52 protein-coding genes and 2 pseudogenes (1 of these 54 running past the window's edge) are annotated in these 56,882 nt (G+C 60.3%); 22 read left to right on the forward strand and 32 right to left on the reverse strand.

What is annotated here, in order from left to right:
- From ACTIEN_RS09720 to ACTIEN_RS09735, 4 genes and pseudogenes are all read right to left on the reverse strand, one after another.
- Positions 1-464, reverse strand: a pseudogene (locus tag ACTIEN_RS09720) (aminomethyl transferase family protein); the annotation flags it as partial.
- 23 nt (positions 465-487) lie between these two features.
- Positions 488-1,216 carry a GntR family transcriptional regulator gene (locus ACTIEN_RS09725; protein ID WP_439522936.1) on the reverse strand — a complete coding sequence of 243 codons (729 nt, stop codon included), beginning with the start codon at positions 1,214-1,216 and terminating at the stop codon, positions 488-490.
- Between the two features lie 230 nt (positions 1,217-1,446).
- The gene (locus tag ACTIEN_RS09730; RefSeq protein ID WP_439522937.1) at positions 1,447-2,196 is read right to left on the reverse strand and encodes a sulfite exporter TauE/SafE family protein; all 750 of its coding nucleotides are present in this window, start codon (positions 2,194-2,196) and stop codon (positions 1,447-1,449) included.
- Positions 2,196-3,890 (reverse strand): thiamine pyrophosphate-requiring protein, encoded by a 1,695-nt coding sequence (locus tag ACTIEN_RS09735; protein ID WP_439522938.1) that lies wholly within the window; start codon positions 3,888-3,890, stop codon positions 2,196-2,198. Before ACTIEN_RS09735 ends, ACTIEN_RS09730 begins: the two co-directional genes overlap by 1 nt.
- Before the next feature lie 111 nt (positions 3,891-4,001).
- Here ACTIEN_RS09735 and ACTIEN_RS09740 point away from each other — a divergent pair, with 111 nt between their 5' ends.
- From ACTIEN_RS09740 to ACTIEN_RS09765, 6 genes are all read left to right on the forward strand, one after another.
- The gene (locus ACTIEN_RS09740) at positions 4,002-4,952 is read left to right on the forward strand and encodes a TAXI family TRAP transporter solute-binding subunit (protein WP_439522939.1); all 951 of its coding nucleotides are present in this window, start codon (positions 4,002-4,004) and stop codon (positions 4,950-4,952) included.
- Positions 4,953-5,017: 65 nt separating this feature from the next.
- Positions 5,018-6,946, forward strand: a complete 1,929-nt coding sequence (locus ACTIEN_RS09745) for a TRAP transporter permease (RefSeq protein WP_439522940.1) — start codon at positions 5,018-5,020, stop codon at positions 6,944-6,946.
- Positions 6,943-7,716: an IclR family transcriptional regulator gene (locus tag ACTIEN_RS09750; RefSeq protein WP_439522941.1), complete on the forward strand. Its 774-nt coding sequence runs from the start codon at positions 6,943-6,945 to the stop codon at positions 7,714-7,716. Before ACTIEN_RS09745 ends, ACTIEN_RS09750 begins: the two co-directional genes overlap by 4 nt.
- A 28-nt stretch (positions 7,717-7,744) precedes the next feature.
- Positions 7,745-9,190 (forward strand): aldehyde dehydrogenase family protein, encoded by a 1,446-nt coding sequence (locus ACTIEN_RS09755; protein ID WP_439522942.1) that lies wholly within the window; start codon positions 7,745-7,747, stop codon positions 9,188-9,190.
- Positions 9,187-10,755 (forward strand): FAD-dependent monooxygenase, encoded by a 1,569-nt coding sequence (locus ACTIEN_RS09760; RefSeq protein WP_439522943.1) that lies wholly within the window; start codon positions 9,187-9,189, stop codon positions 10,753-10,755. Before ACTIEN_RS09755 ends, ACTIEN_RS09760 begins: the two co-directional genes overlap by 4 nt.
- 4 nt (positions 10,756-10,759) lie before the next feature.
- Positions 10,760-11,545, forward strand: a complete 786-nt coding sequence (locus ACTIEN_RS09765; protein WP_439522944.1) for an SDR family oxidoreductase — start codon at positions 10,760-10,762, stop codon at positions 11,543-11,545.
- On the opposite strand, the gene ACTIEN_RS09770 is transcribed toward ACTIEN_RS09765, so the two are convergent.
- Positions 11,536-13,050 carry a malonate--CoA ligase gene (locus ACTIEN_RS09770; RefSeq protein WP_439522945.1) on the reverse strand — a complete coding sequence of 505 codons (1,515 nt, stop codon included), beginning with the start codon at positions 13,048-13,050 and terminating at the stop codon, positions 11,536-11,538. The two genes, ACTIEN_RS09765 and ACTIEN_RS09770, sit on opposite strands and share 10 nt — an antisense overlap.
- Positions 13,051-13,428: 378 nt before the next feature.
- Between ACTIEN_RS09770 and ACTIEN_RS09775 the strand changes: the two genes are divergently transcribed.
- The 5 genes from ACTIEN_RS09775 to ACTIEN_RS09795 all read left to right on the forward strand — a co-directional run bounded on the left by ACTIEN_RS09775 (position 13,429) and on the right by ACTIEN_RS09795 (position 20,622).
- Positions 13,429-14,361: a 3-hydroxyacyl-CoA dehydrogenase NAD-binding domain-containing protein gene (locus ACTIEN_RS09775; protein WP_439522946.1), complete on the forward strand. Its 933-nt coding sequence runs from the start codon at positions 13,429-13,431 to the stop codon at positions 14,359-14,361.
- 148 nt (positions 14,362-14,509) lie between these two features.
- Positions 14,510-15,088: a hemerythrin domain-containing protein gene (locus tag ACTIEN_RS09780; RefSeq protein WP_439522947.1), complete on the forward strand. Its 579-nt coding sequence runs from the start codon at positions 14,510-14,512 to the stop codon at positions 15,086-15,088.
- Between the two features lie 16 nt (positions 15,089-15,104).
- Entirely contained in the window at positions 15,105-16,148 is a 1,044-nt protein-coding gene (locus ACTIEN_RS09785; protein ID WP_439522948.1) for a glutathione S-transferase C-terminal domain-containing protein, read from the forward strand.
- 174 nt (positions 16,149-16,322) lie between these two features.
- Complete coding sequence (locus ACTIEN_RS09790; protein WP_439522949.1) at positions 16,323-17,492, forward strand: efflux RND transporter periplasmic adaptor subunit; 1,170 nt, start codon at positions 16,323-16,325, stop codon at positions 17,490-17,492.
- Positions 17,493-17,502: 10 nt separating this feature from the next.
- Positions 17,503-20,622, forward strand: a complete 3,120-nt coding sequence (locus ACTIEN_RS09795) for an efflux RND transporter permease subunit (protein WP_439522950.1) — start codon at positions 17,503-17,505, stop codon at positions 20,620-20,622.
- Positions 20,623-20,707: 85 nt separating this feature from the next.
- Here ACTIEN_RS09795 and ACTIEN_RS09800 read toward each other — a convergent pair whose 3' ends face one another.
- Together ACTIEN_RS09800 and ACTIEN_RS09805 are read right to left on the reverse strand one after the other, a co-directional pair.
- The gene (locus ACTIEN_RS09800; RefSeq protein WP_439522951.1) at positions 20,708-21,481 is read right to left on the reverse strand and encodes a metallophosphoesterase family protein; all 774 of its coding nucleotides are present in this window, start codon (positions 21,479-21,481) and stop codon (positions 20,708-20,710) included.
- Positions 21,478-22,374 (reverse strand): diacylglycerol/lipid kinase family protein, encoded by an 897-nt coding sequence (locus ACTIEN_RS09805; RefSeq protein ID WP_439522952.1) that lies wholly within the window; start codon positions 22,372-22,374, stop codon positions 21,478-21,480. The genes ACTIEN_RS09800 and ACTIEN_RS09805 overlap by 4 nt, the downstream gene beginning before the upstream one ends.
- 136 nt (positions 22,375-22,510) lie before the next feature.
- On the opposite strand from ACTIEN_RS09805, the gene ACTIEN_RS09810 reads away from it, so the two are divergent.
- Together ACTIEN_RS09810 and ACTIEN_RS09815 are read left to right on the forward strand one after the other, a co-directional pair.
- Positions 22,511-24,253, forward strand: a complete 1,743-nt coding sequence (locus ACTIEN_RS09810; RefSeq protein WP_439522953.1) for a mechanosensitive ion channel family protein — start codon at positions 22,511-22,513, stop codon at positions 24,251-24,253.
- A gap of 42 nt (positions 24,254-24,295) precedes the next feature.
- On the forward strand, positions 24,296-25,084 hold the full coding sequence (locus tag ACTIEN_RS09815) for a phosphatase PAP2 family protein (RefSeq protein WP_439522954.1): 789 nt from the start codon (positions 24,296-24,298) through the stop codon (positions 25,082-25,084).
- A gap of 60 nt (positions 25,085-25,144) precedes the next feature.
- On the opposite strand, the gene ACTIEN_RS09820 is transcribed toward ACTIEN_RS09815, so the two are convergent.
- The 8 genes from ACTIEN_RS09820 to ACTIEN_RS09855 form a co-directional block, all read right to left on the reverse strand.
- Complete coding sequence (locus ACTIEN_RS09820; RefSeq protein ID WP_439522955.1) at positions 25,145-25,993, reverse strand: fumarylacetoacetate hydrolase family protein; 849 nt, start codon at positions 25,991-25,993, stop codon at positions 25,145-25,147.
- A 44-nt stretch (positions 25,994-26,037) separates the two neighbouring features.
- Positions 26,038-26,565: an NADPH-dependent FMN reductase gene (locus tag ACTIEN_RS09825; RefSeq protein ID WP_439522956.1), complete on the reverse strand. Its 528-nt coding sequence runs from the start codon at positions 26,563-26,565 to the stop codon at positions 26,038-26,040.
- 13 nt (positions 26,566-26,578) lie between these two features.
- The gene (locus tag ACTIEN_RS09830) at positions 26,579-27,889 is read right to left on the reverse strand and encodes a TRAP transporter large permease (protein WP_439522957.1); all 1,311 of its coding nucleotides are present in this window, start codon (positions 27,887-27,889) and stop codon (positions 26,579-26,581) included.
- Entirely contained in the window at positions 27,886-28,371 is a 486-nt protein-coding gene (locus tag ACTIEN_RS09835; protein ID WP_439522958.1) for a TRAP transporter small permease subunit, read from the reverse strand. The genes ACTIEN_RS09830 and ACTIEN_RS09835 overlap by 4 nt, the downstream gene beginning before the upstream one ends.
- Before the next feature lie 84 nt (positions 28,372-28,455).
- A complete protein-coding gene (locus ACTIEN_RS09840; RefSeq protein ID WP_439522959.1) occupies positions 28,456-29,505 on the reverse strand; it encodes a C4-dicarboxylate TRAP transporter substrate-binding protein in 1,050 nt (349 codons plus the stop codon).
- Between the two features lie 22 nt (positions 29,506-29,527).
- On the reverse strand, positions 29,528-29,929 hold the full coding sequence (locus ACTIEN_RS09845) for a YciI family protein (RefSeq protein WP_439522960.1): 402 nt from the start codon (positions 29,927-29,929) through the stop codon (positions 29,528-29,530).
- A gap of 38 nt (positions 29,930-29,967) precedes the next feature.
- The gene (locus ACTIEN_RS09850; protein ID WP_439522961.1) at positions 29,968-31,113 is read right to left on the reverse strand and encodes a CaiB/BaiF CoA transferase family protein; all 1,146 of its coding nucleotides are present in this window, start codon (positions 31,111-31,113) and stop codon (positions 29,968-29,970) included.
- 3 nt (positions 31,114-31,116) lie between these two features.
- On the reverse strand, positions 31,117-31,929 hold the full coding sequence (locus tag ACTIEN_RS09855; RefSeq protein ID WP_439522962.1) for a citryl-CoA lyase: 813 nt from the start codon (positions 31,927-31,929) through the stop codon (positions 31,117-31,119).
- A 121-nt stretch (positions 31,930-32,050) separates the two neighbouring features.
- Here ACTIEN_RS09855 and ACTIEN_RS09860 point away from each other — a divergent pair, with 121 nt between their 5' ends.
- Genes ACTIEN_RS09860 through ACTIEN_RS09880 form a run of 5 tightly spaced genes read left to right on the forward strand, consistent with a single transcriptional unit; the run spans position 32,051 to position 36,930 of the window.
- Positions 32,051-32,914, forward strand: coding sequence for a dioxygenase (locus tag ACTIEN_RS09860; protein WP_439522963.1), 864 nt, complete (start codon positions 32,051-32,053; stop codon positions 32,912-32,914).
- A 2-nt stretch (positions 32,915-32,916) separates the two neighbouring features.
- Complete coding sequence (locus tag ACTIEN_RS09865) at positions 32,917-33,720, forward strand: IclR family transcriptional regulator domain-containing protein (RefSeq protein WP_439522964.1); 804 nt, start codon at positions 32,917-32,919, stop codon at positions 33,718-33,720.
- A gap of 25 nt (positions 33,721-33,745) precedes the next feature.
- Positions 33,746-35,245 carry an amidohydrolase family protein gene (locus tag ACTIEN_RS09870; protein WP_439522965.1) on the forward strand — a complete coding sequence of 500 codons (1,500 nt, stop codon included), beginning with the start codon at positions 33,746-33,748 and terminating at the stop codon, positions 35,243-35,245.
- A gap of 51 nt (positions 35,246-35,296) precedes the next feature.
- Positions 35,297-36,319: a uroporphyrinogen decarboxylase family protein gene (locus tag ACTIEN_RS09875; RefSeq protein WP_439522966.1), complete on the forward strand. Its 1,023-nt coding sequence runs from the start codon at positions 35,297-35,299 to the stop codon at positions 36,317-36,319.
- A gap of 11 nt (positions 36,320-36,330) precedes the next feature.
- Positions 36,331-36,930, forward strand: coding sequence for a VOC family protein (locus ACTIEN_RS09880; protein WP_439522967.1), 600 nt, complete (start codon positions 36,331-36,333; stop codon positions 36,928-36,930).
- 10 nt (positions 36,931-36,940) lie between these two features.
- Here ACTIEN_RS09880 and ACTIEN_RS09885 read toward each other — a convergent pair.
- A pseudogene (locus tag ACTIEN_RS09885) lies at positions 36,941-37,699 on the reverse strand (quinone oxidoreductase family protein); the annotation flags it as partial.
- Here ACTIEN_RS09885 and ACTIEN_RS09890 point away from each other — a divergent pair.
- The gene (locus tag ACTIEN_RS09890) at positions 37,685-37,855 is read left to right on the forward strand and encodes a DUF4386 family protein (protein WP_439522968.1); all 171 of its coding nucleotides are present in this window, start codon (positions 37,685-37,687) and stop codon (positions 37,853-37,855) included. The pseudogene ACTIEN_RS09885 and the gene ACTIEN_RS09890 sit on opposite strands and share 15 nt — an antisense overlap.
- Positions 37,856-38,151: 296 nt before the next feature.
- On the opposite strand, the gene ACTIEN_RS09895 is transcribed toward ACTIEN_RS09890, so the two are convergent.
- Positions 38,152-38,292, reverse strand: coding sequence for a hypothetical protein (locus tag ACTIEN_RS09895; RefSeq protein ID WP_439522969.1), 141 nt, complete (start codon positions 38,290-38,292; stop codon positions 38,152-38,154).
- Between the two features lie 132 nt (positions 38,293-38,424).
- On the opposite strand from ACTIEN_RS09895, the gene ACTIEN_RS09900 reads away from it, so the two are divergent.
- Positions 38,425-38,658 (forward strand): hypothetical protein, encoded by a 234-nt coding sequence (locus ACTIEN_RS09900; protein WP_439522970.1) that lies wholly within the window; start codon positions 38,425-38,427, stop codon positions 38,656-38,658.
- Between the two features lie 232 nt (positions 38,659-38,890).
- Here the strand turns inward: ACTIEN_RS09900 and ACTIEN_RS09905 are convergent, their stop codons facing one another.
- The 12 genes from ACTIEN_RS09905 to ACTIEN_RS09960 form a co-directional block, all read right to left on the reverse strand.
- Complete coding sequence (locus tag ACTIEN_RS09905) at positions 38,891-39,037, reverse strand: hypothetical protein (RefSeq protein WP_439522971.1); 147 nt, start codon at positions 39,035-39,037, stop codon at positions 38,891-38,893.
- Positions 39,038-39,191: 154 nt separating this feature from the next.
- The gene (locus tag ACTIEN_RS09910; RefSeq protein ID WP_439522972.1) at positions 39,192-40,238 is read right to left on the reverse strand and encodes a ketopantoate reductase family protein; all 1,047 of its coding nucleotides are present in this window, start codon (positions 40,236-40,238) and stop codon (positions 39,192-39,194) included.
- 22 nt (positions 40,239-40,260) lie between these two features.
- On the reverse strand, positions 40,261-41,118 hold the full coding sequence (locus ACTIEN_RS09915; protein ID WP_439522973.1) for an intradiol ring-cleavage dioxygenase: 858 nt from the start codon (positions 41,116-41,118) through the stop codon (positions 40,261-40,263).
- Between the two features lie 14 nt (positions 41,119-41,132).
- Positions 41,133-42,197, reverse strand: coding sequence for a maleylacetate reductase (locus tag ACTIEN_RS09920; RefSeq protein WP_439522974.1), 1,065 nt, complete (start codon positions 42,195-42,197; stop codon positions 41,133-41,135).
- Between the two features lie 61 nt (positions 42,198-42,258).
- The gene (locus ACTIEN_RS09925; RefSeq protein WP_439522975.1) at positions 42,259-44,790 is read right to left on the reverse strand and encodes an ATP-binding cassette domain-containing protein; all 2,532 of its coding nucleotides are present in this window, start codon (positions 44,788-44,790) and stop codon (positions 42,259-42,261) included.
- A gap of 75 nt (positions 44,791-44,865) precedes the next feature.
- The gene (locus tag ACTIEN_RS09930) at positions 44,866-45,933 is read right to left on the reverse strand and encodes a substrate-binding domain-containing protein (RefSeq protein ID WP_439522976.1); all 1,068 of its coding nucleotides are present in this window, start codon (positions 45,931-45,933) and stop codon (positions 44,866-44,868) included.
- The gene (locus ACTIEN_RS09935; RefSeq protein ID WP_439522977.1) at positions 45,920-46,948 is read right to left on the reverse strand and encodes an ABC transporter permease; all 1,029 of its coding nucleotides are present in this window, start codon (positions 46,946-46,948) and stop codon (positions 45,920-45,922) included. The genes ACTIEN_RS09930 and ACTIEN_RS09935 overlap by 14 nt, the downstream gene beginning before the upstream one ends.
- A 29-nt stretch (positions 46,949-46,977) precedes the next feature.
- Positions 46,978-47,958: a zinc-dependent alcohol dehydrogenase gene (locus ACTIEN_RS09940; protein ID WP_439522978.1), complete on the reverse strand. Its 981-nt coding sequence runs from the start codon at positions 47,956-47,958 to the stop codon at positions 46,978-46,980.
- A gap of 1 nt (position 47,959) precedes the next feature.
- Positions 47,960-48,994, reverse strand: a complete 1,035-nt coding sequence (locus ACTIEN_RS09945) for a Gfo/Idh/MocA family protein (protein WP_439522979.1) — start codon at positions 48,992-48,994, stop codon at positions 47,960-47,962.
- Complete coding sequence (locus ACTIEN_RS09950; RefSeq protein ID WP_439522980.1) at positions 48,994-49,278, reverse strand: YciI family protein; 285 nt, start codon at positions 49,276-49,278, stop codon at positions 48,994-48,996. Before ACTIEN_RS09950 ends, ACTIEN_RS09945 begins: the two co-directional genes overlap by 1 nt.
- 10 nt (positions 49,279-49,288) lie before the next feature.
- Positions 49,289-50,362 (reverse strand): SDR family oxidoreductase, encoded by a 1,074-nt coding sequence (locus ACTIEN_RS09955; protein WP_439522981.1) that lies wholly within the window; start codon positions 50,360-50,362, stop codon positions 49,289-49,291.
- A gap of 28 nt (positions 50,363-50,390) precedes the next feature.
- A complete protein-coding gene (locus tag ACTIEN_RS09960) occupies positions 50,391-51,458 on the reverse strand; it encodes a 2,3-butanediol dehydrogenase (RefSeq protein WP_439522982.1) in 1,068 nt (355 codons plus the stop codon).
- Between the two features lie 203 nt (positions 51,459-51,661).
- Between ACTIEN_RS09960 and ACTIEN_RS09965 the strand changes: the two genes are divergently transcribed.
- Positions 51,662-52,582 (forward strand): NAD(P)-dependent oxidoreductase, encoded by a 921-nt coding sequence (locus tag ACTIEN_RS09965; RefSeq protein WP_439522983.1) that lies wholly within the window; start codon positions 51,662-51,664, stop codon positions 52,580-52,582.
- Positions 52,555-54,324 carry an extracellular solute-binding protein gene (locus tag ACTIEN_RS09970; RefSeq protein WP_439522984.1) on the forward strand — a complete coding sequence of 590 codons (1,770 nt, stop codon included), beginning with the start codon at positions 52,555-52,557 and terminating at the stop codon, positions 54,322-54,324. The genes ACTIEN_RS09965 and ACTIEN_RS09970 overlap by 28 nt, the downstream gene beginning before the upstream one ends.
- A gap of 135 nt (positions 54,325-54,459) precedes the next feature.
- Here ACTIEN_RS09970 and ACTIEN_RS09975 read toward each other — a convergent pair whose 3' ends face one another.
- The 3 genes from ACTIEN_RS09975 to ACTIEN_RS09985 form a co-directional block, all read right to left on the reverse strand.
- Positions 54,460-55,101, reverse strand: coding sequence for an ABC transporter permease (locus ACTIEN_RS09975; protein ID WP_439522985.1), 642 nt, complete (start codon positions 55,099-55,101; stop codon positions 54,460-54,462).
- 128 nt (positions 55,102-55,229) lie between these two features.
- The gene (locus ACTIEN_RS09980) at positions 55,230-56,006 is read right to left on the reverse strand and encodes an ABC transporter ATP-binding protein (RefSeq protein ID WP_439522986.1); all 777 of its coding nucleotides are present in this window, start codon (positions 56,004-56,006) and stop codon (positions 55,230-55,232) included.
- Between the two features lie 26 nt (positions 56,007-56,032).
- A protein-coding gene (locus tag ACTIEN_RS09985) for an ABC transporter substrate-binding protein (RefSeq protein WP_439522987.1) crosses the window boundary here: on the reverse strand, positions 56,033-56,882 show its 3' portion. The gene runs 164 nt beyond the window's last position; the window shows 850 of its 1,014 coding nt (coding positions 165-1,014); its start codon lies off the right edge, out of view; its stop codon occupies positions 56,033-56,035.

Here is a 56,882-nt window from a genome sequence, read left to right on the forward strand (position 1 = left end):
AACACGCGCTCGCCCTCGGGGCGCGAGGTCGAACGCGGATCGTGCTTGATCCGCACGTTCCACTTGCCCCAGGCGGCGGCAAACATCAGCCAGTTGGAGGTCGGCGCGCGACCCACGAGGATGAACTTGTCCTCCCGCTCGCGGAAGATGATGTGGTCGCCGATGACGTGACCTGCCGGTGTGACGGGCACATAGTGCTTGGCACGGTTCAGGTCGAAATTCCCGAAGGCGTTGATGCCATGATACGCCAGAAATTCCTCGGCTTGCGGGCCTTCGACGATCAGCTCGTCCATGTGGTGCGACTGGTCGAACAGAACGGCGCTGTGACGCCACGCTTCCTGCTCAAGCCGCCAGTTGCGAAACTCCGGCGTCACGACCGGATAGACATACATCCCGATCTGGGAATTGCGAAGCATTTCAACGGGATTTCCCCATTCCTTCATCTTGTCGGACAAGCTGGGCATAGACGTGATTTCCTCCTGAAATCTTATTTTGCGGATAGTAAAGACAGGCCCGGAACGCGCGTGGCGACCCCCGGTCCGGCATTGGCAAGGTAATCAAGGTTGCGCCGCGCAAGGCGGGCGTGTTCGCGGGCAAGGTGTTCTGCACGCGCGCCTTCGCGGGCGCGAATCGCCTCGACGATGGCGCGGTGTTGGTGCTGCGCGCGGACAAGCGACGCATTGAAATCCGGGATCAGTTCCTGTTCACGCAAAAACGCACTGGGGGACGCCAGGGGCAGAAGGTTGACCCGATCCGCCTCGCGCTGCATCACCTGACTGCCCGCGAGACGCGATAGCAGGTGATGAAACTGTGCATTTTCAGAGATATACGCTTCGAAATCAATGTGATCCGGATGAACAAGCGCGGCGTCGATCCGATCCAGAACGCGCTCTGCCTCGGCCAGTCTGACAGGGTCCGCACCGCGTTCCGCCGCCAGTCGCGCCGCCGTGCCTTCGATCACGCCGCGCAATTCGATGGCGTCGTTGATGTCATCCAGCGTAAACCGCGCCGCGCGGCAACCGCCGGTTTCGATCCGTTCAAGCAGACCTTCGGCCACCAGCCGATCCATCGCCTGCCGCAACGGCGTGCGCGACAGGCCCAGCCGTTCAGCCAAAGCGACCTCGGGCAAACGTGTGCTGCCAGCGAATTCGCCGCTCATCACAAGCGACCGAAGCCCCAGCAACGCCTTTTCGAATTGCGTCTTGCGATCAGACATGCACCCTCCCCAGGCGCACGCCGCTCTCCCTTGCGGCGTTCTGTCCATTTGGATAAATTGTATACAGAAACCTGTCAATGGTAGATACTTCACAGAAAATTCAATCAATTTTCAAGGTAATGTATACACCGGGTCGATCATGGCCAATCAAAGGGCCGTCCCTGACAGCAGGGCCAAGTCCCTGCGCAAACACGCTCGATCTGCGGTGACGTTTGTCGATTGCACACCGCCTAAAGCCCGGTCTGCGCCGCGTCCCAGATCAGCTTGACCGCGATCACTGCCAGAAGTGACAGGATCAGACGGTCAAACGCCTGCTTCGACAGGAATCGCGCCGCCCATGACCCGATGGGGATGCCCAGAAACATCGGCACAAGCGCCAACACCGCCAGCAGCAAGCGGTCCCATGTCAGGATGCCGAGCGCGGCAAGGGCGGGCACTTGGGTGACGGACATGGCAAGAAAGAAGATCGCAATTGTCGCGATGAACTCTTTGCGGGGCAGATTCAGCGCGTTCAGAAAGGTGATCGACACCGGCGCAGACAATCCGCCAGCGCCCTGCATCACACCTCCGACAAACCCGACATAGGGGCCCAACTGCCGCCCCCGCGCACGCGACAAGACCCAATTGGGCCGCGCCAACCGAAGACCGATATAGGCGAACACGACCCCAGCCAGAGACGCCATCAAAAGCGGCACCGGCAAAGAGGCCAGCAGAACGGACCCGACAATCGCCCCGATGGCCCCCATCAGCGCAAAGATCCACACGAACCGAAGTTCCGTCACTTCGCTCCGGAAAGCCCAGCTTTGCCAGATATTGGTGCAGAGGTTCAGCACCGAAAAGATCGCCACCGCCATCGGCACATCGAACACGATGGCCAGAACCGGCACGCCGACCACCGGCGCCCCTGCCCCAGTGGCCCCCTTGAGGAACCCGCCAAGCGCGATTCCGACAAAGGCCAGAGCGAGTGATGCGGGGTCCATCAGTGTTCGTCCGTTGCGGCGACAGACAGATCAAGCAGCACTTGCCGCCGTTCGGTGCGGATCACTTCGACCGCGCGGCGCAGCGCGTCGGGCAAGTCTGCACCGCAGTCGATGCGTTCGGCGTGAGCGCGGCTCGCCTTGGCGATCTGGGTGAAATCCGGCAACGGCTCGAGCGAGGTCAGCGGGATACGGTTCTGCCGCACCGCCGCGCCGTCCGGGTAGCCCTTGACCACCGACCGGCGCACCGCGTTCCACATCGCGTTGTTCTTGATGATGGTAAGGATCGGCAACTCCAAGGCTTCGGCGATCTGGTGACAGGCGACCGGATTGGCAAACATGTACGACCCGTCCCCCACGCAGGCAATCACCAGCCGGTCCCGGTGTGCCAGTTGCGCGCCAAGGGCGGCGGGCATGGCCCAGCCCAGACCACCCGCATGCACGTTGGAAAACACGCGGTTCGCCCCCTTGATGTGCATGTGCGGCAAAAGCAGCCCCAATTCGGAAAACGCCACTGCGGTGTCATCCATGATGTCCGAAATGCAGGCGCTCATCCAGTCTGCCGACATCGGGCCATCACCACCCGCGTCCGGTTTCGCCATGGCGCTGCGACCTGATGCGACCTTGGCGTGAACGCTCTGCCGCCGCGTTTCGGCAGCTGCGTCAGGCTTGTGGGACAACAGCGCCTCGAGCGCCATCACCGGATCGGCGGTGATCGCCAGATCGTTCTTGTACCCACGCACCGGCATGCGGCGGAACAGAGGGTCCGGGCCGATATGCACCACGCGGGTGCCGTCCTGCGGCGCGTTCACTGCTTCGATCCAGGGCACGGCAGAATCCAGCACGATCACCAGATCGGCGTCCGAGGTCGCGAGTTTGGGGTTGTAGCCCAACAGCGCCGGATCATCCGACGCCAGCACATTGCGGATGCTGAACGGTTCGGACACCGCAAGGCCATACACCTCGGCGCAGCGCGACAGGGCTGCCGAAACCCGCCCCTGCGGATCGCCACGCTGGCACAGCACGACGGGCATCCTCGCCTCTGCGATCCACCCCGCAAGCTGGGCAATGGCCTCGGGATCAGGTGCGACCGGGCGCGCGCTGGCGGGTACGGGCGCAGGCGCAAACCCGTCCGGCAACGCCTCGGTCAAGGGTTCCTTGGGCAGGCTCATGTAGACCGGCCCCTCTGGCGCGCTGACCATCAGGGACGCCGCGCGCTTGGTCACGCTGTCGGCCTGTTCGGGATAGCGCAGTTCATAATCGAACTTGATCACATCGCGCACGAGGCTGGTCTGGTCGTACATTTCCTGACCGTACTGGATCGGCGTCATCCGTCCGCCCTTGCGACCTGATTCCGTCAGCGGCGTGCGCCCCGACAGTACGAAGACCGGAATATTGTCGGACGCGGCGTTGATCACACCCATCACGGCATTGGCCAGACCGACATTCACATGCACCATCACGGCTTGCGGACGTCCGGTGACAAGCCAATAACCATGCGCCATCGCCATGCCTGCGGTTTCATGCGGGACTGTCAAAGGTGTTGGCGCATCACTTTCAGAAAGTCGCGCAAGCCCTTCTATAATTGGTGGAAAATCGGTTCCCGCATTGGCAAACAGATAGTCGATTCCGCAGTCCTTGAGCGCCGCCAATAGCGCCTCGCCTCCGGTCTTGGGCCGGGTCGCGTCATGTAACATACATCCTCCCTGAATCTCTGGCTTGATATTCCGCTGCCACTTTGTAAAGTCAACTTATTCTCAATAATTGGGATTCTAACCCAAACGAGAACCATATTTGGGAGGACAACCATGAAGACGCTATTCACCGCGGCTGCGGTATTTCTGAGCGCGACAATCGGCACGACCGCATCGGCACAGAATGTCGGCATCGCCACATCGAACCCTGGATCGCTGTTCCACAATATCGGCACCGCCGTGGCCAACGCCGCGAACGAAGCCGGGCTGAACACCACGATCCAACCCGCGACCAGCCCCAACCAGTTCATTCCGTTCGTCGATCAGGGCGGCATCGAATTCGGCGTCGCGAACCTGCAAGAGGTGGCTTATGCCGTCACCGGAGACGCCTGGTGGGAGGGCCGCACCAACCCGAACCTGCGCATTGTCGCGCATCTGATGCCACTGGTCGAGGCGATCTTTGTCCGGGCCGACAGCGACATCATGAAGGTGTCCGACCTCACAGGCCAGCCGATGACCGATGGCTACACTGCGCAAAACACCATTCTGCCGCAGCTATCGGCCTTTTATGCCACCGCAGGCATGACGCGCGACGATGTCGAAAAGGTCTCGGTCGCCAGTGTTGTCGCCGGGGCCGATGCCTTCATGGCGGGTGACACGGTCGGGTTCATCTTTGCCCATGGCGCCGGCAAGGTCCGCGAGGCGGATGCCGCCGTGGGTGGTCTGCGCGCGCTGGGGGTCGAGGATGACAGCGACGCATCCCTTGCCGCTGCTCGCGAACATTGGCCAACCGCGTTCTTCACCACCCTGCCCACGGGGTCCATGCCCGGAGTGCTTGAGGACACGGTCTACATCGCCTTCCCGCAGGTGGTCTTTACCCATGCAGACGCGCCCGAAGAAGCGGTCTATGCAATGACCAAGGCGATCTACGAGAACACCCAGGTGATGATCGACACCTTCCCGCCGTTCCGCGCCTTTGATCCCCAGGAAATGAAGGGCGATCCCGGCACAGCGGAATACCACCCCGGCGCGCTGCGCTTTTTCGAGGAAGTGGGCCTGAATTAAGCCCAGGCACGCGCTCTTCAGGGGCGCGTGTTCCACCTGCCTGACCTCGAACGTTCCAGGATATCATGACAGCCATGCCTGCCCTGCCCGCGCGCCTTGCGATACCTTTGGCCGATCTTTTTGCGGCCTGCCTTGTCCTGCTGGCAGTGGGCTGGGCGCTGTCGGTGCAGCGGAAGCTGGGGTTGGATTTGTATCCGCAGCAATTCTTTGCGGGTGTGCTGTTCTTTGCCCTGCCGCTGGCCTTTCTCACCCTGCCCGCCACGCGCGGAACCGACCGGATCGGCGTACCGATCTACGATCTGATCCTCGCGGGCCTGTCGATGGGGGCGCTTGGCTATGTTGCGGTCAAATATCCAGACCTCGTGCTGATGATCTTTGCCCGCCCACCCGAGCTCTGGATTCCCAGCCTTGTGATCATCGTGCTGCTGCTGGAGTCGCTGCGCCGCGCCACCGGCTGGGCGCTGGTCATCATCATCTCGGCGTTCCTGCTCTATGCGCTGTTCGGAGACCTGATCCCCGGCCGATTGCAGGGCAGACCGCAGAACTGGCAGCTCTTGTCCGGTTATCTGGCGGTGGATTCAAACGGTGTACTGGGCCTGCCGATGTCGGTTGCCGCAACTGTGGTGATCGCGTTCATTCTGTTCGGCGTGCTTTTGGGCATCACCGGCGGGTCGCAGTTCTTCACCGATGCGGCGATGATCGGCATGGGTCGGTTTCGCGGCGGGTCGATGAAGATCTCGGTGTTGGCCTCGGGTCTGTTCGGGTCGATCTCGGGCTCTGCGGTGGCCAACGTGGTGGGCACGGGCGTCGTCACCATCCCGATGATCAAACGCGATGGCTACCCCGCCCACAAGGCGGGCGCGATCGAAGCGGTGGCCTCCACCGGAGGGCAGCTCATGCCGCCGGTAATGGGCGCATCGGCCTTCCTGATGGCCGAGTTTCTGGCCATCCCCTACAGCCAGATCGTCATGGCGGCGTTGCTGCCTGCGGTCCTGTATTACGTTGCTCTGTTCATCCAGGCCGATCTTGAAGCGGCCAAGATGGGCATTCAACGCGTGCCGGAATCCGAGATCCCCGCACGGCGCACCGTTCTGGTCGGGCTGCATTTCGCCACCGCCTTTGCCGTGCTGATCTACCTGCTGTTCTGGATGCGCTACCAACCGGAACGCGCGGCACTCTGGTCGGCGCTGGCGCTGTGTACGACCGCACTTATCTTCGGCTATCGCGGCGCACGTCCAACACTCCGCGCCCTGTTCGGCAGCTTTGCCCGTACCGGGCACGGGGTTGTCGAGATCCTTCTCATTTCGGCGGCGTCCGGCATGGTGATCGGTGTGCTCAACATTACCGGTCTCAGTTTCAACCTGACCTATGCGCTGGTGCAGGTGGGCGGCGGCAGCGCCATCACACTGCTGGCGTTGTCCGCCGTGGTCTGCATCATCCTGGGCATGGGCCTGCCCACTTTGGGTGTCTATGTGCTTCTCGCTGCTCTCGTGGCGCCGGCGCTGATCGAAGTGGGGATCGAACCCATCGCGGCACATCTTTATGTGCTGTATTTCGGCATGATGTCGATGATCACACCCCCCATCGCCATGGCCGCCTTTGCCGCCGCCGCCATCGCCAAGGCGCCCGCCATGGCAACTGGCTGGGCCGCGATGCGGTTCGGGTGGGCGGCTTATGTGATCCCGGTGCTGTTCGTGTTCAGCCCGTCGCTGATCCTGATCGGAGAAACCGGAGAGATTGTCTTTGCCGTGATCACCGCAAGCCTTGGCGTGTGGCTCGTGTCCGCCGGTCTGGCCGGGTATTTCTCGGATCGCCTGTCGCCGGTCAAACGGCTGTTGTTCATAACAACGGGCCTGATGGCGCTGGTGCCCGCCGGAGCTTTCGAGGGCGCGATCCTCACCGATGCAGCGGGCGTTGTGCTGGGTCTGGCGCTGATCGGAAGCGAGTTGTTCCGCCGCCGCAGCGCACCCTTGGCACAGGAGGAGGCGCAATGAGGTCGGTCTCGGGTTCTGGCGAACGGCTTCTGGCGGTCCTCGGCCTGTTTTCCGAGGAAACCCCGGAATGGACACCCGAAGAGATGATGCAGGCGCTCGGGTTTTCGCGCCCGACGCTCTATCGCTATCTCAAGACGCTCAAGGATGCGGGCTATCTCGTGTCGTTGCCGCAGGCGGGCTACACGCTTGGCCCTCGCGTGACCGAGCTCGATTTCATCATGCGCCGCTCCGATCCATTGATCACGGCGTCCGACCCCCACCTAAAGGCACTTGCCCGCGATTTTATCGGCTCGGCCTTCGTCCTGCGTTTTTACGGACAGAAGATGCTTTGCGTGGCGTCCGAAGTGTCGGCCCCCGAACCGCGTTCGTCCTACCCGCGCGGACGCCCCATGCCGATCGGCAAGGGCGCGGTCAGCCGGGCCATTGTCGCCTTCCTGCCCCCGAAAGAACGGTCCGCGTTGGTCAGCGACTACCTTGACGCCTTCGTTACCTCGGGCATCGGATCGACCAAGGACGCGGTGCTGACCGAGCTGAAACGTATCCGCCGCGACCGTGTCGCCATGGCGCGGGGCGAGGTCACGCCGGGGCTGGTCGGTGTTGCCGCGCCGATCCTTGCGGGTGACGGAACCCCGGTCGGCGCGCTCTGCCTGTCGACCGAAGAATCCACCCTGACCCGCACTCAACTGGATGCCTTGCGCGACAGCATCCGCGACCGTGCCGAGGCGATCTCGGACGCGCTGAGCCGGACCGCTGCGCTGGCCAGTGCATGACCCTTAACCGATCCGAAAGAGAGACCCCATGACCCTTGATCCCGCACGGCATTACATTGGCGGCGAATGGGTTGCCGACGGCCCGTTGGCCGCCAGCGTGAATCCCGCCACCCTTGCTCCGTTGGGCCAGTACCATCCGGGCAGCAGCCCCCTTGCCGATGCCGCCGCCGCAACAGCGCGCGCCGCGTTCTTTGGCACCGACTGGGCCCATGCGCCCCGCCTGCGGTCACAAGCCCTGCTGGAGATCGCGGACCGCCTGGAGGCCGCCAAGGACGAGATCGCCGATCTGGTTGTGGCCGAAAACGGCAAGATCCGCGCCGAAGCCTTGGGCGAAACCATGGGGGCCATTTCGGAAACGCGCTACTATGCCGGACTGGCCCGAGACATCCGCGGCTCGATGCAGGAAATCACACCCGGCAGCCTGTCGCTGTTCCACCGCGAGGCGGCGGGGGTGGCGGGCATCATCGTGCCTTGGAACGCGCCTGTGACATTGCTCATGCGGTCGCTTGCCCCTGCTCTGGCCGCTGGCTGTACTGCGGTCATCAAACCGGCGCATCAAACGCCGCTGGTCCATGCGCGCATCATGCAGGCCATCGCACAGGCCCCGTCCCTGCCCAAAGGCGTGGTCAATTCCGTCAACGAGAACGGCATCGAAGTGGGCCGCGCCATGACCGCGTCACCCGATATCGACGTGATCAGCTTTACCGGCAGCAGCCGTACCGGGCAGGCCATCATGGCCGCCGCAGCGCCGACGCTGAAACGCGTGGGGCTGGAACTGGGCGGCAAGGCACCGGCGGTGATCTTTGCCGATGCCGACCTTGACCGCGCGGTGCACGAACTGACCCACGGAGCCTTGGCGATGGCGGGGCAAATCTGCGTCGCCGCCGCGCGGTTCCTTGTGCACGAGTCCATTGCCAATGACTTTGAGGCCCGCATCTCCGCCGCGTTCAAGGCGGTGCGCGTCGGTCCCGGTGACCGGCCCGACAGCCAGATGGGATCGCTGATCGACCTCGAAAACCGCGCGCGGATCGAACGGCTGATCGAACAGGCGGGCGACGAGGGCGAGATCATCCTGCGCGGCGCACCCCTGTCCGATGCTGCGTTCCTCACACCGACCCTGTTCCGCATCGACGATGTCGCCTCGCCGCTGGTGCAGGAGGAACTGTTCGGTCCCATTGTGTCGATCGAGACCTTCGTGGACGAACAGGAGGCCGTCGCCAAGGCCAACGCCACCGCCTACGGCCTTGCCGCGTCGGTCTTCACCGCAGACCACCACCGCGCTTTGCGCATGGCACGCGCGATCCGGGCGGGGACGGTCTGGATCAATTCGCATCTGCGGCTGTTCGCAGAGGCGGAAACCGGCGGCTATGGCAAATCGGGCCTTGGGCGGCTGCACGGGCCAGAGGGGCTGTGTGACTTCCTTGAGACCAAACACATCTATTCCGAACCCGGACGCATCGGAGGGACCGCATGAGCAACAGCTATGACGTGGTGATCAATGGCGGCGGGCCTGTCGGTCTGGGTCTTGCCATCGAATTGGGTCAGCGCGGCGTACGCGTCTGCGTCGTGGAACGCTATCCGGAACCGCAGCCCATCCCCAAGGGGCAGAACCTGACGCAGCGCACGTCCGAGCATTTCCGGGCATGGGGGTGCGAGGAGGAATTGCACAGCGCCCACCCCATTCCCAAGGGTGGCGGCATCGGCGGCATGACGGCCTATGGCAAGCTGCTGTCGGATCACACATATGACTGGCTGAACCGGTCGAACGTAAAAGACTACTATTTCGCGCCCAACGCCCGCCTGCCGCAATACGCGACCGAAAGTGTGCTGCGCGCGCGCGCGGCCAAGATCCCGGCGGTTACGGTGCTCTACGGCTGGGCCGGTGAGGCGCTGGAGATGACCGGGGACGGCGTGCGCCTGACCATTGCGGAACGCAAGAGCGACGTGCGGAAGGTGATCGAGGCGTCTTATGTCGTGGGCTGCGATGGCAGCAAGTCCTTTGTGCGAGACCATGCCGGGATCAGCGAAACCCTGTCCGACCACAACCGCCTGATGGCCCTTCTGGTGTTCCGGTCAGAAGCGCTGCACGACCTTCTCACGCGCTATCCGGGCAAGGCGTTCTACAACGTGCTGCACCCCGATTACGAAGGCTACTGGCTGTTCTTTGGCCGGGTCGATCACGGGTCGTCGTGGTTCTTTCACGCCCCCGTCCCCATCGGCACAACCGAAGACAATTTCGATTTTCGCGCGCTGCTGCACAAGGCAGTGGGTCAGGAGTTCGCGCTGGATCTCGATTACGTCGGATTCTGGGATCTGCGGGTGTCATTGGCCGACACCTATCGTGCAGGACGTGCCTTTATCGCTGGCGACGCGGCGCACAGCCATCCGCCTTATGGTGGCTACGGCATCAACACCGGCTTTGAGGACTCGCGCAACCTCGGCTGGAAACTGGCCGCCGTGATCCAGGGCTGGGGCAGCGATGCGCTGCTCGACAGCTACAGCGCCGAACGCCAGCCTGTCTTTGCCTCGACCGCGCGGGACTTCATCGAAAATTTCATCTACCAGGATCGCGAGTTCCTGAATGCCTTTGACCCGGCCACAGACCCGGAGGCATTCAAACACGCGTGGAAAGCCCGTGCCGAAGGTGGATCGGGGGTCGAGGATTTCGAACCGAATTACGAAGGCTCCCCCATCGTGCCCGACACCAGGGGCAGGCCCAGCGCCAAGGGGTCGCACAGCTTTGTCGCGCGCGCAGGGCACCACCTGCCCCCAGCCGGACCCGAGGGACGGGACGTGGCGAATGTGCTTGGTCCCGACTTCACCCTGATTTGCGCCGATCCGGAAAATGCCACTCCCTTCCGGGACGCCGCTGAGGCGCTGAACATCCCGCTCGCGACTCCGATCGGCAAGACGGAATGGTTCCGACACTGGGACCGCGGACTTGTCCTGATCCGTCCGGACGGATTTGTTGCGTGGTCCGGTGACGCACAAACACCGGACGCGGCACATCGTATCCTGTCTGCCGCGATCGGAGCCTGATCACATGGCCGATCAAAGGCAGATCGTTGTCACCGGCGGCGCATCCGGCATCGGGGCTGCGGCAGTTGCCCTGTTCCGGGCCGACGGCGCGCATGTGACGGTGATCGACCGCGATGATCCCGGCGCGCGTGTCGATAGCTGGATCAAGATGGACCTGTCCGATCTGGACGCCATTGCGACACTGGACCCCGGACCCAAGATCGACGTGCTGGTCAATGCCGCCGGTCTGCCTCCGCGACCGGGACATGAGCCGACGATCCTGCGGGTGAACACCCAAGCCCTGATCGCGGTGACCGAACACCTGCTGCCGCGCCTCTCTCCCGGCGGGGCACTTGTGAACATGGCGTCCAAAGCGGGTGGCAAGTGGCGGGAAAACCTTGCCCAGGTTCAGCGGTTCCTGGCGCTTGATCCTGCGACGGACCTGCATGCGTTTGTCCAAGACGAACACATTGACCCCGTCCGCGCCTATGACCTGTCGAAAGAGGCGGTGATCGTCTGGGGCATGGCCAATGTCGCGCGTCTCCGGACCCTTGGCTTACGGGTGAATGCCGTCAGCCCTGCCGCCGTTGCAACCCCGATCCTTGATGACTTCATGACCGCCTTCGGGGATCGTGCCACCCGCGGGGTAGCACTGACCAAACGTGCCGGCACTCCCGAGGAAGTGGCGCAGGTCATTCACTTCCTGGCCTCCGAAAGCGCGTCATGGGTCACCGGTTGCAACATCGAATGTGATGGCGGCCTCACGGCACAGCTTGAATATCAGGCGTTGACGGCCCCCTCTCAGCCCTGAAACACGTCCGCGTATTGCGTGCGCAGCTGGGCTTTTTGCACCTTGCCCATCGTGTTGCGCGGCAGCGCGTCCACCAGTTCGATCACGCGGGGGCGCTTGAACCCGGCAAGGTTGGCGCGCACCGCTGCTTCGACCCCGGCAATGTCGATGCTCTGGCCCGTTTCCGGCACCAGAACCGCAACCACGCTTTCGCCGAAATCGGGATGCGGCGCGCCGATCACGGCGGATTCGCGCACACCGGGCAGCGTGTCGAGGAACAGCTCGATCTCCTTGGGGTAGATGTTGTAGCCACCCGAGATGATCAAATCCTTGCCCCGCCCGACAATCTGCACATAGCCGTCACCGTCGATCAGGGCCAGATCGCCGGTGATGAAGAACCCGTCGTCACGCAATTCCTCGCGGGTCTTTTCCGGCATGTTCCAATAGCCTTTGAACACGTTCGGCCCCCGCACCCAAAGCACACCAATCTCGCCCTGTGGCAGTTGAACCCCGGTTTCGGGATCGCAGACCTTGACCGCGACCCCTGGCAACGGAAGCCCGACCGTCCCGGCCCGGCGTTCCCCGTCATACGGATTGGACGTGTTCATGTTGGTTTCCGTCATCCCGTAGCGTTCCAGGATGCGATGGCCGGTGCGCTGTTCGAACTGCACATGGGTTTCCGCCAGCAACGGGGCCGATCCGGAAATGAACAACCGCATATGCGACGCCAGATCGCCGGTAAAGCGCGCGTCGTCCAGTAGCCGGGTGTAAAAGGTCGGCACTCCCATCATCGTGGTCGCCTTGGGCAGCGCCGCCAGAACCGCATCCAGATCGAATTTCGGTAGAAAGATCATTGACCCACCCGACAACAGCACCGTGTTCGTCGCCACGAAAAGCCCATGAGTGTGAAAGATTGGCAAGGCATGAAGCAGAATGTCGCTGTCGGTGAACTGCCATGCAGCGACCAGCGCCTCGGCATTCGACAACAGGTTGTTCTGCGTCAGCATCGCCCCCTTTGAGCGCCCGGTGGTGCCCGACGTGTACAGCAGCGCCGCGATATCCTCGGCGTCGCGCGGGGCACTATCGGAGACAGGCGAGAATTCCAGTGCCAGATCGAAGAACGAACCCTCACCGTACGATCCCATCGTGTGAAGCGTACACTCCGCATCTGCCGCGATGGCGGCCAAAGCCTCTGCCTCAACCGGATCGCACACAAACAGCGCCGGTTTGCTGTCGTCGACAAAATACGCAAGTTCGGCAGGTGTATAACCCGTGTTCAGCGGCAAGAAGACCGCCCCTGACTTCACGCAGGCCGCATAGAGGGCCAAAGCCTGTGCCGATTTCTCGACATGGACGGCGACCCTGTCACCGGGATCGACATTCAGCGACTTGAGAGCATTGGACATCCGCCCGACGGTCTCAAGAAACGCGGCATGGCTGATCACCGCGCCATCCGGCATGTGCAGGAACGGGGTGGTTTTCCCCTCATGCGGCGCGAACAGCGCGTCATAGAGCGTATTGGCCATCGGGTCGGGCATCCTTTTCAAAACCGGTGGATCACAGGCACCAGCGCTTCACGTTTTCGCCCCCGGAACCGCTCTCGGGACACGTCACATAGGTGCATTGGCAGGCTGCAAAAGGGCTTTTGCCGTCTAATTGACGGCCTATCGGAAATCAATCTGATCATGGGTGTTGTTCCGCTGTGATTGTCCTGAAGGGAAATTCCGCGACCTTCGGTGCGTAGTCCCGGACGGTCCAGATCGCGGCGCCACAGATGCCCCAACCAGCATCAGCGAACAGCGCTGGTTCAATTGGCCATGCGGTGTCCCTTGGTCTTTCCTTCCAGAGCCAATGCGTCTTTGATGCCTCACCATGAAGATTGAGGATCACAGCATGAGGCGCGTATGACAGGGAGATTGAATGGACGACGGGTCGCAATTCTTGGGGGTGGTCTGATTGGTGTCAGCTGGGCTGCGTTGTTTTATCATCACGGCGCGGATGTTACCCTTTGGGATCCAAGCGAGACAGCAAGGGCTGACGCAAACGCGCGCATGCAAAAGCCGCTTGCCCATCTGGCAACGCTGGACGACGATTCTGCGACCCTTGGCCATCTGAATATCACCGCCGACCTTGCGCAGGCGCTGGACGGTGCAGAGTTGATCCAGGAAAATGCACCCGAAAGCATTCCGCTCAAACACGACCTGTTTGCGCAGGTCGAAGCTTTGGCAGACCCATCTACCGTAATTGCGTCCTCCACCTCGGCGCTGACATGGTCAGAGCTTGCTCCGGGCCTTGCGGACCCCAGCCGACTCATCACCGCCCATCCGTTCAATCCGCCCCACCTTGTGCCACTGGTGGAACTTTATGGCGTTGATCCAGACCGGCTTGATCGCGCAGAGCAGATCTATCTAGCAGCCGACCGCGTGCCGGTGCGTCTCAGGAAAGATGCGACCGGGCATATCGCAAACCGCCTTGCCTCTGCCCTGTGGCGCGAGGCGGTGCATCTCGTGGCCGATGGCATTGCAGACGTCGAGGATGTGGATGCCGCGCTGGTCAACGGCCCCGGATTGCGCTGGTCGGTTCTGGGCGCACACATGGCTTATCACCTTGGCGGCGGTGACGGTGGTCTTGCCGCCTATCTGGCGCATCTTGGACCAAGTCAGGAGCGCCGCTGGTCGACGCTGGGCAACCCGACGCTGTCGTCCGACGTGCAGGCGCAGCTGGTTGCGGGCGTTTCACGCGAAGCGGCGGGTCGCGACATTGCAACCCTGGAAAATGCCCGCGATGCGGCCCTGATCGCGGCGTTGAAAGCGCGAAAATCCGCTCCGGGCGTTTAGGTTGCCGGGAGTACGACAGTCCTGACGTCCTGATGAGTGAGGGGAGAACCTTGTCGGCAGCGGTCTGCCCTGCGCATAGCGGGCATGCGGGAACAGGCCTGACGCTGCGTCAGTCGCGCCCCCAGATAGGTCTGGAAAGGAGAGTGCCATGCTCGACACCACACCCACACCCGTCACCATTCGCCCCCACGGCCTGCCCGACGAGATGCGCCTGCTGCTGGAGGCTTATCCTCGCGAAAGTTGGGGGGCGCATCCGGGCTTTCGGGAAAAAACCCGCCAGTGGCTGGGCGCGCATCGCATGTTTCGCCATCTGGCGCAGACCCTTCGTCTGGATGCAGAGAGCTTTCTGGACGCCACAGTGGCGCCCGAAGATTACTCTGCGCGCCTGTCGCATGTCGGCGGTGCCCTGGTGCGCAACCTGCATGGGCACCATCACTGGGAAGATCACAGCTACTTCCCAGAGCTTTCCGCCGCCGATCCACGTTTCGACGCGGGACTCGACGTGCTGGAACAGGATCATGCCGATCTTGATCAGGTGCTGGACACGGTCACGCGCACGGCCAACCGCGCAATCAAGCTGATCCAGCTTGACGTGGCGCAGGCCCGCGACGAGATCGGCCAATTGCACGGCATGTCCGAGACCATCGACGCGTTTCTCGCACGGCATCTGACTGACGAGGAAGAGCTTGCCGTTCCCATCATCTTGCACCACCGTTTGCGGGGATAGGGATAGGGAGATGGTGATGACGGGCGACGAGACCTCGGTTCAGGAAGATCAGAGCGACGCCGCAACGCGCCGCGCACGAGGTGAATTCGTGCGCGGCGTCAGCGGATTTCGACAGTCTGTCGGCGATCCGGAGTTTCCCGCAGAACCGGGGCGCTATCATCTTTTCGTCGCTCTCAATTGCCCGTGGTGCCACCGCGTCACCCTGGCCCGTGCCATCCTGGGCCTTCAGGAAACCCTGACGATGGACGTGGTTTTCCCCAATCGCACCGGCGACGATGACCCGGCGGGGCCGAACCTTTGGGAGTTCAATCCCGACCGCATCGCCACCCTGACCGGCACAACACTGCCAGACTGCACAACCGAAACCGGAACCGGCCATGGACACCGGCTGGCCAAGGAGATTTATCGCGCCGAAGGGTCTGACGAACAATCGGTGCCGATCCTTTATGACAAGACATCGGGGCGCATCGTCAACAATGAAAGCGCCGAGATCCTGCGCATCCTGAACGCCAATGCCGCTGCGCTTGGAAGCGCGCTGTCTGAGGGTGAACGCCCTGACCTTTATCCCGAAGACCCCGCGCTGCGGGACGACATCGACGACCTGAACAACCTGATCTACACCGCCATCAACAACGGCGCTTACAAGGCCGGGTTCTCGTCGGATCAGGCCATCTATGCTGCCGCTTTCGAAGCCTATTTCGAGGCCTTGAACAAGCTTGAGGATCGGCTGTCGGATGGTCGCCCGTTTCTGACCGGATCTTCCTTCACCGAAGCCGATTTGCGGCTGTTCCCGACGTTATTTCGTCACGACCCGGTCTATTATGTCCGCATGAAGCTGAATGGCGCGCGCATCCTCGATTATCCACATCTCTGGCGTTGGCTTTGCCGGGTTCACGCTTTGCCCGGTGTTGCCGAAAGCGGGTCGTTGATCCATTGTCGCCAGGGGTATTTCGGACGGTCCTGGAACGGCGTTGTCCCGCTTGGGCCATTCGTTCCGATGCGTTATCCCGACGCCTATGGGCACCCCGACCTTGCGGATGAAAGGGTGATCCCTCGTTGATCCGGCGTCGGACACTGACCGCCACGGCCAGAAATGCCTTTTCTGACAGCTACACTGCGCTAGTTACTCATAATTACGTGTGTGACTGCGAATTACTGCGGTCATCCGCCGAAACATGTCGTAGACAGCCGACGATAAGCGCTTGGAATGCTCACCCGGCAAGGGGATTGTTGAATGCCGATACTTAAACAAATCGTGATCACCGCGCTGTTTCTTGCGGCGGGCTTCTGGGGTCTGGTCACCTATGTGCCGACGTCGCTGCCAATCCTTGACCGCTATGGGCTTCTTGAACCATTCGGCATCACCGTTCCCGAAACCCCGGCTGCCGCTCAGGGCGGCGGCGGCAGGCCATCAGGTGGATCACGCGGGCCCATTCAGGTGATCGCTTCCGAGGTCGCAAGCGCCAACATCTTCAACGAGATCGTTACAATCGGAGATGGTCGCGCGCTGCGCAACACGACGGTTGTGCCCGAAGTGTCGGGCCGTCTCTCGGCCATCAATGTTCAGTCCAGCTCCTATATCGAGGCTGGTGACGTTGTTGCGACCCTTGAAGACCGCATTCAGCGGCTTGAAGTCGAGCGCGCGCAGTTCCTGCTCGAGGATGCGCGCGCTGCGGCCAACCGCGTCAACGCGCTTGGCACCACGGTCACGGCAATTCAGCGCAGCAACGCAGCGCTCGCGCTTCAGACAGCAGAGCTTGACCTGAAAGAGGCAGAGTTCGAACTGGAGCGTCGCAGGATCGTCGCGCCTATTTCCGGCTGGGTCGGCATCATCAACCACAATGTCGGTGATCAGGTCTCGACCGCGACCGAAATCACCCAGATCGACGACCGATCCGAGATCATCGTCGATTTCCGCGTGCCCGAACGGTTCGTCGGCCAGATCAAGGAAGGCGATGCGATCCGGGCAACAGCGCTCGCGCGCCCGCAGGACGAACTGATCGGAACAATCACGGCACTGGACAGTCGCGTGGACGCGGACAGCCGAACGTTGCGCCTTCAGGCGTCGCTCGCCAATACCGACGACGTGCTGCGGGCCGGGATGGCGTTCCGCATCATCGTCGACTTTACCGGGGAATCCTTTCCGTCGATTGATCCGCTCGCGATCCAATGGGGCAGCGATGGTCCCTTCGTCTGGGTCGTCGATGAGGGCAAGGCGGCGCAAAAAGCGGTCATGATCATGCAGCGCAACAGCGATTCCGTGCTGGTCAGCGGAGAGCTTTCGGTCGGCGATATGGTCGTGACAGAAGGTGTGCAGAACCTCCGGTCCGGGGCAGAGGTCGAAATTCAGGTTCAGGCGACATCGAACCCGGCACAGGCCGCCTTGCCTGTCTCGCGCGGATAGGAGGCCCGCAATGGCTGTCACGCTTCAATCCGTCCAATCCTCGACAACGGCGCTGTTCGTGCGCAGACCGATCCTTGCCTTCGTCCTGTCCGCGCTGATTGTCCTGTCCGGGCTGGCCGGATTGTTCGGGGCCGAGATCCGGGAACTGCCGGATGTCGATCGGCCCGTCATCACGGTGACAACCAATTTCGCAGGCGCGTCGCCCGAAACGATCGACCGCGAAATCACCGCTCAGATCGAAGGCGCCGCCGGGCGGGTTGCAGGTGTCCAGGCCATATCGTCGAGTTCCCGCTTCGGTCGCAGCCGTGTCACCATCGAATTCGGCGACGACGCGGATCTGGATGTCGCGGCAACCGACACGCGCGACGCCATCGGGCGGATTCAGAATTCACTTCCTGACGGGGCCGACGATCCGCGCATCGTCAAGGCGGACGCCAATGCTGATGCTGTCATGCGCATCGCCGTGACATCGGATCGCCGCACCGCGCAAGAACTGACCCAGTTCACCGAAGACATGATCGAAGACCGTCTGATTTCGGTGCCCGGTGTGGCCGACCTTCAGATCTACGGCGACCGCGAGGCGGTGTTCCGGATTGATGTCGACCAGATGCAACTGGCAAGCCGGGGTCTGTCCCTTGCCGACATCCGCAACACCCTTAGAAACGTCTCCTTTGACGCGCCTGCCGGATCGCTTAGTTCCAGCAGTCAGAGCATTGTGGTGCGCACAACGGCAACGGTCACGTCTACAGCCGAATTCGAAGCACTGAAGATCCGCGAAGGCGTCACCATCGGTGACGTGGCAACCGTCACCTTGGGTCCGGCACCCGGCGAAAGCGTGCTGCGGGCAAATGGCCAGACGGGACTCGGGTTGGGGATCATCCGGCAGGCGCAAAGCAACACGCTGGAGATATCGCAAGCGGTTCGGGCAGTTGTGGACGAATTGCAATCCATCCTTCCGCCCGATGTCCTTGTCTTTGTGACAAGTGACGACGCGGTCTTCATCAACGGTTCGATCCGCGAAGTGCTGAACACGCTGGCGATTGCCGTTGCCATCGTGATCGGCATCATTTTCCTGTTCCTGCGGGACGTGCGCGCCACGATCATTCCGGCGGTAACACTGCCGGTCGCGCTGGTTGGCACCCTGGCCGCGATCTATCTCGTGGGTTTCTCGGTGAATATCCTGACGCTTCTGGCGCTGGTCCTTGCCACCGGGATGGTTGTCGATGATGCCATCGTGGTGCTTGAAAATATCGTGCGCCGACGATCCGAAGGCATGGGCGCGCGCGCTGCGGCCGTGCTTGGCACGCAGCAGGTGTTCTTTGCTGTTGTCACGACAACTGCCACGCTGGCAGCCGTGTTCATCCCGCTGTCATTCCTGCCCGGTCAGACCGGCGGTCTGTTCCGAGAGTTCGGGTTTACCCTGGCGATGTCGGTCCTTCTGTCGTCGATTGTCGCCCTCAGCCTCTGCCCCGTGCTGGCAAGCAAGCTGCTCAAGGGCCATTCGGGTGAAGCGCCTGCGCGCGGGCCGATGATCTGGCTCGGCAACCGATTGATCGCGCTATACGCCCTGACGCTGCGGTTTTGCCTTGCCATGCCGCTCTTGATCATCGTGATATCCGCCGGATTTGCCACGGTTGCAGCAATCTCCTTTGGCAATATCCGTCAGGAACTCACACCGTCCGAGGACCGGTCCATCGCGCTTCTGAGCGTTTCAACTCCGCAAGGGGTGTCACTGGACTATACCGCCCGCAAGATGCGCGAAATCGAAGACCTGATCGAACCGCTTCGGATGTCAGGGGAGGTGACCAACATCTTCTCCATCGCGGGAACCGGATCTGACAACCGGGGCTTCATGGTGATGACCCTTGCCGAATGGCAGGATCGCACCCGCAGCCAGCAAGAGATCGTTGGACAGATCAACGGAATGCTAGGTCAGGTGATCGGCGTGCGTGCCTTTGCCATCCAGCCGAATTCTCTGGGCATTCGCGGCGCGGGACGTGGCCTGACCGTTGCCTTGACCGGAAACAACTACGACCGACTGGCAGAATCCGCTGACCAGATCATTGCCCAGATGGAGCAGAACCCCGCGTTCGGGCGCGTTTCGCTGGGATATGAAACAACCCAGCCGCAACTTTTTATCGAGGTTGACCGCGACCGGGCGTCGGATCTTGGGGTGAATATCGACGGATTGGGCGAAGCGTTGCAGGCCGTCCTTGACGGGCGCACTGTCGGGACCGTGTTCATCGACGACCGCAGTTTCGAGATCAAGATGGTTTCGACGGTCGATCCGGTGAACGATCCGGGCGATCTTGAGCGGATTTTCGTGCAGGCCGGCAACGGCGAGATGATCCCGATTTCGAGCTTCGTGCGCTTGCAGGAACGAGCCGTCGCGCCGGAACTTGGTCGCGAGACCCAGATGCGCGCCGTCGAAATTTCCGCAACCTTGTCGCCACAACTCTCGCTTGGAGATGCGTTTCAAGAGGTTCAAGCGATTGCAGAGGAGGTTCTTCCAGAAGAACAGCGCATCGTGCCACTTGCCGAGGCGGCGACATTGTCGGAAACCTCGTCTGGGCTGCTGATCACCTTCGGCTTCGCCATCCTTGTGGTGTTTCTGGTGTTGTCGGCGCAATTCGAAAGCTTTGTCTCTGCCCTCATCATCATGGCAACCGTGCCTCTGGGTCTTGCCTGCGCCATCTTTGCGTTGCTGCTGACAGGAGGCAGCCTGAACGTCTACAGCCAGATTGGCCTGGTTCTGTTGGTTGGCATCATGGCCAAGAACGGCATCCTGATCGTCGAATTCGCGAACCAGCTGCGCGATCAGGGGAAATCCGTGCGCGACGCCATATACGAAGCGTCAACCATACGCCTGCGCCCGGTGATGATGACCATGACCTCGACCGTGCTTGGTGGTCTTCCTCTGATCTATTCATCGGGCGCAGGGGCAGAAGCCCGCGAAGCGCTGGGTTGGATCATCGTCGGCGGTCTGGGCATGGCGACGTTGTCGACCCTGTACCTGACCCCGGTCGCCTATCTTGTGCTGGCCCGTCTGTCGCGACCAAAGGCCGAGGAAGAGGCCCTGCTGGTCAAGGAGTTGCAATCCGCAACGACCTCTGTGCAGCCCGCCGAATAAAGCGTCCGGTGGATGCGCCTCCGCGATCACACCGATCGCTGACAGGGGGGCGAAGGCCGGACTGCCCAGGCGCGGCAACGCGGGATCAACGCGAATTCAGGGTGAATCGCGTCTCGATATCCTTGGCGAAGTCCCCTTTCACGCTGGCGACCATCCGCGTCAGGGTGCAATACCGCCCCGCGATGTCCAGTATCGCGAAGTCGTTGTCCTGTCCGCGCAGACGGGTCGACAGACCGGTGCCAACATGAACCTGCAGGATGCTCCCACCGGTTCTGGCGACAAACGGTTCGGCCCGCCATGCGTGCAGATGGCCCGTCAGGATCACGTCCGTCCCACAGGCCGCCAGATTGTGAAGTGCCTCTTCGGCACCGGGCATCAGTTGTTTCTTGGTGCCTTGCGCTTGTTGAAACGGATGGTGCGCCATCACGATCCGCGCGCCGTCAAACCCCTTGAACCGCTTGCAGGCGCGGGTCAGGTGACGCTTGCGAAGATGACCCCGTTGCCAGGAAAACGGCCAGGCCGTGTTCAGACCCTGCACCAGCAATTTTTCGCGTTGAAAGCTTGGTGAGAGTTCACGGCAAATCGTCCGTCGATAACCCGCATAAGGTCGCAGCAGGCGCATGGGAAGATTGTAGAGCGGGATGTCGTGGTTGCCCGGCACACAAATCCAAGGCGCCGGAAGCCGGTCCAGAAAGGCGCGCGCGGCGCGAAATTGCCCTGCACGCGCACGTTGGGTCAGATCGCCCGAGACGGCAATCACATCTGGTTCCGCCTTGTTCAAAGCATCCTGCAAAGGGTCGATCAACGTTGCGTCATCCCGACCGAAATGCAAATCCGAGATATGGGCAATCCGTATCACGATGTCTCCTGCGGGGCGATCAGGTGCAATGGCCGGTCGTCCTGGCGCATGCGCAAAGGCGTGTCCATTTGCATCTTCTCTCCATCACACGCCACCAGGATCTTTGCCAGCCTCGGACGAATGACGATGTCACGCGCGGTGTAGAGCATGTAATCCGGACCCTTCTCTGCAAGGCCAACGGCCAGACGACCCGCCGTGCGCAGCATGGCCGACTGGGTGACTTGCGGCGCGATGAGCAATGCGAATGACCCGTTGCGGTGATCCTGTAGACCATCAAGACCAAATTCATCAAGTTGATACGCACTGGCCGCCACAAAGGCGAGAGGTGTGGACATCTGGTGATCGACACCATCCAGGGTAATGTCCAGGCGCATCGACCGCGGTCGCCGCCCAAGCGTTTTCAGAACCGACCAATAAGCTGCAAACCTCGACCGGCCGTAACGTGCATAAACGTCCTCGCGCGCACGCAGAATGGTGGGGTAAAGTCCGATGCTCGCGTTATTCAGAAAGATGCGGTCATTGACCCTGCCCAAGGTGACAGGCCGGGAAGACGTGTGCGCCAGCGTCTTGACCGCGTCGTCAAGCGCTTCGGGAATGCCATGCGCGCGTGCGAAATAGTTGAAGGTTCCCATAGGGATGACGCCAAGCACAGCGCCTGCCGCGTGACATGGGCCTGCCAGCGCGGCGATTGTCCCGTCACCGCCTGCGGCCACTAGCGTCTGTGCGCCGGCATACAGCAGGCGCTCGGCGCATTCCGTGAGGGATTCGCCGTCGTTTGGAATTTCGACCTGTGCATCAAGCGCATGTGCCTTCAATGCCTGTTGCAGCTGTTGCACGCGATCATCGCCTTCCGGCCCGTCACCGGCATGGACGTTCAACACAACCTTCATCATCACAGGGCTCCTTTGCACATTCTGACGTTAACGCGGTTCGACACGTCCCTGTTCCGCCGCCCTGCCGTTCGGGAACCCTCACCTGCCCTTGCGGGTTGGCCACGCAAAAGACACGCGCCGACAATCAGGAGACCCGATGTCGATCAGTTCTTCGGTCCGGAAGACAAACACGCTGCGTTTGCTGCGCCTTTTGGTGTGCGCATGTGCCATTCTGAGCGTTCCGTTCAGCACACCTGCCATGACACAAGGGGCGTCCGACGCGTGGTACGAGACAGAAGCGATCAACCAGGGACTTCCCGTTGGACCGGATGACAGGATCGACAGAACCGCACCCCGGCAGACGCTTCGGGGCTTTCTGAACGCGACCGAACAAGGGAACTTCGGCGCAGCGGCTCACTACCTCAATCTGGCTGACGTGCCACAGGACATCCAGGAAGAACGCGGACCGGAGACAGCGCAAAAGCTGTCCTCGATCCTTGCCCGGCAGGTCTGGATCAACTGGCGCAGCCTCCCTGCCCGCCCGGATGCCATGATTGAACATTCCTCAGATTCGAGCGCGCGTGCAGGCCAGCCCCGGCGCAATCTGGTCATAGCCTCTCTTGAGACAGGCCAGTCTGCCTACGACATACGTCTGGCCCGGTACAAATCCGCGGACCAACCTGCGATCTGGTTGTTCACCCCCCAAACCGTCGATAACGTGGACGTCCTTTTCGCGGAATTCGGTCCGCGCCGCTATGAAAGCCGGATTCCTGCATCCTTGAAGCGTGAAATCGCGGGTCTTTGGCTTTGGGAATGGATTGCCCTGCCCGCGTTGTGCATCGCCCTATTGTTCGCGGGGTCGATGACGCGCAGTGCAACGCTCTGGCTCGCCTCCAAGTCGGATCGCACATGGCTCAGAAAGGGTCTGGATCGCAGCGGATTGCCTCTGGCAATCCTGATCATGGCAGGTCTGGCGCAGCTGGTGTTCAGCAACGTCCTGTCGTTTTCTGGCCCGGTTCAGATGATCCTGCGTCCTGTGCTGATCATTCTCATGGTCTGGGGCGTGGGTATGACGGCCCTGCGACTACTGGATGCGGCGCTGCATCGGATCACCATTCGGTATGTCGGCGAAATCGACGACAAGCGCGGCGTGGATGAACGGGAATTGTATACGTCGATCTATGCCCTGCGTCGTCTGATCGTTCTGCTGATGGTCGGGCTTGCCGTCATTGTCGTCTTGGCGCGACTGAACCTTTTTGAAAGCGTCGGTCTGACCCTTCTGGCCTCAGCGAGTGTTCTTACAGTGGTTTTCGGCATCGCTGGCCAAGCGGTGCTGGGCAACATCCTTGCCTCGCTGCAAATTGCCTTTGCCAAACCCGTCAGGATCGGGGACTCGGTTTTTTTCGAAGGCGATTGGTCCTATGTCGAAGCGGTGTTTTACACTTTCCTCAGGTTGCGCACATGGGATCACCGGCGGATCGTCGTGCCGGTCACCTATTTCGTGTCGAAGCCGTTTGAAAACTGGTCAGTTGCCGAAGCGCGAATGATGAAGGTCATTGATCTGCGGTTGGATCCTTGCGCGGACGTCGATGAACTGCGCGACTGTTTCGAAAAACTGGTGAAAGACGATCCGGAAATTTCGGAATCCGACAGTGCCAACACGCGGACGACAGATCAGTCCGCCGACGGGCTTAATGTCAGCTTCTATGCCATGATGGATGATCCTTCGACCGGTTGGACCGTGCAATGTCGATTGCGCGAACAGCTTATGGCGCATATCAGGGACAACCGACCGAACTGGCTGCCCCGCGAACGTGTCGAGGACGTCCATGCGCGGAACAATCCCGATCGGCGGGATCCCCAAAGCGCCGGAACAGTGCGAATGGCGGGAAGCGGATAGGCCATGCGCAGGACGAGACCGCCAAGAAGGACAGAGGACGGATTGGGACACTCCGTCAAAGCGCTGATGACCGCGCTCAGCCAGGCAATCGAGTTGCGCTGGTTGTTTTTTCTCATTGGGCTGGTCTGTGCCTTCTGGGCTCTTGCAGAATTGACGGACGAGGTTGTCGAAGGGTCAACCAGCAGCCTTGATCGCAGCATCCTGCTTGCCTTGCGGACACCCGGCGATCTTTCGGATCCGATTGGACCGGAATGGCTTCGGGAAATGGGGCGTGATCTTACGGCGCTTGGGGGCGTCGCCATTCTGACACTGGCGACAGCATTGGTGGCGCTTTACTTTCTCATGCGGCAACGGATCAGTTCGATGCTTTTTTTGCTGTCGGCTGTTGGTGGTGGTATCGTGTTGTCCAGCATCGCCAAAGACATCTTCGACCGCCCACGCCCCGATCTTGTACCGCACGGGTCGATTGTTCACACCGCCAGCTTTCCTTCGGGACATTCCATGATGGCGGCAGTGACGTATCTGTCACTGGGCGTTCTTGTGGCGCGTGTCCAACCAAGTCGCAGGCTCAAGATCTTCGTCATGCTGACGGCGGTCGTGCTCACCCTGCTTGTCGGAATAAGTCGTGTCTATCTTGGGGTGCACTGGCCGACGGATGTTCTTGCCGGATGGCTTGGCGGGGCCGCGTGGGCCGCGATCTGTTTTGGCACGGCGCAACTGCTGGCACGGCGGGGCCATATCGAACCAGACACGGCCAATCCGCCGAACAACGCCGACAAGCGATCCGTTGCAACGGACCGCTCGGACGGCAAGGTGTCGGATCACCGATAGCACAAGCGCCAAACCGATGTTTGGAACGATCGGCCGACCCCGCCAACCGTCATCCAGAGGTCAAAGCGGTGCTTCGTCCACCACGTCGTTTCTGAGGCATCCGACAGGGCCGATATCGACCTCGACCACCATACCGGGTTCAAGGAACAGTTGCGGCTTGCGATAGCGCCCGACACCACCGGGCGTGCCCGTCACGATGACATCACCGGCGCGCAGGGTCAGGACGGTCGACGCGTAGGCGATGATCTCGGGTATCCCGATTGCAAGGTCGGAAATCGGAGCGTGCTGTTCGACATTGCCATTCACGCGTGTCGTCAAAGACTGTTCCCGGATGTCGCCAACCTCGTCAGGTGTGACCAGCCACGGCCCCATGGAGCCTGATCTCTCAAAGCTTTTGCCGGGCCAGAACTGAGTTGTATGGTTCTGATAATCGCGAATAGAGCCTTCATTGAAACAGGAATAGCCCGCGATGTGATCCCATGCATCGTCTTCGGCGATGTGTCGGCCATCTTTGCCGATGACCAGGGCCAGTTCGCCTTCGTAGTCGAATTCGCGGCTGGCTCTGGGCCGTTCGATCGCGACGCCGTGCCCGACAATGGATGACGGAAAGCGGGTAAAGATCGACGGGTATTCCGGATGTGGACGTCCCGATTCAAGAATATGCGGCAGGTAATTCAACCCGATGCAGAGAATCTTTTCGGGGTTCGGCACCGGCGGCAACAGCGTGACCGAACTCAACGGCAGGGGATTCCCCACCCCTTCAAGGGTCGCGGTTGCACCGGCCGCAAGGACGGCCTTCAAATCGGCATATTTTCCCGAAAGTTCCACACCCGCGTCGCGGATCGTGGTGTCATCGGCTGTCCCGTAAGACGAAGTTCCATCAGGTCGGGTAAAACTGGCTAAACGCATGTATCGGTATCCGTTGTGGTGATGTTTTGGATGTCTATGCCGGGTCAACCCAGACTGGCAAGAAAGCTGTCCATCTCGGCTTCTGCAAAGGCCAGCGTGTCTTCGTCGGTCAACATGCCGTCAGTCACTTTTCCATTGGCCTGCGCGATGACGACTTCTTTCGCGGCGGGGACACGCGCCAGCATTCCGTTCAGAATGTACTTGAGATGGGCCTGCGCGCGGACACCACCCAAAAGACCACCCGAAACGCTGACGACGAAACAGGGCTTGTCCTTGAACACCGACGCAAAGGCCGGGCGCGACGCCCAGTCGATGGCATTCTTGAGAACGCCCGGAACACTGTAATTGTATTCAGGCGTCACAAAGAGAACGCCATCCGCCGCGTCGATCTGTGCAACGAAGGCCGCGACATTCGGGTCATCGGTCACATCGGCATTGTAGAGCGGAAGCACCCCCACATCCGCGACGCTACAGGTGACACGGTCCTTGAGCCGCTCGGCCAGGGAGCGTGCCGTTGCACGAGAAGAAGACGCGGTGCGCAGGCTTCCGGGAACGATAAGAAGATCGGGCATTGAGAACCTTTTGTCAGAGTCGGGCCAGCCATGTGGCCGTTGAGGGGATAAGGATGATGATCGTCAGAGTGACCAGCATCGCAAGGATGAAGGGAACCGCGCCCCGGAATATTTCACCAACCTTTAGGTCAGGATCATCCATGGCGGATTTGATGGTATAGACCGAAAGCCCAAAGGGCGGAGTCAAAAGCCCGATTTCCACCGCGATCACGGTGATCACACCAAACCAGATCAGGTCGAGCCCCGCCGCACCCGCGACCGGCAGCGCGATGGGAAGCACGATCAGCATGATCGAGATCGAGTCGATCAGACACCCTAGTGCCACGATCAGCAGGATATAGGCCAGAAGGAAACCGTAGGGACCAATGTTGCCCGACAAAAGGACCTCGGCCAGTTCGCGGGGCACACCAGACAGCGCCAGCATCCGGCTGAAAAAGGTCGCGGCAAGAATGAGAAACAGGACCGACACCGTGATCTGCCCGGTTTCCACCAGAAGCCGCCAGAATGTCTTGCGATCCAGAGAGCGGCGCAGAAGCGCGATGACCAACGCTCCGAACGCACCGGCGGCACCGGCCTCGGTCGGGTTCAGAAAACCGCCATACAATCCGCCAAGTACAACAATGATCAAGGACAGGATCGGGATGGATTTCATCAAGACGTCAAACAGGCCGATATCATCGTAGTCAGCCTCGTCGCCGCTTTCGAAAACGAATTCGCGGCGCGTCTTGGCAAGGATGAGGATCGTCGCGGTGAACGCCAGCGCAAGCAGGATACCCGGTCCGATGCCTGCAAGGAACATGCGGCCGACCGATTGCTCTGCAAGGACCGCATACACGATCATCAGAAGCGATGGCGGGATCAGCATTCCAAGAACCGAAGACCCGGCAACAACGCCCGTGGCAAACCCGTTGGTGTAGCCGTGACGGCGCATTTCCGGCACAGCGATCCGGCTGAACACCGTTGCAGAAGCGATCGAAATGCCGGTGATTGCCGCAAAGATCGCATTGGCAAAGACCGTCGCAACGCCCAGACCTGCCGTAACGCGCCTGAGCAGTCTCTGGAAAACGTCGAAAGTGTCCTTGCCCACGCCCGAGACGGTGACCAATAACCCCATCAACACAAAAAGCGGGACCACGGCGAAGAGGTATTCTTCAAGGCTGTCATTGGCGACCTGCGTCATCATGCGAACGGCCACCACGTCGTTCCGGATCATCGCGACTCCGACAAAGGAGGTGGCAAGCATTCCGATCCCGATGGGCATGCCGATCAGGATCAGCACGACCAGAACGACGATGGCAAGGACACCGATCTCCAGGGGAGTCATCGACGGTCTCCGATTGTCCGGCGAAGCGCCGACAGCACCTGTACGGCGAATTCGATGGCTGCGATGGCGAAACCGGCAAGGATCAGAACGCGGAACGGCCATGTCGGCAAAGTGGCAAGACCCGGAACGCCAATGAACTCGGCTGCGGCTATGTCTTTTCCCACAACCCGAAGAGATGCCCAGCCAATGATGCCCAAGAGCACCGCCCCGACCACGTTGAAGACCCCGTTCAACACCGCCCCTGCCACCGGATAGCGGTCCATGAAGGGAACGATGAAGACCTCGGTTCGGGCCAGCCGGCCAGCGCGCACGGTCGCGGCCAGCTGTAGCGCCACAAGTGTGACCACCAGAAGCGCCCCACCCTCCGAGACAAGCGGCAACGAGGCTCCCATGACGTTGCGTGCGATGATATCGGCGCAGATGATGACCATCAGAACGCCGATAAGCACCGTGCCCATGGCTGCGAATGTTTCCACAACCATGTGCCACACCCGTTCAAGGCGGTTCGCGTATACGACCCTCGCTGCGGAGGTGCTTTTATCGGCGTCAGGTTTCAAGCTGCGACCTTACTTGTCCCAGTCGCGGGCGGGGGTTTCACCACGCGCACGCAAACCTTCCAGATAATCCGCAAGGAAGGCCGTGGCCGGAATTCCACGCTCTTCGAGGGGGGCCGCCCAGTCATTGGCGATATCGGGCATCTTGTTGACCCATTTCACCAATTCACCTTCGGGCATCTCCACGATTTCCGCGCCCATTTCCACCATCGCGTTCAGCGCGGTCTCATGTCGCTCGACTAGGTCTTGGCCGTGCGCCTGGGTGTAGTACTTTCCCGCCTCAATCATTGCGTTCTGGACCTCTTCGGGCAAACCGTCCCAGCTGTCACGATTGATGGCCACGGCACCGGAAAACGCCCCGCCCGCATCGAAACGGTTGATGTAGGGCGCAACCTCGTGAAGCTTGATCGGCAATGCGCCAAGCGCCAGCGTCAGAACGCCGTCTGAAACACCCGTCTGAACGTCCGTGTAATAGGTCGTCAACGCCCCATCGACAGCATTTGCCCCCGTCCCCCGAAGCCAGTTGCCAAGCACACCGGGCGCCGAGATCTTCATGCCGTCCAAGTCGTCGATCCCGGTGATCGGCTCTTTCATGTAGAAGTCATAAAGATCGGTGCCGGTCAGGCCCAGAACCTTGAGATTGTGCTGTTCCCATTCGTTTCGGAATGCATCGTTGGATTCAAGAAGCTCCTGATGCACTTCGAGTTGCAGCGCGGGGTTCGATGTCGAGAACGGCGCGTTCGACGAGGCCTGACTGAGTGGCAGCTTCGCCTGTTCGAGGAATGAAAAGACCCAGCCCACATCGGTGATGCCCTCTTCGACAGAGGTCAGAGTGGCATTGGCCTTGTAAAGCTGACCGCCAAAGGCCTCGTTCCATTCGATCTTGTACGCGCCATCTTCGGCAAGGATCTCGTCGGTTCTGGCCATGAAATGGGTCTTGATCATGCCGACCCATGGCACCACCGTCGGGTGACTGGATGCCACGGTAAGATTGATGGATTCCTGTGCGTGGGCCGGCAATGCCAAAAGCCCCGCGACAAGTGCGCTGTGCAGAATTCTCATAAGTTCCTCCCTTAGAGTTTCTTTATTTGACCGTGAAAGTCTGACTTGAGTTATTGAGCGTTATGGTCATCGCCCCTTCGTTGATGAGCCATGATCGAACGGTAAAGGACCGCGCACCGGATATGTGCATCGGATCACGATTTGCGATGACAATGGCATCCTCGCGGGACGCTGCCTTGACCACCACCAATCCTTCGCCTTCCCAGCTTTGCTCGTCATCCGTCCACATCGGACCGGTCGCATAAAGAAGACCGTCGGATTCAAGCTTCACCTGAAAGTCCAGATGCTCTTCGGTCCCGGCAAAGACCGGGCCAAGCCCGTTGGTCGGCGTTGTGAAGATCGCATAAAGCTGGCGCTGGAGCATCTCTTTCGAGGCCTCCAGCACAGAAGCGACCGGCACCGATTTGGGGCTGTCGTCGGACATTCTGCACCTCCCAATGCACGCATGATCCCAGTCACCGCCTAGCTTGCTTTCCTCCTAGCAAGGTCAGCTCTTATTTCGGCACCATGTTCATCAAGCACGGGTGGCGGCAGGACACCAAGCTCGGGTGCGCCGTCGAAACTGTAGGGCGCACGCACCGTCGTGAAGGTACCAAGCTCTGAAGACGGAGTCTCGACCTTGATGTTCAGGTGTTGTGCCTGCGCATCCTCCAACGCTTCGTCGGAATCGTAGGCAGGGGAATGCGGCACTTCGTGATCAAGCAAGAGTTGGCACCATTCATCGCGCGGTCTGGTTGCAAAGATCGGCGTGAAATGCGCAATCAGGTCATCCTGATGTTTGATCCGCTCAAGCCGTTCCGCAAACCGCGGATCGGACTTGAGGTGCTCCTGACCTGTCGCTGCCAGAAGGCCTTCCCAGAATTTTGCCGGAGACGACATATGGATCGCGACCCATTTGGCGTCCGCGCATTCGAATGTGTAGGACTGCGACACGACGGGGCGCGACAATGGCCCCATCACCTCGCCCTCGGAATAGTAATGGGTAAAGCTGTCAAGGTTGAAGTGGCACATCGCCTCGAGCATGGAAATGTCCAGTCGCCGTCCCTTGCCTGTCGTCGAGCGTTCCAACAGCGCGGCAAGAATGCCCATCGCTGCATATTGGCCGGTGACGGCGTCAGCGATGGCGGGTCCGATCACGCGCGGGTTCGCCGGCGGCGTCAGCAAGCGCAGATACCCGCTGGCCGCCTGCGCGACGGTGTCATAGGCGGGACGGTCACGAGACGGGCCTGACGTACCAAAGCCCGAAATCGCACAGTAGATCAGGTCAGGTTTGATCTTGCGCAGATCCTCTTCACCCGCGCCCAGTTTCTCGGCGACACCCGGACGGAAATTCTGGATGAAGACATCCGCAGTGGCGACCAGATCATGCAGCACGGAAAGGTCTGCCGGATCTTTGGTGTCCAGCGCGATAGACCGCTTGTTGCGATTGTAGGTCTGGTAATGCGGCGAATAAAGCCCACCCTTGAAGGCACGGAACGGATCACCTGTACCGGGACGCTCTACCTTGATGACATCTGCGCCAAGGTCGGCAAGATGCATCCCCGCCGCCGGCCCGGTGATGTAGGTGCCAAGTTCGACGACGCGAATATCCTTCAGAATTCTGACCATGATTTACTCCGCCGCCGTGGACTGACGTGACGAGGGTTTGCCATCATATTCAATCGCCAGATCGGCCTTGTGCGACATGATGAACCCGATCGACCGTTGCGCCTCTTCGAAAAGATGCGCCGACAAACCGGCTGCACGCGCCAGAAGCGGCACCGCCTTGATCGCGTCCAGCGGCCAACCCGCATCAAGGATGCATGCAGGGATTGCGCCCGAGACGTTGATCGGCAGCGGGCGTTCGATAATACCCGGAGCATGCTTTCCAAGAACACGCAGCGTTTCGATATACTTGCCCGACACACCCAGTTCATCCGCGATGGCCAGCAGCCTATCGGCGCGGGGATCGCCTGAATTGTGCTGTGAGTGACCGAGCCCTGCAACCTTCTTCCGCTGCGCCTTGTGTTCTTGCAGACTGGCGATGGCGGCTGTTTCGAGATCTGTTCCATCAGCCTCCGCCCGCGCGATCACCTCGGCAAGATAGCGGCCTGCCGTCTCGGAACTGCCCGCAACAACGCTGCCCATCCCTAGAAGCCCCGCCGACATCGCGCCCTGCCAGGCGTCCGGACCGGCGGCAAGCGTCATGCGCGCGGCTTGCACGGACGGGACGAGACCATGCTCGGCAATCGCCACAAGGCAGGCATCCATCATGTCGCGCTGCGCCTCTGTCGGCTTTTCACCCAGAACCAGCAGCCAAAAGTAATCGGTAAAGTTGATCTTGCCGATCAGATCGTCACACAGATCAAGCCCCCGAACGGTCACACTCTCCGCGTCCGATGTCGCAATCGCGGTATAAGACTGGTCTTGCTTTCCGATGCGCATAATTCTCCTTTTTTCGCAATGCGAAAACTTTTGCTCTTGTCGAAAAGTATGGAGCAGTCTAGCTTTCAGTCAAGTCAAATATTGGACGCCACGATTGGCGGCCGCGCCAAGGGAGGAATTCATGCGGGATATCAATCAGTTCACCATCACCGAGGCGGTGAAAGGAACGTTCAAGACCGAGCCGGGAAGCCGGTTCGAACAGCTCTTGCAGAGCTTTATTGACCACCTTCATGACTTCACGCGCGAAAACCAGGTCACCCACGAAGAATGGATGGGTGTCCTCAACTTTCTGTATGATTGCGGGCAGATTTCGACACCCGAACGGCACGAATTCATCCTGCTTTCGGATGTCCTTGGGTTCTCTGCACTGGTGGACATGATCAACAGCAAGGGTGGCGCGACCGAAGGTTCCAACCTCGGCCCCTTCTATCTTGACGAAGCGCCCCGCAAGCCGCTTGGTTCAGACCTGTCCGATGACCGTGACGGCGTCAGCGTCCTTGTTCATGGCAAGGTGACGGACACGCTGCACAACCCGCTGCCGGGGGCGATCATCGACACATGGCAGGCCGACGCGGCTGGCACCTATCCGATCCAGGAACAGGAACACGGGCAGGACAAGTACGATCTGCGCGGCGTGTTTGAAGCCGACGAAAATGGCCGGTTCTATTACACAACCGTGATGCCGAAACCGTATACCGTCCCTTACGACGGACCGGTGGGGAAGTTGCTTCGCGCCGGGAACCGTCACGCGTGGCGTCCTGCCCATTTCCACTACATCGTTCGCTCACCCAACATGGCCTCGATCACAACCGAGGTGTTCTTTGAAAATGCCGAATACATCGACAACGATGCGGTTTTCGGAGTGCGCAAATCCCTGATCGCGAAAATCGGCCCCGCCAAGGACGTCGACGCGCTTGGATATGCGCTTGACAGGAAACCGGACGCTGTCTGCACATTTGATTTTGTTCTGGCACCGGAAAGCTGACCTTGGTCGATACCGATAAAAAACCTGCGGAGTTTGTCGAGGCGCTGGCCAAGGGAATAGCCATTCTCGAGGCGTTCGATGCTGCCAACCCCGAGATGACGCTGTCTGAAGTTGCGCGGCGGGTGGGTTTGACGCCAGCCGCTGCGCGCCGGTCGCTGATGACGCTTGAAACGCTGGGATATATCGGCCGCAGGGACAAGCGGTTCCACCTGCGGCCAAAGCTGATCGCGCTTGGATCGGGCTTTTATTTCACGGCGCGGATCGACGAGGTGCTGGAAGGCGACTTGCGTGCACTGGTCGATCGGTTCGGAGACGCGTCTTCGGTCAGTACCCTTGACGGAGAACATGTGATCTATGTCGCGCATGTTTCAATCCAGCGCGCACGACGCGCCGCAGCCGTTCCCGGCGCCCGCTATCCCGCCTACGCGACCTCGATGGGGCGGATTTTGCTGGCTGGACAGACCGACGAAAAGATCGACGCCTATCTCAAATCCTACGAGCCCAAAAAACTCACGTCGAAGACCTGCACGAATGCCAAGGCTCTCCGGGCCGAGATCATGGTGGCCCGTCGCGACGGCTATGCCACAACCGTCGATCAGCTTGACTACGGTATCACCGCGCTTGCCGTGCCGATCCGGGACGCCGATGGCACAACTGTCGCAGCCCTGAATACCTCGGGATACACCGGAATGGTGACACCCGATCAACTTGTGAAGGAACGGCTTCCCGCATTGCAGGAGGCCGCGTCCCACATCGCGCATCAACTGACCCGCTATCCGACACTCAGATCGGTTCTCGGCGGATAAACACGTTTCTGGGAGGAGACAGACCATGTGCAGACTTTGCAGCCCCACAACACCAATGTCGCTTTGCCCCGGCACCGCGCCTTTCCTGTCGGCGCCTGCTGACAGCAATTCGGCGACATCTGCGGCAAGGGCAGTCACGACACAGATCACCGCAGCCCCCCTGCCCGAATTGTCGGGCCAGAAAGGCACACGCCTGCTGATCAAGGGTGGCGTCGTGATGTCTGTCGACAGTGCTGTCGGCAACTTTGCCAAAGGCGACGTGCTTGTCGAAGGCTCCAAGATTGTCGATGTCGCCGCCAATATCGACGCATCCGACGCGCATGTGATCGACGCTTCGGGCAAGATTGTGATGCCTGGCTTTATCGACACCCATCACCACCAGTTTGAAACCGGGCTGCGCTCTTCCCTGGCGGACGCCATTGTCGTGAATGATGGCAAGCCCGAGAACGTCCGAAACTACTACGAGTCGATGCTCCTTGGGTTTTCACAGCATTATCGGCCCCAGGATGTTTACATCAACGAACTTTACGGCGGACTGGCCCAGCTGGACGCGGGTGTGACCACGGTGATGGATGTCAGCCAGATTCACCATTCTGCCGAACATTCCGACGCCGCCATCGAAGGCCTGCGCGATGCGGGCCGTCGCGGCGTCTTTGGGTATTTCGAAGGCTGGTGGGACGGCAAGGAACACCCCGGCGGCGCACGGCGCATTCGCGAGCAGTACTTCAGTTCCGATGACAGCCTGCTGACAATGGTCATGGGAGGCGAGATCTACATCGAGGGCTACGAAGAGATGTGGGACATCGGCCGCGAACTGGATCTGCAGATCGCGCTTCACGTCGTCACGACCTTTGGCATGACGCCAACCTTTGACGAATTGGCCAAGAAAGGCGTCTTTGGTCCCGACAACATCTTCATCCACATGACGGGCATGACCGATGACGCATGGAAAGCGGCAGCGGACGCAGGCGCGCATGTATCGCTGTCGGTGCCGATCGAGATGCACATGCGCCACGGCCAGCCGCCGATCCAGAAGGCGCTTGATCTTGGAATGTCGGTGTCGCTGTCCTCCGACGTCGAATGCACGATGTCGGCGGATTTCTTTACCCAGATGCGCGGCATGATCACGCTTCAGCGCATGATGGCAAACGAAAGCGCCTTGTCCGGGGACGAAAATCACCCGGCCCTCATGCGCACCTCGGATGCCATCCGACACGCCACCATCGAAGGGGCCAAAGGTTTGCGGCTTGACCGCAAGACGGGGTCTCTGACACCCGGCAAGGATGCCGATATCATCCTACTGGATGCAGAAGCGATCAACGTCGCGCCGCTCAACAACGCGGCGGGTGCAGTTGTCACTTTGATGGATCGCTCAAACGTCGACACCGTCATGGTCGCCGGGAAAATCCGCAAATGGCAAGGCCAGCTGCTGGGCCATGACATGGACAAGCTTCGCCACGAGCTTGAGGAAAGCCGCGACTACATCTTCGAAAAAGCCGGCGTGCAGCACGACCTTTTTGCCTGAATGATCACCCGGCAGGACGCCGTGCGCGTCCGGTGCCAAGAAGGATACGCCATGTTATTTCCAACCACGCTTGTCGGCAGCTATTGCCAGCCGGACTGGCTTATCGACCGCGAGAAACTCAAGGGCCAGTTTCCACCGCGCACCCGCGCCAAAGAGCTTTGGCGCATTCCCCAGGAGATGCTGCGCGAAGCACAGGACGATGCCACCCGTATTGCCATCCGCGAACAGGAAGAGGCCGGTCTCGATATCATCACCGATGGCGAAATCCGGCGCGAAAGCTATTCGAACCGCTTTGCCACCGCGCTGGACGGGCTGGATCTGGACAATTACGGGACGGTGATGACCCGTTCGGGCAAGCCGGTCCCGGTTCCGCGGATCTCGGGCAGGATCTCGCGCGCCCGGCCCGTCGAAGTCGAAGACCTGAAATTCCTGCGCGCGCACACGGACCGAAAAGTGAAGATCACCCTGCCCGGTCCGTTCACCATGAGCCTGCAGGCCCAGAACGACCACTATCGCACCACAGCTGATGCGGCGATGGACTATGCGCAGGCCGTAAAGGAAGAAATCGCCGATCTTTTTGCCGCCGGCGCGGATATCGTGCAACTGGACGAACCCTGGTTGCAGGCCAATCCGGATATTGCCGAAGACTATGGCGTCGAGGCGATCAACAAGGCGCTCGAAGGCGCGGCGGGCACGACGGCGGTGCATATCTGCTTCGGCTACGCGGCGATGACCAAAAAGCGGCCCGACGGGTATTCCTTCCTGCCGCAAATGGCCGCCTGTCTTTGCGACCAGATCAGCATCGAGACAGCGCAGGCGAACCTTGACACGTCGGTGCTCGAAGACTTGCGTGGCAAGACGATCATGGTTGGCGTCCTCGACCTGTCCGACATGACCGTGGAAACACCCGAGATCATTGCCGGGCGGATCCGTCGCGCCCTGCCCCATGTCGACGCCGACAAGGTTGTCGTCGCACCCGATTGTGGTCTCAAATACCTGCCGCGCGACGTGGCCTTCGGCAAGATGAAAGCGATGGCCGACGGGGCCGCGATTGTCAGAATGGAATACACCTGAGGAGGGAAAAGATGGAAAACTCGACCGAATTTCGCAAGATTCAGACGCAGGGCGTCCATCACATCACGATTATCGGAGCTGACCGGCAAACGTCGATTGATTTCTGGGAAGGTGTTCTGGGAATGCCTTTCATCTTCGATCAGCCCAATCTCGACGATCCGAAGGAAGGGCATCTTTACTTCGACCCCGGCGATGGCCGCTTGATCACCATTTTCACCAATGAATCGCGTAAACCCAATGCGGCCCCCGTGCCCGAAGACACCGGTTCCCTGCATCACCTCGCGCTGAATGTCAGCCAGGCCACGTTCTGGCAGGTTGCTGCCCGCCTTGACGCGCGGGGCGTCGCACATTCCGGCCCGGTGGATCGTGGCTTCATGGATTCAATCTACTTCCGGGATCCGCTTGGCCTGCGACTGGAAATCGCCTCTTACAGGTTCGAACCACCCGAGGGCTGCCGCCATGCCGATGTGATGATCGAGGCGCACCGCATTCGGGTTGCCCGTGGCGACCATCACATCGACCGCGAACATCTCGCTGACGCCATTGAACGGTTGGTCACCCGTCGTCAGAGTTCCCTCTCCGACGACCGGGACGCCCGGAACCCCTACTAGGGCCCTGCTTCTAAAGCGTCAGGATGGTTGAGCCGGTTGTCTTGCGAGCCTCAAGATCACGGTGCGCGGCGGCAACATCATCAAGCTTGTAGCGCTGGCCGATGGTCACCGTGATCTCTCCCGAGGCGACCTTGCCCAATAGGTGCTGTGCCATCTCCTGGCACCGGGCATGGTCTGAAATGTAGGTGAAGAGCGTGGTGCGCGCGAGCTTGAGCGATCCTTTCGCGGCCAGGGTCAAAAGGTCAATCGGCGGGACCGGGCCGGACGCGTTCCCCAAGGAAATCATCATTCCCAGAGGCTCAAGACAATCGAGCGACTTGTCAAACGTGTCAGCGCCAACACCATCCATCACGACACTGACACCCTTGCCCCCGGTGATCTCTTTCACGCGGGCGACAAAATCTTCCGTCCGGTAGTTGATGACATGGGCTGCGCCGTTTTCCTTGGCAAGCGCGCATTTCTCGTCCGACCCTGCGGTGCCAATCAGGTCGATCCCCTCTGATCGCGCCCACTGGCACGCGATCAATCCGACGCCACCCGCCGCAGCATGAAACAGAACCCTGTCACCTTTGGCGATCGGCGTCGTCCGGTGAAACAGGTATTCGACGGTCATGCCCTGAAGCATCACCGCTGCCGCCGTCTCGAAATCAACCGCATCCGGGATCGGACACACCTGTGCGGCCGGCATTACCCGTGCCTCGGAATAGGCACCCGGCGGCATGGATGCATACGCCGCGCGGTCTCCGACCTTCAGATGCGTGACGCCCTCGCGTTGATTCTCCTGGATCTGCACGGGCGCGGCTATGATCTCGGCCTCGTGTTCTTTGGCGTGAACAGCCTGATCATGGGTCTGCTTGTCTGGCGGTCAGGCCTTTTCGCGAAGATCTTCGGGGCCGGCCTTGCGATGCCGGGCTCGTCTATCTAACCGGAAGCGGCCTGCGCTTTTTCGCGCCTGAATGGTCCGCGGCATTCGCGCCGGCTTACCTGCTGACGATCCTCGCCGAGACGGCATTTTGCTTCCGGCTGCTGTTTCAAAGAAACCCAGTCTAATATGGAGGAGGCTACAATGGTGGTCTCCAGGACTGTTCGGATCGAATGTGCCGCTGGTCAACAAAAGCGCGCCCTTACGCCCATCTCGCAGATTTCGGAGCAGACGGTTTCGACTTGCCATGATCAACCAGGAGGAGATTCAAGTCCAAACGAGGTTTCACTGTTCGCGCTCTAGGCGAAAACGCCATACGGTGCATCGATCTCGACGCGATGGTCGCGTTCTATCGCGATGTCCTCGTGCTCGAACCGCTCAATGATCCGGACAACGGCCGTATCGCATTTCTTCGCATCGCCGAGTGCATTGGTGGCCATACAGCAGTTCTGGCTCAGTTTCGTAACGACATCGAAGACGCAGCCAAGACACGGAGTTGTCCGCCGGCATGTTCGTTCACGACCCACAGCTTCTATGGAAGCGGTCGGCGATGACGAGAGAGGAGAACACTCATGGGTGAACCGCGTTATCGCCGAGCAACCGCAGCGGACCTAGGGGAGATCGTCGCGATGCTGGCCGATGGCGTGCTTGGTGCGTCGCGGGAAAGCGCTTCGCCAGCCGTAGACGATTGCTACCGGGCTGCATTTGCGGAGATTTCTGCCGACCCGAACCAATTTCTTTGTGTGGTAGAGGATGAGCAGCAGATTGTCAGGGTTTTGAACCGACCCATATCGGACACAAACTGATGAATTAAGGAAGGGTAGCTAACCACCCTTTCGCCGGGGCACTCGCAATTGCGGCGAGCATGGCGCCTCTTTGGCGAACGTCCGGTCCGGCGGACCGCAGCGCTGCATAAAGCTGGTCGCACGAACGGAAACTATCGACCATTTGTATCGACCGGCACCAACGGAGGTTAGCTGCGTATTCAAAAAACCCCACCCGTGTGCGGTGCCGCGACAGGCAGCTTTGTTCAACCTCTCAGACACGCCACCCCACGGTGGTTGTCTCTGCAACAGCCAGTAAACTGGCACGATCTGCTCCATCACGGACAAGAACGGACATGCCCTGCGTCACGGCGACCGGGGCGCTGACGAGATCGGCTCGCGCGCGATCTTCAATGCGCATCCACGCCTCCCGCTCACGCGTATTCCCCTTAAAAACGCTCTGGTCGCCTCGTCACACCCAAGACAGTAACCTCGCGCCTCGAGCACTCGGGGACTTGCTCCGGGTCGTTGTCACAAACCGAGAGAAACGCGGCAGGCATGGCCGTCCTCCCGGATTAGGCCAGTGAGCGATTATGCTGAATTAATTCGGCCGCATTATCGGGGTGATGTATGCGTTTTCCAGCTTCGATTTCCTTCGCCATCTCGACGACCTTCCGATTCATTGGTGCGAACTTTCCCTTTGCTTCGAGGCAATCGACCACATAACCGTTGACCTCGTCCACCTCAGCCCGGCGCCCCTTTCGCCAGTCCTGCAAGGAGGTCGTCAGCGTGTCATCGCGAGAAAAAGTGCGCAGCACTTCGTCAAAAATCTCGTCGACATAGCGTTCGGGATGGTTGCTCATGACAGGTGGCATGCCAATGATCGGCATGATCGTTGCACCATCGGCCAGCGCGGCCTCCATCGCCTCGTATCCGGCCTTGCGCATGACTTCCAGAAACTCTGGGTCACGAACGGAGTCCCGCATTGCCGTGTCGATGATTGCCGAGGGGATCAGCTCTGCGGCGTTCACCACCAGTTTCATCCACTTTGCCGAACGGATGTCGTCCATAACTTCCACTGTCCCCGAACGACGTAGAATATCGGCGACGCCTTCCACGTGTGCCTGCTGGTACGGATCCAGCGCCCCCAACGCAAACCAGCTTTCGTCGTGATCGTTCTGGCGTGTGGTGATCCCCGGTTCCCACATGTTCGAGGCGATCTGGATGACCGCACCTATGGTCCGGTTCACCCCCACGATATCGGCGATGTCCTCGTGCGTCATGCCGTTTTGCAGCCCAACGACAAAGCCGTCTTTGGCGAGGACCGGCTTGATCATTTCGGCAGCCCAGCGTGTGTCATAGGCCTTGACCACCAGGAATACCAGGTCAAAGGGGTCGCGGATCTCGGCGATGTCACAAAGGTGCAGCGCCTTGACCGGCGTGTGCAGGGTTCGGGTCGGCAGGTTCACGGTCAGGCCGTTGGCACGCATCGCCTCAACATGGGCAGGCCACTGGTCGATGAATGTCACGTCCAGCCCGGCCAGTGCGAAGTCAGCCGCCACCGAGGCGCCCTGCGCCCCTGTTCCGATGAAGGCGATGCGGGGGAACGAAGAGGATGTCACTTGGCAGCTTCCTTGCAAAGAGTCAGGCCGACTGGTGCAGCACGAAATCGTAGTGGGACTGCCACTTCGTCTCGCCATTCAGAACGGGTTCAAACTTGGCGACAAGCGAGCGCTTAACGCCAAAAACCGCATCCGAAGTCAGATAGGGGTCTCCCTCGACGAAGGTATGCGTTGTGACCGGGTCGAAACCGTCAGCGCTGACGATGAAATGCATATGGGCGGGTCTGTACGGATGCCGCCCAAGATGCCCCAGCATCTGGCCAACCGGCCCGTCATCGGGAATCGGATACGAAACCGGCTTGATCCCGTTGAACCAGTATTTGCCATCCGGTCCGGTGGTGAACACGCCTCGGTTGTTGTGGCGGGGCTGAATGTCGGGTTGTTGCACGTCGTAAAAACCGTCCTCGCTGTCGCTCCAGACGTCGATACGCGCACCCTCGACCGGGTTTCCGTCAAGATCAGAGACCGTTCCATAGAAGCGACATGTTTCCTGTCCACCCACCTTGGTGATGTTCGTGCCCATCGGATATTCCGGCACGCCATCGACATGGAACGGGCCAAGCACCGTGTTTTCGGTCGCTCCCGTAGGACGCCGGGTGTTGATCGCGTCGACCAGCATGGAAACGCCCAAAACGTCAGACAGCAGTATGAATTCCTGACGGTTCTCATCGCAAATCTGCCCGGTCCGTGTGAGGAAATCGATGGCGGTGCCCCATTCATCCTGGGTCAGCTCCACGTCCTTTACAAAGGCATGCAAGTGCTGGACGAGACGTTCCATCACGGTTTTCAACCGGGCGTCGGCATCGTCCGAGATGCGAGCGTTGACGGTGTCGACCGACGCATCTTCAGTGAAATAGGCAGTTTCTGGCTGTGCGTTCATGGTGTCCATCCGTTTCACGTCGCAATAGGCCGGTGCCCAGCATGGGCACGGGTCAACAAATTCAGAATTCCATCGCGGGTCACCTCACGAGGGTTTCTGTACGGGTTTTGCACTGCCATTTCGGCGGCCACAGCAAGATCCTTTGGCGTCAAACCAAGATCGCGCAATGACAGTGGCGCTCCGATCGAGCGTGCAAAATCATGCAGACCGCCCCCGAGATCACCCCCGAACAGTTCAATCGCGCCGCTTAGTTGCTGCGAGGCTGCCGGCGCATTGTAAGCAGCGGTATGCGGCAACAGGATCGCGTGGGTTTCCGCGTGCGGCGTGTCAAAAGCACCGCCCAATGTGTGACACAGCTTGTGGTGCAACGACATGGCGACCGAGCCCAACACAATACCGCACAGCCACGAACCATATAGCGCAGAGGAACGCGCGTCCGCATTGTCCGGGTCTTCGACGATGCGCGGTAATGCGGACTTCAGCGCGCGCAGCCCCTCAACCGCCATCAAAGACGTGACGGGGTTCGCATCAGGCGCATAGAGACCTTCGACTGCGTGGGCCATGGCGTTCAGGCCGCTCGTCACGCTCATTGCCACCGGCAACCCCAACGTCAAGTCCGGGTCGTAGATCACCGTTTCGGGGCGGATCCGCGCGTCGCGAACGGTGGACTTTTTTCCGTTCTCGGTCTGACCGAGGATATCCGTCACCTCCGAGCCGGCATAGGTGGTGGCTACCACGATCTGGGGAGCATCGTTGCGCCATGCAATCGCCTTGCCCAACCCGATGGTCGATCCACCGCCGACAGCCACGACACAGTCTGCATCAGCGGCGGTGTATGCCGCCATGGCTTTTTCCGTCACCCCAACGGGCGTGTGCATCGCCGCCTCTGTGAAGGTTCCGACGGCCAGGTTGCCAAGACGTTCGGCCAGCATTTCTGCGTCGGGTTTCTGGAACGGAGTCGACAGGACCAGGGCACGACTACACCCCAGAGCTGCTATTTCCTCCGCGACCTTGGCCAGCGTACCGCTGCCAAAGATGACGCGGCAGGGGCTGGCATTATAGATGAATATGTCCGGCATGATTTATCCCTTCGCCTCCGACTGTTCGGGACGCTCCTGGTGGGTTTCGCAGGCCACGAGATCACTCCTCGCGGCGCCGCCGTGCAGTCGTGTAGATCAGCGCGGCCACGAGGATCAGCGATCCCTGAAACCCGTATTGATAGCTTTGCGACAGCCCAAGGAATGATACGGCATTCAGCACTTCAGTCAGCAGCACAGCACCCAGAACCGACCCGATGAATGTTCCGCGCCCGCCCAACAGGCTGGTGCCGCCCAACACGACCGCCGTGATGCTTCCCAAGGTATAGTTCACACCCTGAGCCGGATCGCCCACGCCGATCTGCGCCATCAGCATGACCGCACCAAGGGCGGTCAGAAGTGACACGGCGACATAGCCGAGCAAGAACGTCCGGTCGGTCGGCACCCCGATACGCCGCGCCGATTCCTCGTGCGAACCGACAGCCCGCAACTGCCAGCCGGGGCGCTTGTGGCGCAGACCGAGTTCCAGCGCAATGGCGAGGCCGATCATGACGACAAACGCGACAGGGATAGGACCAAGGCGCCAGGTCAGCGTGTCGATCACGTCAAACGAGATATATCCGCCCGGCCCGTCGCGCAGCACAAAGCTCATTCCTTGCAAGCCGATGAACATGGCAAGAGTCGCGGCAATCGGAGTAAAATTGGCAAAGCGGATCAGGACTCCGTTGATCAACCCGACGACAATCGCGGCACCGAACATCAGTGCAAATCCCAACGCCATGGTCGCGGCTGTATTGCCGTCGTTGATGAAGAACGATCCGATCACCACGCAGAACCCGGCCAACGGCCCGACGGACAAGTCGATCCCCCCCATCAACAGCGCAATCGTCTGCCCCAGAGCAATGAAGCCAAGGGCCGTGGCAAGAATCAGGATGTTCGAGACATTGAAGGCTGACAGGTAGTTTTCGTTCTGCCCGCTGACAAAAAGCGCCAGCAGGACGGCAACCAACGCCAAAGGTAAGATCGTCGCATTGTCCGTTTGTACGAAATGGCGCAGCTTCGCCCCGAGGCCATCCTGCGCCCGCTTTGCATCGTCAACGTGATGGGCATGTGTATCAGCTTCTACAGCGGCACCCACAATGCGTGCTTCTGTGATGTTTTTTCCGCGCAGTGTTTCGACAACCCGACCTCGCGACATAACGAGCACGATGTCGCAGAGCCCTTCAAGTTCTGCGGCGTCGGAAGAGTTCACGATGACCGGTGTGCCGGCATCCGACACCTCGCGCAGGATGCGATAGATCTCGAAACGGGCACCAACGTCCACGCCTTGCGTGGGTTGATCCGCAATGATGTAGCCCGGCTCTGACAGAAGTGCGCGCGACATGACGATCTTTTGCTGGTTGCCACCGGAAAGCGATGACACCTTGGCCTCCAGCCCGGATGCCTTGACTGCAAGCGAAGCAAACACCTCGCGCACTTTGGACAACTCGCGGCCGCGATCCAGAACGCCGCCTGCGGCGTACTTGTCGAGCGACGAGAGAGTGGCATTTTCGCGGATTGTCAGATCGGCGGCCAACCCTTCTGAGTGCCGGTCGGAGGGCAGGAAGGCAGCCTTGTCCTTCAACTCTTTCGCCGAAAGCAGCTTGCCCTTCAGGTGGATCTCGCCAGCGCAGGGCTGTAATCCCACCAAGGCGCGCATCAGTTCCGCTTGGCCGTTTCCTTCGACCCCGGCGACACCAATGATCTGTCCTCGACCGACGCTAAACGAGATGTCGGTGAATTTGCGGCCGCTCAACCCACTGACTTCAAAATTGACTTGTGGATTGGTCGTTTCGCACTTTGGCGGAAAGGCCGACGCCAGCGTGCGCCCCACGATCAGGTCGAGCAGTTGTGCGTTGGTAATCTGGTCGGCCGGAGCACTGCCGCGATGGCGTCCGTCGCGCAGGACGGTAACGCGGTCTGCGATCTGGCGCAGCTCCGCAAGGCGGTGCGTGATGTAGATGACGGCAGTGCCACCCGCCTTGAGTGTCCGAACCTTGGCGAACAGCATGTCCGTGGCATCCTGATCCAGGGATGCCGTCGGCTCATCAAGGATCAGAACACGCGGATTGACCGCAAGTGCCTTTGCCAGTTCGAGAAGGTGTTTCTGGGCGATGGTCAGCGTGTCAACGCGGGCATTCAGCTGAACGTTCAGTCCGACCTCTTCCAAAAGCCGACTGCCTATGTGGTCCTTACGGCCCCCTGCGAAGACCGAGGCAGGCAAGGAAACCTGCAGATTCTCGAGCACGCTCATGTCGGGCAAAATGGCCGGATGTTGGTAGGAAATCGCGATTCCCAGTGCCGAAGTACTTTCCGGCGATAACGGCATCACATTGCGACCGTCAAACTCGATGCTTCCTGCACTGGGCTGAAGAACTCCGGTGATGAGGTTCATCAAGGTCGACTTTCCCGCGCCGTTCTCGCCCAGGATCGCGTGTACCTCGCCCGCGTGGATATCGACGCTGACATCGGTCAGCGCACGGACTGCACCGAAGGATTTGGACACGCCGCTCAGGCGAACTACGGGGGTAGCCAGAGCAGTGTCGCGTATTTCCTTGGCCGTCTCAGCCGGTGCAACCTCAGCCAATGGTATCATCCGTTTGTTTTCCGCAGGTCAGGGGTTTCAGTTCAGCATGCCCCGGGCGACACGCGCCGCCCGGAGCAAACAGGGCTACTGGCCCACAGCCTTTGCCTGATCGTCGCCCGAAAGCTGGGACGACAAGTAGATCGCACCCGGCAGATCGGCACGGCACTGAACCGGGCTGGGATTGCCATCCGTGGAATCCTCGAAGTTCGGAGCTTCGAAGATTTCGGCTTCTGGCGGGGTGCCGCCTGTGGCTTCGGCGATCGCCCATTGCACGGCCAAACGCACGTTGTCGTTGCCGGTCGCAACGGTGAACAACTTGAAGTCCGGGTTGTCGGCCTGGTTTTCCTCCCAGAAGCAGCCCAGAGAGTTGCCGTCAGAAGTGGCCAGCGCCGGGATAGACCGATCAAAATTGCCGAAGACCGGAAGCGCACCCACCAGAGAGGGTCCGAAATCCGACACGATCACGTCGATGTCGTCATGCTGCGCGATGGCGGCGGACAGAACTTGCTGGGTCAGCGATGGATCCCAGTTGGTGACGGCGAAGGGATCGGGGTTGAGGAAAACATAGCTGTCATCCAGAATGTTTTTCATACCCTTCAGTTCGTCCAGTCCCTGGCTGTTTCCGGCCGGACCGGACAGGAACAGGATGTTGGCGCCGTCCGGGAAGTTTTCCTTGATCCAGGTGCCCCAGCTTTCGCCGTCAAAGACGAAATCGGCTCCGACGAAACGGGTGTAGTTCTTGCCGGCTTCGCCACCGACATTCACGCGATACGGCACGACAACCGCACCCGAACGATACGCGTTGGTCAGCGCGGGCAAGACTGCCGGGCCAGCATCGCCAAAGACGACCATCGCATTCACACCGCGTGCCGCCATAGAGTTGATGTCAGAGATCGCCTTTTGCGTGTCGCCCTGTCCGTCGGCATAGTAATAATCCGTGATGCTGGGGCACTTTTCCGCCTCCTGCTTGCCCGACGCGGTGGTGACGAGGCGCCAGCTGTTGCCGCCAAAGCCGTCGAGCAACGCCAGGGTCGCCTCGTTCGGGCCACACCAGGACGGGGTGTCCTGCGCAATGGCCGAGCTGGCAGACAATGCGAGCCCCAGACCCAGGGTTGCAACGGCGCTGTGCGCCTTCAATTTAGATAGTCTCATGGTTTTCCTCCTCCTTGGAACGTTGTCTTGGTGTCTTGAAACGGCTCGTCCAATCGATCGAGTAGACCCCGATGCCGAAGACGAGAGCGAGCGCCTGCACGATTGTCTGCGCCGAGTAGGGCACACCGATCGACAGGGCGAATTGGCTGAGTTGATTGAGAAAGAAGGCCGCGATAACGACCGAGATCGGAAAACCGCGACCGCCGAGAAGCGACGTTCCCGCCAGAACCACCACGGCAACCGAGGGCAGCAAAAGGCTGTTGCCCTGAAAGGCGGTGGGCTCGCGGGTGATCCCCGCGATCAGAATGCCCGCCGTGCAATACAGCAGTTGGGCAAGGACATAGGCAGCCGCCTGATACCGCTTGACGCCAAGACCCGCTGCGCGGGCTGCCTTCGGGTTTGCACCGATCGCCTCGAAACGCCGCCCGGCGACTGTTTTTTTCAGAACGAAAGACACGATTGCCAGAAACCCGAGGGCAAAGAAGACCGAATGCGGGATGCCAAAGGTCTGCCCTCCCGCAATACCTGCCAGCAGTTTGGTCGTGATCCGCGGAACGCCCCCCGAGATGGCAAACACGGCGGAGTACAGCAGCGCATTCATCCCGATGGTCGCCACGATGGCGTTCAACCGAAAGTAGGCGACCATGAGTCCGTTCAGCACCCCTGCGGCCAACGCAAAGCCCACTGCGACCAGAACCGCCTGGAACAGCGCGGCGTCGTTGCCATTGGGTATGTGGGTGGCGATCACGACCGCCAACGAAACCGATCCCGGCACCGACAGGTCGAACCCGCCCTGTTGCACCACCAGCATCTGACCCAGTCCGACAATGGCGAGCACCGCCGCGAACGGCAGGCTGCCCATCAGCGACCCAGCCGACACCGCCGACGGCGCAAAGACAACGCAAAGCAGAAGCAATGCCAGCGTCGAAAGCACGATGGTCACGAACCCCTTGGCCAAGTTCACCGAAGCAAAGCCAGTAGCGCCGCCGAAGCTTTTTGGGGTGGTGTCGGCCATGTCGGGAAACCCTTTCGTTTCGCCTTGTCTCAGCAGATTTCGAGCGTGACTTTCACTGCCTTGTCGGGCGATTTGCCCAGGTCGAGCGCGGTCAGTGCGTCGTCGATGCCGTAGGTGTGAGTCTGGATCGGAGAGAGGTCGAACCCGGTTCTTTCAAGGAACCGGATCGCCGCCGGCCAGACACCGGGCGAGCCGATGCAGCCGCGCACGTTCAGGTTCTTGATCTGGATCTTTCCCAGCTCAACCGGGAATTTCTGGCCGATACTGATGCCGACCATCGACACGTTGCCATCGTCACGCGCGTAGTCGAACACATTGGCAAGCGAGGACGGATGCCCGGCACATTCAACCACCAGGTCGGCGCCGCCTGCGGTCATTTCCTGCACCGCCTCGATCGGATCGCCGTCGGTCGGGTCGACGGTGCCGTCGGCCCCAAGCTTCATCGCGATCTCGCGGCGCAGCGGCACCGGATCGACCACGATCACCCGCGCACCCATGCCGATGGCTGCGGCTGCTGAAACCAGACCGATCGTCCCGCCGCCGGAAATCACAACTGTGTCGGCCGCGCACACGCCACCATGCCGAAGCACCGCATAATAGCCGCATGTAAACGGTTCGATCAGCGCACCCTTTGCATCATCGACCGCGTCTGGCAGCTTGTGCAGCCATTCGGGGCGCGCGGCAAAGAACTCACGATCCGCACCGTCCATGGAAAAACCGAAATGGTGGATGCGCTCAGGCGTATTGATCACGCATTCGCCCACGACCCTGTCACCGGGATTGAACCCGCTGACATTCTTGCCAACCTCGACGACCTCGCCCACCCATTCGTGGCCGGGCGTGACGGGGTAAGAAATCGGGATGATGTATTGTCCCGCCAGCAGTTCATAATCCGAATGGCAGATACCGACGCGGCGCGACTGGATCAGGATCTCGTTTTCTGTGATGCCGGGCGTCTGCACCTGAGTGACCACAGGCTTGTTTGGTTCATCGAAAATCAGCGCTTTCATCTCAAGCTCCTCTTACCGCTATGGTGGGTTCCGCCACTTTCTGGATTTGGCCACTGCGTGAAGAGGCGAAGACCGCCTCGAGCAGAGCGATATTGTCGACCAGCTGCTGTCCAGTAACCGGATATGTCTCTTGTCCGCGTACGGCCCGGGCAAAGGTCACGAGGTTGTCCTTGACCGGCTCGGCCTTGCCAATTTCCACGGTCTCTATCGATGCGCCCGCCATGGCCGAAGTGACGACCCAGCCATCCGGTGCCTCGACATGCGCCTTGTCGCGAATGTCGATCCAACCCTTTGAGCCATAGACCGTAAAGCGCGACATGAACGGATTTGCCAACGAAGCCGAGACATAAGAGGTGCCTCCCCCCGCGAATTTCACATACGCCGCCACGGTATCGCCCTGTGGCAGGTCCGAGGATAGCTGCTCGCAGATGCACAGCACGCTTTCTGCTCTGCCCAACAGACGCACAGACAGGTCCAGCAGGTGGATACCGGTTGCGGTCATGCCGCCTGCCGGTGCCTCGGTCGCTTTGACGCGCCAGTTGTCGCGATCAAGGCTGACAAATTTGTCATGGCTGAAATTCGCTTCGATCTGGTGGATGCGGCCAAGATCGCCCGCATCGGCGCGCGCCAGCATGTCAGCAACGGGTGGTTCCCACCTGCGTTCGTGGCCCATGCCGAGGACCAGCCCGGCATTGGCGCAGAGCGCAACCGACCGGGCGGCCTCATCCGCCGTCAAAGCAAGTGGCTTTTCGCAGAAGATATGCTTGCCTGCTGCGACCGCCTGTTCGATCTGCCCTGTGTGCAGGGAATGCGGCGTCGCCAGAACGACGGCTTCAACCTCGGGATCGTTCAAAGCGTCTGTATAGTCCGCAGTGAGCGTCACGCCGCGCTGTTCACAAAGATCCCGCACTGCATCCGTGTTCGGCTCGACCGCACGAACGACGGAAATGTCCTCGGGTGCGGCGCTCAGGACGGCCAGCATTTTCTGACCCCACCAGCCCATGCCCACGAGGGCGATTTTCACCGGCCCGGACATCAGCGGTTATCCACGCGTTTGGAAAACGGACGGATGGATACCGTTTTCCAGAGGTCAACCTTGGCGAATGGATCGTTACGATTGAATTCCTCGACCTCCGCCAGGTTGTCCGCTTCGATTACAAAACAGCTGCCGATCATGGTTTCCTCGTCATCTGCCAGCAGTGGACCAGAGATGACCGTCTTGACCGGTGCAGAGGTCAGGTAGGCCTTGTGTGCCTCGTAATTCGCCAAACGCTTTTCGACGGCGCCTTCGTGGTCGAGGCAATGGATCACATAATGCATCATGTCCTCCTCAGGCTGCCGGGATGATTTTGCGCGCGCGCAGTTCGTCGAACACGTCGGTAAAGCTGTCTCGTGTGCTCTGGTAAGCGTCGAAGCCCAGTTTGCGGCTGTTGGTCATGTCCGTGAAGCATTCCAGTTCCCGCCCAAGGTCGGCGTCGCTGTGCCACCACGAAGCCAGGGTCTTGATTGGGATGTCCTGCAATCCGTATTTGACGATCATTTCCTGCCAAATCGCAGGGGCGTCGGCCATCTGATCTTCCAGCGGCGTCGGGTGGCCGGGATACTCTGCCACTTCCAACCCAAAATACTCGGCGATCTGCGCCCAGAGCCAGGTCCAACGGAAGACGTCGCCATTGGCCGTGTTGAAAGGCGTATTTGCCGCTTCGGGCGTCGTCGCCGCCCAGAAGAACTGCTTTGCCAGCAGCCGCGCATCGGTCACATCGGTCACGGCGTTGTACTGCTGCGGAGAGCCGGGATAGAGGAAGGGCTTGCCGGTGTGCTTGCAGATCGACGCATAGACCGCCAGCGTCACCGCCATGTTCATGTAGTTGCCGACTGTAAAGCCGATCATCGTGTGCGGGCGGTGCACCGACCAGTTGAAGCCGTATTTCTCGGCCATTTCGAAAAGCACGTCTTCCTGAGCATAGTAGAAATTCGGCCCCGGCAGGCGCGGACTCGATTCCAGGAACGGTGTATACGGCGTCACCTTGGCGTAATCGTCGAAGGATCCGAGATAGTGCTTGAGCCCCGTTACCAACGCCGCGTGCTTGACCGGCGCTTCGGCAATGCCCTCGAACAGGTTGCGTGCCATCAGACCGTTGACGCGCACGTTCTCTTCTTCGTTCGCCTGGCGCGACCAGGTGCAATAAAAGACGTGGGTGACGTCGTGAGCCGCTTTCAGCGCGACACGGCTCGAGTCCGCATCAGTTAGATCGGCCGCGATGTGACGGTCGGACCAGTCGAGATCGACGTTGCTCCGCGAGACGGTCACAACCGTCCAACCGTGGTTCTTCAATTCGCGCGCCGTATAGCTTCCCGACAGGCCGGTGGCCCCGACGATCAGCGCAATATTCTTGTCTGCCATGCGTCCATTCTTCCGTAGTTTTATCTTTTCAGGTGGTGACGAGGATCTTGAGCTGTTCGCCCGCAGGATCGAGCAAAGCGTCGAAGCCCTTTTCGACCACGTCCTCGGCCGCGATGCGTGAAGTGATGACCTTCTCGATCGGGAAGGTGCCCGACGCGACCATTCGAGCGATGCGCGGCCAGATCTGGGTCGGGTAGCACCAGGTCGCCTCGACCGTGATGTCCTTGAGCGCCCAGAGCATCGCGTCGATGCTGGCCGGTTTCATGTGCAGGCCGACCTGCACCACCTTGCCCTGTCGGCGGACAGACTCTGCGCAGGCGTTCAGCGACGCCTCCAGCCCGACACATTCGAGCGCGACATCGACACCGACACCCTCTTCCGTCAAATCCCCGACCATCGTCGCCAGATCCGCACCGCGCGGGTCCACGACATGCGCGTAGGGCGCGATTTCCGCAATTATCCGGCGACGGTTTGGGTTCGGTTCGGACACGATGATCGTGCTCGCGCCGGCTGCGCGGGCCGAGAGGACCGTCAACGCGCCGATGGGTCCCGCCCCTGACACAAGAACGGTCGAGCCAGCCTCGACTCCGCCACGATCCACACCGTAAAGCGCCACTGCCGCCGGTTCGATCATTGCCGCCTGTTCATCGGTGATGCCTTCGGGCACTGGCTGGGCGTTGTATTCCTTGATCACCGCCTTCTCGCCCATGCCGCCCCAGGCCCAGCTGAGACCAACACAACCGAGCTGCGGAGACAGGTGATAGAGACCGCGCTTGCCGTAGTAATCGTTGCGCGGCGCCACAAGCGGCTGGACTGAAATGCGATCGCCTGCCGCGACGTCGCTGACGTCGTGGCCCACTGCCAGCACCTTGGCCGAGAATTCGTGGCCCAGAATTTGGGGATTGGTCGCTCCAGTGTAGACGTGCGGCTCGGACGGGGTCACGATCGGACCGGCGATATATTCGTGCAAGTCGGTTCCGCAGATTCCGGTGACGATGGGTGCGATCAGTACATCGTCCGGCGCAAGCGTGCCCGACGGCTCTTCTACATCCTCAACCCGGATGTCCTTTGCTCCGTGAAAACGAACGGCTTTCAATTTGATATCCTTCCTTCCAAAACTCGGGATGCTCATGTCGGCGGCGAGGCTGCCGAATCCAAGATCACCACTTTGGCTCGAAACTTGTCTATCAATCCGTTTCGGCGGATGTTCCACGAAAATATCCGATGCGGAGAAATTGCTTCTCAGACATTCGGTGCGACAATCTAGTGTAGAACCGTGATGCACACGGAGTACTGAAGATGAGTCAAACAGTGACTGTTTCCCAGAACAGCACGGACGCGGCACAGGTCGTGGGCTGGATCGGCGCGGGCAAAATGGGCGGACCGATGGCGGCAAATCTTGTTGACAAGAACGTCGGCGTCATTGTCTCGGAGCCTGACGCGACCAACCGCAGCAAGATATCTGCTCTCGGCGCAAGAGCCGTCGAATCCTTGGCCGGACTTTCTGAGGCCAGGATTGTCTTTTCCACGCTTCCCAACGATCAGGCGCTTTTGGACGTTGTGGGCGTCGGCACCGACGGTGGACTCGCCACCGCGCTTTCAGCGGGCGCAATTCTTGTCGAGATGAGCACCGTCTCACCCGAATGTTCAGAGCAGGTGGCCAAACATCTCACAGGGTTCGGGATTCGCTATGTCAGAGCGCCTTTGTCCGGCAGTACGGATATGGCAAAGAACGCGACTTTGACCGTTCTGGCTTCGGGCGACCGCACAGGCTGGGAAGAAGCACTTCCTCTCATTCAAAAGCTGTCGGCGCGGCAATTCTTCCTTGGGGAAGGCGAAGAGGCGCGCTACATGAAACTGGTCTTGAACACCTTGGTCGGTGCTTCCTCGGCGGTTCTGTCGGAAGCTCTGGCTATCGGCTCAAGCGGCGGACTGAACCGCACAGACATGATGGATGTCATCTGTGAAAGCGCGGCTGCATCGCCACTGTTCAAATACAAAAAGCAGGCGGTCGTGAATGATGATTACGCCCCGGCTTTCACGGTTGCTCAAATGATCAAAGACTTTACGTTGATCAGCGAAGCGGCGCGTCGGAACAGCGTACCGTTGATGACAACCGGACTGATCCTTGAATTATACCGAAGCGCATCGAATTCGGGTTTGCAGGACGAAGATTTCTTCGCATTGGTGAAATGGCAAGAAAATTTGTCGACACGATAGAAACGCAGGCGCAGGGATCCGACGCCGTGCATTCTCAGGTTCCCAGTCTCACGAGCCACGAATTGTCGCGGATCGTCGATTTTCTGCGCCGGCTCCGTGCGCCCTTCGATGCGAACATGCCAGGGGCCAAGCCTGACGTATATCTGAACATCACGCTCGAGCTGGTCGATGCGCATCTCCGCGTGACCCCGATCGACAAGTCGGGCCTCATCAGTTCTGCCGATGTGCCCTACAGCACGGGCAACCGGATGATCGCCAAGATGATCGAAGACGGGTTGATCAGTCAGGTTCCCCGCGGCAACGGTCTCAAGACGCACTTTCTGGAACCATCAGAAGCCTTGTTGAACGCATTCATGGCGTATGCCAGCCATGTCAAGGGACACATGGCAAAGACCTTTGGCCTTCGCAAAGGCACCGAGACCAGTGAATATTATTTTGGCGGAAGTTACTTTGCATCCCAGATCATCTCGCCGGTTCGAGGCGAGGATATTTCAGCGTTGAACCTGGGCGATATCAAGTTCCTGCTGAACGACGACAACTATTTTGTTGCAATGCGGAACATGTGGTCAGATTTCCGCAATGATTTCGGCAAGCGCAGCAGCTTTGAGCTACAGCGGCTTCCCGATCTTTACGAAAATACCCGGCGTACACTGTCCGAGGTGGCGCCGCGCTATGACGTTGTAGCGATGAACATGCCATGGCTGGGTGAATTCGCTGAACGGGGCGAACTGGCCCCGCTGGACAACCTCCTGGCCGACGCGGCGATCAATCCCTTGGACTTTCATCCCTCTGTCTGGGGCACAGGTAACTGGAAGGGCACGCAATACGGCATCCCGCTGTATTGCACGATCGAAATTCTTGCAGCACGCAAGGACCTGTTCGAAGCGCGCAGCATTCCCTTTCCAAAGACGTTCGATGAAACCATTGCCGCGGCGCACGATTTCCACGACCCGGAAAAAGAATTCTACGGCATCGCCTGGAACGGCCAGCGCGGTATGCCAATCGCAAATTCCTTCATGTTCTTCCTCGCAGCCTGCCGGACGACCGTCATCGACATGCCGCTGCGCAATCAGGAAAGCTGGAGCTTCGACACGTTCGAAAAGCTGAAACTTCAAATCGACACCGAGGATGCGCTCGAAGTGGTCGAATACATGAAGCAATTGGTTGAGGTCTCGCCGCCAGACATCGCCACGATTGATTGGGACCGGCGCATCCATTATTTCATGTCCGGTCAGACAGCGATGGCCTATTGCTGGACAATGCGCGCCGCACGTTTCGAGCATGAGCTTAGTTCGCGCGTGGCACGTCGCGTTGCATATCTTCCACCGCCGTCACGCAGAATGCGCCGCGTTTCCGCACCGGTCGGAGGCTTCCTGCTGACCATCCCTGCCTACGTCGAACCGGCGCAGCAAAAACAAATCATCTCCGCCATCGCTTGGATGGTCTCGCCAGAAGCGATGAAAGAGCACGTCAAGAACGGCTTCCCGGTTGCACCACGCTTTTCGGTTTGCGCGGATCCCGAGGCGCTCGCCTCATCGCCGATCGTCAGCATGGTCGACCGAATGGCGCGCAAGAACGAGCTGGTCACCTGGGCACGCCCCCCGGTACCGGAATTCAACCTGATCGAGCGAACCCTAGGCGAAGAAATTCACGAGATTGTCTTCAATGGAAAATCGCCGCAACGTGGACTTAAGGACGCCGAAAACCGGATACTGAGCGTCGTTCGAAACGAGATGCGTTGAAGAAAAACGGTACGTCGATCTGCGCAGTCGACACTTGGTGGTCGCGCGTGACACAATCGGCGAAGTCCAGCCCGAACCGGATTTCCAGTTGGGAATGGCTTCCCGGTTGGCGACGCGGAAACAATTGGTCAATTGTCACATACGCGCTTCGGAGACGTGCCAGGCCGAGAAATGCCGTCGCAGGCGACCGATGAGCGTGTAGAGAACAAGGCCCACCATGGCCAGTACGACGATCACCGCGAAGAGTTCGGGCACGGCGAGGTTCTGCAGATGCGCCACGGCAAGGTAACCGAGCCCTTCGTTGCCACCGATGAATTCGCCAACGATGGCGCCGATCATCGCCAGGACCACGGCCACCTCTGTGCCGGTCAGAATCACCGGCAAGGCGGACGGCACATCCAGCATGTAGAACCTCTGCAACGGATTGGCCTGAAGAATGGTGAACACGTCCTTGTCGCCAGGCTCGACGGACTTGAAGGCCTGCAACGCGTTGGAGAAGACAGGAAAGAAGGCCAGTGCCGCAGCGATGACAATCTTGGATTCCAGCCCGAATCCGAACCAAAGGATGAAGAGTGGTGCAAGCGCGATTTTCGGAATGAGTTGCAGCAGCACGATGAACGGCTTGGCTGCCCACTCGAACGGAGGTACGCGCGCCATGACAAAGCCGAGTGTGACTCCGAGGAAGACCGCGATCAGAAAGCCTGAAACGGCCTCTGTTACGGTGACAAGCGTGTGATCCCATAGTTCGCGTGTCTGCACCATGTCGATGAGTGCCATGAGAATTGCCTCGGGTGGAGGCAGCACGAAGGACGATACCTGGGCAGTCCGGACATAGAGGGACCAGCCTGCCAGGAAAAGGCATACCGATACGACCGGCAGGGCAATTCTCAACATACGTTCGGGCATCATTCCCCCTCGCTCAGCGTGCGACGCAGCTGGCCGACCATTGACTGGAAATCCATGGATTGCTGCAAGTCGAGATTGCGCGGTCGCATGAACGGAATCTCGACCGTCGCCGTGATCCGTGCCGGGCGGGGTGCCAGCACGACGACACGGTCGGACAGGAACGCCGCCTCGGATATCGAATGCGTGACGAGGATCGTTGTCACGTTTGCGCCGGCGCAGACCTCCATCAGTTCCAAGTTCAGTGTGTCACGCGTCATCGCATCGAGCGCACCGAAGGGTTCATCAAGCAGCAGGAGCTGCGGATCAGTCACCAGGGCCCGCGCCAGCGACGCGCGCTGTTTCATGCCGCCCGAGAGCGCGCCCGGCCTGTGATGTAGAAACTCGCCAAGGCCCACCGTTTCGCAGATATCACGCGCGCGTTCGGTCCGTTCCGTCCGCCCCAATCCGGCGATCCTCAGCGGCAAAGCGACGTTTTCGACAACGGAGAACCATGGAAAAAGTCGGGCTTCCTGGAACATCATCGACACTGGCCGCGTCGCAGATGTTGAGCGGCCCGCAGCAGTCCAGACCGGCGCGCCGCGAATCTCGACGGTGCCTCTGGTCGGAGGTTCCAATCCGGCAACAATCCGCAGAAGTGTCGTTTTTCCGCAGCCCGACGGCCCAAGAAGAGACACGAAGGCACCCCGTTCCAACGCGAGGTCCGCATCCTGTATCGCGGTAACGGCCGAGGGGCCGTCACCAAATATCTTGGTCAGACCAGAAACCCTGATTTCCATGGGTTCCTGTCGCGCATCGAATGCCATCAACTCATCGCTCGCTCAAGCGGTTCGTTGGTATACAGCGTGGTCGCGTCCGGTGCGCTCTCGATCATGCCGGCCGAACTCAGCAGCGACACGGCATTGTCCCAGACTTCGGGAATGTTGCGCAGCAAGTTTTCTTCGCCCTTGGCGATCCAGTTCTGAGCGTTGGTCGCAAGGTCGATCTTGGCGATCTCCATGTCGTCCAGGCCGTTGACGCTGTGCTTTGCACCTATGGCCTCCAGGATCGGTTCCAGTTCGGTGCTGCGCGCGATTTCCAGCGCCGAGCGATGCGTTGCGCGCAGGAAGGCGCTGTATTTCTCGGTATTGGCCTCCACGTCTTCGGGGCGCGCAACGTAGACCTGACCGGGCATACTGTCATCCATCGGCACGGCAACAACCGTGTCACGCGCCGCCCGCGCCTTGATCATCGACGAGGTGTTGCCGATGAACGCACCCGCGCGCCCGGCTTCGATCAGCGCGAAGGACGCGGCGGTATCGGCGACCTTGACTTTCTCGACCTTGTCGGGCGACGCACCGCCGCTCAGCATGAGCAGATCAAGCGTGCCTTCCATTGAGCCGCCAAGGGACGCCATGCCCACCGTCCGGCCCTCGAGATCGGAAACCGCGTTCACGGGATTTTCGCTCGACGAGATCAGGAAGAACGGCGACAGCTGAGCAATGGTCGCAATGGAGACAAGCGGTGCGCCGTTATTGACGCGCGCCTGAATGTAGTTGGTGCCGCCCGTGCGACCGGAATCCATCTGGTCGGCGAGGACCATCTGTGCGGCCATGGCAGCACCTTTGCCGGCCTGGATTTCCATGTCCAGCCCCTCATCGGCGTAGTAGCCTGCG

Origin of the sequence: Marivita sp., from assembly GCF_051859345.1 — a bacterium.
Lineage (GTDB): Bacteria > Pseudomonadota > Alphaproteobacteria > Rhodobacterales > Rhodobacteraceae > Marivita.

Excerpts from the sequence above, each read along its gene's own strand:
- ACTIEN_RS09725 (WP_439522936.1), bottom strand. The coding sequence starts at position 1,216 with ATGTCTGATCGCAAGACGCAATTCGAAAAGGCGTTGCTGGGGCTTCGG.
- ACTIEN_RS09730 (WP_439522937.1), bottom strand. The coding sequence starts at position 2,196 with ATGGACCCCGCATCACTCGCTCTGGCCTTTGTCGGAATCGCGCTTGGC.
- ACTIEN_RS09735 (WP_439522938.1), bottom strand. The coding sequence starts at position 3,890 with ATGTTACATGACGCGACCCGGCCCAAGACCGGAGGCGAGGCGCTATTG.
- ACTIEN_RS09740 (WP_439522939.1), top strand. The coding sequence starts at position 4,002 with ATGAAGACGCTATTCACCGCGGCTGCGGTATTTCTGAGCGCGACAATC.
- ACTIEN_RS09745 (WP_439522940.1), top strand. The coding sequence starts at position 5,018 with ATGACAGCCATGCCTGCCCTGCCCGCGCGCCTTGCGATACCTTTGGCC.
- ACTIEN_RS09750 (WP_439522941.1), top strand. The coding sequence starts at position 6,943 with ATGAGGTCGGTCTCGGGTTCTGGCGAACGGCTTCTGGCGGTCCTCGGC.
- ACTIEN_RS09755 (WP_439522942.1), top strand. The coding sequence starts at position 7,745 with ATGACCCTTGATCCCGCACGGCATTACATTGGCGGCGAATGGGTTGCC.
- ACTIEN_RS09760 (WP_439522943.1), top strand. The coding sequence starts at position 9,187 with ATGAGCAACAGCTATGACGTGGTGATCAATGGCGGCGGGCCTGTCGGT.
- ACTIEN_RS09765 (WP_439522944.1), top strand. The coding sequence starts at position 10,760 with ATGGCCGATCAAAGGCAGATCGTTGTCACCGGCGGCGCATCCGGCATC.
- ACTIEN_RS09770 (WP_439522945.1), bottom strand. The coding sequence starts at position 13,050 with ATGGCCAATACGCTCTATGACGCGCTGTTCGCGCCGCATGAGGGGAAA.
- ACTIEN_RS09775 (WP_439522946.1), top strand. The coding sequence starts at position 13,429 with ATGACAGGGAGATTGAATGGACGACGGGTCGCAATTCTTGGGGGTGGT.
- ACTIEN_RS09780 (WP_439522947.1), top strand. The coding sequence starts at position 14,510 with ATGCTCGACACCACACCCACACCCGTCACCATTCGCCCCCACGGCCTG.
- ACTIEN_RS09785 (WP_439522948.1), top strand. The coding sequence starts at position 15,105 with ATGACGGGCGACGAGACCTCGGTTCAGGAAGATCAGAGCGACGCCGCA.
- ACTIEN_RS09790 (WP_439522949.1), top strand. The coding sequence starts at position 16,323 with ATGCCGATACTTAAACAAATCGTGATCACCGCGCTGTTTCTTGCGGCG.
- ACTIEN_RS09795 (WP_439522950.1), top strand. The coding sequence starts at position 17,503 with ATGGCTGTCACGCTTCAATCCGTCCAATCCTCGACAACGGCGCTGTTC.
- ACTIEN_RS09805 (WP_439522952.1), bottom strand. The coding sequence starts at position 22,374 with ATGATGAAGGTTGTGTTGAACGTCCATGCCGGTGACGGGCCGGAAGGC.
- ACTIEN_RS09810 (WP_439522953.1), top strand. The coding sequence starts at position 22,511 with ATGTCGATCAGTTCTTCGGTCCGGAAGACAAACACGCTGCGTTTGCTG.
- ACTIEN_RS09820 (WP_439522955.1), bottom strand. The coding sequence starts at position 25,993 with ATGCGTTTAGCCAGTTTTACCCGACCTGATGGAACTTCGTCTTACGGG.
- ACTIEN_RS09825 (WP_439522956.1), bottom strand. The coding sequence starts at position 26,565 with ATGCCCGATCTTCTTATCGTTCCCGGAAGCCTGCGCACCGCGTCTTCT.
- ACTIEN_RS09830 (WP_439522957.1), bottom strand. The coding sequence starts at position 27,889 with ATGACTCCCCTGGAGATCGGTGTCCTTGCCATCGTCGTTCTGGTCGTG.
- ACTIEN_RS09835 (WP_439522958.1), bottom strand. The coding sequence starts at position 28,371 with ATGGTTGTGGAAACATTCGCAGCCATGGGCACGGTGCTTATCGGCGTT.
- ACTIEN_RS09840 (WP_439522959.1), bottom strand. The coding sequence starts at position 29,505 with ATGAGAATTCTGCACAGCGCACTTGTCGCGGGGCTTTTGGCATTGCCG.
- ACTIEN_RS09845 (WP_439522960.1), bottom strand. The coding sequence starts at position 29,929 with ATGTCCGACGACAGCCCCAAATCGGTGCCGGTCGCTTCTGTGCTGGAG.
- ACTIEN_RS09850 (WP_439522961.1), bottom strand. The coding sequence starts at position 31,113 with ATGGTCAGAATTCTGAAGGATATTCGCGTCGTCGAACTTGGCACCTAC.
- ACTIEN_RS09855 (WP_439522962.1), bottom strand. The coding sequence starts at position 31,929 with ATGCGCATCGGAAAGCAAGACCAGTCTTATACCGCGATTGCGACATCG.
- ACTIEN_RS09860 (WP_439522963.1), top strand. The coding sequence starts at position 32,051 with ATGCGGGATATCAATCAGTTCACCATCACCGAGGCGGTGAAAGGAACG.
- ACTIEN_RS09870 (WP_439522965.1), top strand. The coding sequence starts at position 33,746 with ATGTGCAGACTTTGCAGCCCCACAACACCAATGTCGCTTTGCCCCGGC.
- ACTIEN_RS09875 (WP_439522966.1), top strand. The coding sequence starts at position 35,297 with ATGTTATTTCCAACCACGCTTGTCGGCAGCTATTGCCAGCCGGACTGG.
- ACTIEN_RS09880 (WP_439522967.1), top strand. The coding sequence starts at position 36,331 with ATGGAAAACTCGACCGAATTTCGCAAGATTCAGACGCAGGGCGTCCAT.
- ACTIEN_RS09890 (WP_439522968.1), top strand. The coding sequence starts at position 37,685 with ATGCGTGACGCCCTCGCGTTGATTCTCCTGGATCTGCACGGGCGCGGC.
- ACTIEN_RS09895 (WP_439522969.1), bottom strand. The coding sequence starts at position 38,292 with ATGGCCACCAATGCACTCGGCGATGCGAAGAAATGCGATACGGCCGTT.
- ACTIEN_RS09900 (WP_439522970.1), top strand. The coding sequence starts at position 38,425 with ATGGGTGAACCGCGTTATCGCCGAGCAACCGCAGCGGACCTAGGGGAG.
- ACTIEN_RS09905 (WP_439522971.1), bottom strand. The coding sequence starts at position 39,037 with ATGCGCATTGAAGATCGCGCGCGAGCCGATCTCGTCAGCGCCCCGGTC.
- ACTIEN_RS09915 (WP_439522973.1), bottom strand. The coding sequence starts at position 41,118 with ATGAACGCACAGCCAGAAACTGCCTATTTCACTGAAGATGCGTCGGTC.
- ACTIEN_RS09920 (WP_439522974.1), bottom strand. The coding sequence starts at position 42,197 with ATGCCGGACATATTCATCTATAATGCCAGCCCCTGCCGCGTCATCTTT.
- ACTIEN_RS09925 (WP_439522975.1), bottom strand. The coding sequence starts at position 44,790 with ATGATACCATTGGCTGAGGTTGCACCGGCTGAGACGGCCAAGGAAATA.
- ACTIEN_RS09930 (WP_439522976.1), bottom strand. The coding sequence starts at position 45,933 with ATGAGACTATCTAAATTGAAGGCGCACAGCGCCGTTGCAACCCTGGGT.
- ACTIEN_RS09935 (WP_439522977.1), bottom strand. The coding sequence starts at position 46,948 with ATGGCCGACACCACCCCAAAAAGCTTCGGCGGCGCTACTGGCTTTGCT.
- ACTIEN_RS09940 (WP_439522978.1), bottom strand. The coding sequence starts at position 47,958 with ATGAAAGCGCTGATTTTCGATGAACCAAACAAGCCTGTGGTCACTCAG.
- ACTIEN_RS09945 (WP_439522979.1), bottom strand. The coding sequence starts at position 48,994 with ATGTCCGGGCCGGTGAAAATCGCCCTCGTGGGCATGGGCTGGTGGGGT.
- ACTIEN_RS09950 (WP_439522980.1), bottom strand. The coding sequence starts at position 49,278 with ATGCATTATGTGATCCATTGCCTCGACCACGAAGGCGCCGTCGAAAAG.
- ACTIEN_RS09955 (WP_439522981.1), bottom strand. The coding sequence starts at position 50,362 with ATGGCAGACAAGAATATTGCGCTGATCGTCGGGGCCACCGGCCTGTCG.
- ACTIEN_RS09965 (WP_439522983.1), top strand. The coding sequence starts at position 51,662 with ATGAGTCAAACAGTGACTGTTTCCCAGAACAGCACGGACGCGGCACAG.
- ACTIEN_RS09970 (WP_439522984.1), top strand. The coding sequence starts at position 52,555 with ATGGCAAGAAAATTTGTCGACACGATAGAAACGCAGGCGCAGGGATCC.
- ACTIEN_RS09975 (WP_439522985.1), bottom strand. The coding sequence starts at position 55,101 with ATGGCACTCATCGACATGGTGCAGACACGCGAACTATGGGATCACACG.
- ACTIEN_RS09980 (WP_439522986.1), bottom strand. The coding sequence starts at position 56,006 with ATGGAAATCAGGGTTTCTGGTCTGACCAAGATATTTGGTGACGGCCCC.